55 protein-coding genes, 3 tRNA genes and 1 pseudogene (1 of these 59 running past the window's edge) are annotated in these 56,045 nt (G+C 68.0%); 30 read left to right on the top strand and 29 right to left on the bottom strand.

Translation table 11 applies throughout. From position 1 onward, the window contains the following. Together ACWDV4_RS24775 and ACWDV4_RS24770 are read left to right on the top strand one after the other, a co-directional pair. Positions 1-264, top strand: the 3' portion of a protein-coding gene (locus tag ACWDV4_RS24775; RefSeq protein WP_449983077.1) for a hypothetical protein. Its footprint begins 42 nt before the window's first position; only the last 264 of its 306 coding nucleotides appear in the window; the start codon falls outside the window, past its left edge; it ends in the stop codon at positions 262-264. Then, positions 218-481 carry a Sir2 family NAD-dependent protein deacetylase gene (locus ACWDV4_RS24770; protein ID WP_449983008.1) on the top strand — a complete coding sequence of 88 codons (264 nt, stop codon included), beginning with the start codon at positions 218-220 and terminating at the stop codon, positions 479-481. The genes ACWDV4_RS24775 and ACWDV4_RS24770 overlap by 47 nt, the downstream gene beginning before the upstream one ends. Here ACWDV4_RS24770 and ACWDV4_RS24765 read toward each other — a convergent pair. Both ACWDV4_RS24765 and ACWDV4_RS24760 read right to left on the bottom strand, forming a co-directional pair. After that, positions 447-519: transfer RNA gene (locus ACWDV4_RS24765), tRNA-Arg, on the bottom strand. The genes ACWDV4_RS24770 and ACWDV4_RS24765 overlap by 35 nt on opposite strands. Positions 520-554: 35 nt before the next feature. Further along, a tRNA-Ser gene (locus ACWDV4_RS24760) sits at positions 555-644 on the bottom strand. 366 nt (positions 645-1,010) lie between these two features. Here ACWDV4_RS24760 and ACWDV4_RS24755 point away from each other — a divergent pair. Then, the gene (locus tag ACWDV4_RS24755; protein WP_449983006.1) at positions 1,011-2,003 is read left to right on the top strand and encodes a hypothetical protein; all 993 of its coding nucleotides are present in this window, start codon (positions 1,011-1,013) and stop codon (positions 2,001-2,003) included. Positions 2,004-2,076: 73 nt separating this feature from the next. Here the strand turns inward: ACWDV4_RS24755 and ACWDV4_RS24750 are convergent, their stop codons facing one another. Then, complete coding sequence (locus ACWDV4_RS24750; protein WP_449983074.1) at positions 2,077-2,808, bottom strand: CPBP family intramembrane glutamic endopeptidase; 732 nt, start codon at positions 2,806-2,808, stop codon at positions 2,077-2,079. Positions 2,809-2,977: 169 nt separating this feature from the next. Between ACWDV4_RS24750 and ACWDV4_RS24745 the strand changes: the two genes are divergently transcribed. Then, entirely contained in the window at positions 2,978-4,093 is a 1,116-nt protein-coding gene (locus tag ACWDV4_RS24745) for a globin domain-containing protein (protein ID WP_449983003.1), read from the top strand. Between the two features lie 169 nt (positions 4,094-4,262). Here ACWDV4_RS24745 and ACWDV4_RS24740 read toward each other — a convergent pair whose 3' ends face one another. Further along, entirely contained in the window at positions 4,263-5,783 is a 1,521-nt protein-coding gene (locus ACWDV4_RS24740; protein WP_449983000.1) for a peptide deformylase, read from the bottom strand. Between the two features lie 539 nt (positions 5,784-6,322). On the opposite strand from ACWDV4_RS24740, the gene ACWDV4_RS24735 reads away from it, so the two are divergent. Further along, positions 6,323-7,057: an IucA/IucC family C-terminal-domain containing protein gene (locus tag ACWDV4_RS24735; RefSeq protein ID WP_449983072.1), complete on the top strand. Its 735-nt coding sequence runs from the start codon at positions 6,323-6,325 to the stop codon at positions 7,055-7,057. A 54-nt stretch (positions 7,058-7,111) separates the two neighbouring features. Here ACWDV4_RS24735 and ACWDV4_RS24730 read toward each other — a convergent pair whose 3' ends face one another. Next, positions 7,112-9,028, bottom strand: coding sequence for a hypothetical protein (locus ACWDV4_RS24730; protein ID WP_449982998.1), 1,917 nt, complete (start codon positions 9,026-9,028; stop codon positions 7,112-7,114). 213 nt (positions 9,029-9,241) lie between these two features. Here ACWDV4_RS24730 and ACWDV4_RS24725 point away from each other — a divergent pair, with 213 nt between their 5' ends. Next, positions 9,242-9,952 carry a class I SAM-dependent methyltransferase gene (locus ACWDV4_RS24725; RefSeq protein WP_449982995.1) on the top strand — a complete coding sequence of 237 codons (711 nt, stop codon included), beginning with the start codon at positions 9,242-9,244 and terminating at the stop codon, positions 9,950-9,952. Between the two features lie 193 nt (positions 9,953-10,145). Here ACWDV4_RS24725 and ACWDV4_RS24720 read toward each other — a convergent pair whose 3' ends face one another. After that, positions 10,146-10,688 (bottom strand): YbhB/YbcL family Raf kinase inhibitor-like protein, encoded by a 543-nt coding sequence (locus ACWDV4_RS24720; RefSeq protein ID WP_449982992.1) that lies wholly within the window; start codon positions 10,686-10,688, stop codon positions 10,146-10,148. Between the two features lie 130 nt (positions 10,689-10,818). On the opposite strand from ACWDV4_RS24720, the gene ACWDV4_RS24715 reads away from it, so the two are divergent. Together ACWDV4_RS24715 and ACWDV4_RS24710 are read left to right on the top strand one after the other, a co-directional pair. After that, entirely contained in the window at positions 10,819-11,442 is a 624-nt protein-coding gene (locus ACWDV4_RS24715) for an acyl-CoA-like ligand-binding transcription factor (RefSeq protein ID WP_449982989.1), read from the top strand. A 152-nt stretch (positions 11,443-11,594) separates the two neighbouring features. After that, complete coding sequence (locus tag ACWDV4_RS24710; RefSeq protein ID WP_449982986.1) at positions 11,595-13,217, top strand: MDR family MFS transporter; 1,623 nt, start codon at positions 11,595-11,597, stop codon at positions 13,215-13,217. Between the two features lie 100 nt (positions 13,218-13,317). Here the strand turns inward: ACWDV4_RS24710 and ACWDV4_RS24705 are convergent, their stop codons facing one another. From ACWDV4_RS24705 to ACWDV4_RS24695, 3 genes are all read right to left on the bottom strand, one after another. Next, on the bottom strand, positions 13,318-14,436 hold the full coding sequence (locus ACWDV4_RS24705) for a hypothetical protein (protein ID WP_449982983.1): 1,119 nt from the start codon (positions 14,434-14,436) through the stop codon (positions 13,318-13,320). Between the two features lie 29 nt (positions 14,437-14,465). Beyond that, entirely contained in the window at positions 14,466-14,789 is a 324-nt protein-coding gene (locus ACWDV4_RS24700; protein ID WP_449983069.1) for a PadR family transcriptional regulator, read from the bottom strand. Positions 14,790-14,854: 65 nt separating this feature from the next. Next, on the bottom strand, positions 14,855-15,739 hold the full coding sequence (locus ACWDV4_RS24695) for an SDR family oxidoreductase (protein WP_449982980.1): 885 nt from the start codon (positions 15,737-15,739) through the stop codon (positions 14,855-14,857). Between the two features lie 123 nt (positions 15,740-15,862). On the opposite strand from ACWDV4_RS24695, the gene ACWDV4_RS24690 reads away from it, so the two are divergent. After that, the gene (locus ACWDV4_RS24690) at positions 15,863-16,477 is read left to right on the top strand and encodes a TetR/AcrR family transcriptional regulator (RefSeq protein ID WP_449982977.1); all 615 of its coding nucleotides are present in this window, start codon (positions 15,863-15,865) and stop codon (positions 16,475-16,477) included. Between the two features lie 127 nt (positions 16,478-16,604). Here ACWDV4_RS24690 and ACWDV4_RS24685 read toward each other — a convergent pair whose 3' ends face one another. Further along, entirely contained in the window at positions 16,605-17,621 is a 1,017-nt protein-coding gene (locus tag ACWDV4_RS24685) for a TerC family protein (protein WP_449982974.1), read from the bottom strand. Positions 17,622-17,873: 252 nt separating this feature from the next. Here ACWDV4_RS24685 and ACWDV4_RS24680 point away from each other — a divergent pair, with 252 nt between their 5' ends. From ACWDV4_RS24680 to ACWDV4_RS24670, 3 genes are read left to right on the top strand one after another with little or no spacing between them, the layout of a single operon-like run. Further along, positions 17,874-18,401 (top strand): hypothetical protein, encoded by a 528-nt coding sequence (locus ACWDV4_RS24680; RefSeq protein ID WP_449982971.1) that lies wholly within the window; start codon positions 17,874-17,876, stop codon positions 18,399-18,401. Between the two features lie 17 nt (positions 18,402-18,418). After that, positions 18,419-19,717: a sensor histidine kinase gene (locus ACWDV4_RS24675; protein ID WP_449982969.1), complete on the top strand. Its 1,299-nt coding sequence runs from the start codon at positions 18,419-18,421 to the stop codon at positions 19,715-19,717. Positions 19,718-19,725: 8 nt separating this feature from the next. Further along, positions 19,726-20,370 carry a LuxR C-terminal-related transcriptional regulator gene (locus ACWDV4_RS24670; protein WP_449982966.1) on the top strand — a complete coding sequence of 215 codons (645 nt, stop codon included), beginning with the start codon at positions 19,726-19,728 and terminating at the stop codon, positions 20,368-20,370. Between the two features lie 91 nt (positions 20,371-20,461). Here the strand turns inward: ACWDV4_RS24670 and ACWDV4_RS24665 are convergent, their stop codons facing one another. From ACWDV4_RS24665 to ACWDV4_RS24640, 6 genes and pseudogenes are all read right to left on the bottom strand, one after another. After that, on the bottom strand, positions 20,462-21,361 hold the full coding sequence (locus tag ACWDV4_RS24665) for a 2-hydroxyacid dehydrogenase (protein WP_449982964.1): 900 nt from the start codon (positions 21,359-21,361) through the stop codon (positions 20,462-20,464). An 89-nt stretch (positions 21,362-21,450) separates the two neighbouring features. Then, positions 21,451-22,566 (bottom strand): oxidoreductase, encoded by a 1,116-nt coding sequence (locus tag ACWDV4_RS24660; RefSeq protein WP_449982961.1) that lies wholly within the window; start codon positions 22,564-22,566, stop codon positions 21,451-21,453. 58 nt (positions 22,567-22,624) lie between these two features. Then, complete coding sequence (locus ACWDV4_RS24655; RefSeq protein WP_449982958.1) at positions 22,625-23,008, bottom strand: MerR family transcriptional regulator; 384 nt, start codon at positions 23,006-23,008, stop codon at positions 22,625-22,627. A gap of 127 nt (positions 23,009-23,135) precedes the next feature. After that, positions 23,136-25,550, bottom strand: a complete 2,415-nt coding sequence (cas3g, locus tag ACWDV4_RS24650) for a type I-G CRISPR-associated helicase/endonuclease Cas3g (protein ID WP_449982955.1) — start codon at positions 25,548-25,550, stop codon at positions 23,136-23,138. A gap of 355 nt (positions 25,551-25,905) precedes the next feature. Next, positions 25,906-26,157: pseudogene (locus ACWDV4_RS24645) on the bottom strand (hypothetical protein); the annotation flags it as partial. Beyond that, positions 26,154-26,567 (bottom strand): hypothetical protein, encoded by a 414-nt coding sequence (locus tag ACWDV4_RS24640; RefSeq protein ID WP_449982952.1) that lies wholly within the window; start codon positions 26,565-26,567, stop codon positions 26,154-26,156. The pseudogene ACWDV4_RS24645 and the gene ACWDV4_RS24640, both read right to left, overlap by 4 nt. A gap of 942 nt (positions 26,568-27,509) precedes the next feature. Between ACWDV4_RS24640 and ACWDV4_RS24635 the strand changes: the two genes are divergently transcribed. Continuing rightward, a complete protein-coding gene (locus ACWDV4_RS24635) occupies positions 27,510-28,016 on the top strand; it encodes a helix-turn-helix domain-containing protein (RefSeq protein WP_449982949.1) in 507 nt (168 codons plus the stop codon). Further along, complete coding sequence (locus ACWDV4_RS24630; RefSeq protein WP_449982947.1) at positions 28,013-28,555, top strand: DUF6036 family nucleotidyltransferase; 543 nt, start codon at positions 28,013-28,015, stop codon at positions 28,553-28,555. Before ACWDV4_RS24635 ends, ACWDV4_RS24630 begins: the two co-directional genes overlap by 4 nt. 356 nt (positions 28,556-28,911) lie before the next feature. Here the strand turns inward: ACWDV4_RS24630 and ACWDV4_RS24625 are convergent. Then, positions 28,912-28,999 (bottom strand) — tRNA-Ser (locus ACWDV4_RS24625). Positions 29,000-29,098: 99 nt separating this feature from the next. Between ACWDV4_RS24625 and ACWDV4_RS24620 the strand changes: the two genes are divergently transcribed. Together ACWDV4_RS24620 and ACWDV4_RS24615 are read left to right on the top strand one after the other, a co-directional pair. Beyond that, the gene (locus tag ACWDV4_RS24620) at positions 29,099-29,650 is read left to right on the top strand and encodes an AAA family ATPase (RefSeq protein WP_449982944.1); all 552 of its coding nucleotides are present in this window, start codon (positions 29,099-29,101) and stop codon (positions 29,648-29,650) included. A 10-nt stretch (positions 29,651-29,660) separates the two neighbouring features. Beyond that, positions 29,661-30,638: an NAD(P)H-quinone oxidoreductase gene (locus tag ACWDV4_RS24615; RefSeq protein WP_449982941.1), complete on the top strand. Its 978-nt coding sequence runs from the start codon at positions 29,661-29,663 to the stop codon at positions 30,636-30,638. A 26-nt stretch (positions 30,639-30,664) separates the two neighbouring features. Here ACWDV4_RS24615 and soxR read toward each other — a convergent pair whose 3' ends face one another. Then, complete coding sequence (gene soxR, locus ACWDV4_RS24610; protein ID WP_449982938.1) at positions 30,665-31,105, bottom strand: redox-sensitive transcriptional activator SoxR; 441 nt, start codon at positions 31,103-31,105, stop codon at positions 30,665-30,667. Between the two features lie 47 nt (positions 31,106-31,152). Here soxR and ACWDV4_RS24605 point away from each other — a divergent pair, with 47 nt between their 5' ends. Further along, positions 31,153-31,851, top strand: a complete 699-nt coding sequence (locus ACWDV4_RS24605; protein ID WP_449982935.1) for a transketolase — start codon at positions 31,153-31,155, stop codon at positions 31,849-31,851. A gap of 4 nt (positions 31,852-31,855) precedes the next feature. Beyond that, on the top strand, positions 31,856-32,734 hold the full coding sequence (locus tag ACWDV4_RS24600; protein ID WP_449982932.1) for a transketolase family protein: 879 nt from the start codon (positions 31,856-31,858) through the stop codon (positions 32,732-32,734). Positions 32,735-32,756: 22 nt separating this feature from the next. Here ACWDV4_RS24600 and ACWDV4_RS24595 read toward each other — a convergent pair whose 3' ends face one another. Next, positions 32,757-33,464: a glycosyltransferase family 2 protein gene (locus ACWDV4_RS24595; protein WP_184534990.1), complete on the bottom strand. Its 708-nt coding sequence runs from the start codon at positions 33,462-33,464 to the stop codon at positions 32,757-32,759. A 218-nt stretch (positions 33,465-33,682) separates the two neighbouring features. On the opposite strand from ACWDV4_RS24595, the gene ACWDV4_RS24590 reads away from it, so the two are divergent. Further along, positions 33,683-35,869: a hypothetical protein gene (locus ACWDV4_RS24590; RefSeq protein ID WP_449982929.1), complete on the top strand. Its 2,187-nt coding sequence runs from the start codon at positions 33,683-33,685 to the stop codon at positions 35,867-35,869. A 251-nt stretch (positions 35,870-36,120) separates the two neighbouring features. Then, positions 36,121-37,704, top strand: coding sequence for a ricin-type beta-trefoil lectin domain protein (locus ACWDV4_RS24585; RefSeq protein WP_449982926.1), 1,584 nt, complete (start codon positions 36,121-36,123; stop codon positions 37,702-37,704). Between the two features lie 58 nt (positions 37,705-37,762). Here ACWDV4_RS24585 and ACWDV4_RS24580 read toward each other — a convergent pair whose 3' ends face one another. From ACWDV4_RS24580 to ACWDV4_RS24570, 3 genes are all read right to left on the bottom strand, one after another. Then, positions 37,763-38,218 carry a hypothetical protein gene (locus tag ACWDV4_RS24580; RefSeq protein ID WP_449982924.1) on the bottom strand — a complete coding sequence of 152 codons (456 nt, stop codon included), beginning with the start codon at positions 38,216-38,218 and terminating at the stop codon, positions 37,763-37,765. A 258-nt stretch (positions 38,219-38,476) separates the two neighbouring features. Further along, the gene (locus ACWDV4_RS24575) at positions 38,477-39,040 is read right to left on the bottom strand and encodes an NADPH-dependent FMN reductase (RefSeq protein WP_449982921.1); all 564 of its coding nucleotides are present in this window, start codon (positions 39,038-39,040) and stop codon (positions 38,477-38,479) included. An 85-nt stretch (positions 39,041-39,125) separates the two neighbouring features. After that, positions 39,126-39,608, bottom strand: a complete 483-nt coding sequence (locus ACWDV4_RS24570; protein WP_449982918.1) for an SRPBCC domain-containing protein — start codon at positions 39,606-39,608, stop codon at positions 39,126-39,128. Between the two features lie 142 nt (positions 39,609-39,750). Here ACWDV4_RS24570 and ACWDV4_RS24565 point away from each other — a divergent pair, with 142 nt between their 5' ends. Next, a complete protein-coding gene (locus tag ACWDV4_RS24565) occupies positions 39,751-40,155 on the top strand; it encodes a winged helix-turn-helix transcriptional regulator (RefSeq protein ID WP_449982915.1) in 405 nt (134 codons plus the stop codon). A gap of 174 nt (positions 40,156-40,329) precedes the next feature. Here the strand turns inward: ACWDV4_RS24565 and ACWDV4_RS24560 are convergent, their stop codons facing one another. Continuing rightward, entirely contained in the window at positions 40,330-41,502 is a 1,173-nt protein-coding gene (locus ACWDV4_RS24560; RefSeq protein ID WP_449982912.1) for a thiolase family protein, read from the bottom strand. A 164-nt stretch (positions 41,503-41,666) separates the two neighbouring features. On the opposite strand from ACWDV4_RS24560, the gene ACWDV4_RS24555 reads away from it, so the two are divergent. Next, a complete protein-coding gene (locus ACWDV4_RS24555) occupies positions 41,667-42,107 on the top strand; it encodes a PH domain-containing protein (RefSeq protein ID WP_449983067.1) in 441 nt (146 codons plus the stop codon). Between the two features lie 11 nt (positions 42,108-42,118). Here the strand turns inward: ACWDV4_RS24555 and ACWDV4_RS24550 are convergent, their stop codons facing one another. Next, positions 42,119-43,030: a rhomboid family intramembrane serine protease gene (locus ACWDV4_RS24550; protein ID WP_449982910.1), complete on the bottom strand. Its 912-nt coding sequence runs from the start codon at positions 43,028-43,030 to the stop codon at positions 42,119-42,121. Positions 43,031-43,083: 53 nt separating this feature from the next. Continuing rightward, positions 43,084-43,614, bottom strand: a complete 531-nt coding sequence (locus ACWDV4_RS24545; protein WP_449982907.1) for a peptidylprolyl isomerase — start codon at positions 43,612-43,614, stop codon at positions 43,084-43,086. A gap of 119 nt (positions 43,615-43,733) precedes the next feature. Here ACWDV4_RS24545 and ACWDV4_RS24540 point away from each other — a divergent pair, with 119 nt between their 5' ends. Further along, positions 43,734-44,462, top strand: coding sequence for a hypothetical protein (locus tag ACWDV4_RS24540; RefSeq protein WP_449982904.1), 729 nt, complete (start codon positions 43,734-43,736; stop codon positions 44,460-44,462). A 127-nt stretch (positions 44,463-44,589) separates the two neighbouring features. Here the strand turns inward: ACWDV4_RS24540 and corA are convergent, their stop codons facing one another. The 3 genes from corA to ACWDV4_RS24525 all read right to left on the bottom strand — a co-directional run bounded on the left by corA (position 44,590) and on the right by ACWDV4_RS24525 (position 47,657). Then, positions 44,590-45,648, bottom strand: a complete 1,059-nt coding sequence (gene corA / locus ACWDV4_RS24535; RefSeq protein ID WP_449983065.1) for a magnesium/cobalt transporter CorA — start codon at positions 45,646-45,648, stop codon at positions 44,590-44,592. A gap of 381 nt (positions 45,649-46,029) precedes the next feature. Further along, the gene (locus ACWDV4_RS24530; RefSeq protein WP_449982901.1) at positions 46,030-47,130 is read right to left on the bottom strand and encodes an aminotransferase-like domain-containing protein; all 1,101 of its coding nucleotides are present in this window, start codon (positions 47,128-47,130) and stop codon (positions 46,030-46,032) included. Positions 47,131-47,282: 152 nt separating this feature from the next. Then, the gene (locus ACWDV4_RS24525) at positions 47,283-47,657 is read right to left on the bottom strand and encodes a CBS domain-containing protein (protein ID WP_449982898.1); all 375 of its coding nucleotides are present in this window, start codon (positions 47,655-47,657) and stop codon (positions 47,283-47,285) included. Between the two features lie 114 nt (positions 47,658-47,771). On the opposite strand from ACWDV4_RS24525, the gene ACWDV4_RS24520 reads away from it, so the two are divergent. The 5 genes from ACWDV4_RS24520 to ACWDV4_RS24500 all read left to right on the top strand — a co-directional run bounded on the left by ACWDV4_RS24520 (position 47,772) and on the right by ACWDV4_RS24500 (position 51,685). Beyond that, positions 47,772-48,221, top strand: a complete 450-nt coding sequence (locus tag ACWDV4_RS24520; RefSeq protein WP_449982895.1) for an NUDIX domain-containing protein — start codon at positions 47,772-47,774, stop codon at positions 48,219-48,221. Continuing rightward, complete coding sequence (locus ACWDV4_RS24515) at positions 48,218-48,970, top strand: hypothetical protein (RefSeq protein ID WP_449982892.1); 753 nt, start codon at positions 48,218-48,220, stop codon at positions 48,968-48,970. The genes ACWDV4_RS24520 and ACWDV4_RS24515 overlap by 4 nt, the downstream gene beginning before the upstream one ends. Positions 48,971-49,198: 228 nt before the next feature. Continuing rightward, positions 49,199-49,930, top strand: a complete 732-nt coding sequence (locus ACWDV4_RS24510; protein WP_449982890.1) for a phosphocholine cytidylyltransferase family protein — start codon at positions 49,199-49,201, stop codon at positions 49,928-49,930. After that, positions 49,918-50,985, top strand: coding sequence for an iron-containing alcohol dehydrogenase family protein (locus tag ACWDV4_RS24505; protein ID WP_449982884.1), 1,068 nt, complete (start codon positions 49,918-49,920; stop codon positions 50,983-50,985). The genes ACWDV4_RS24510 and ACWDV4_RS24505 overlap by 13 nt, the downstream gene beginning before the upstream one ends. Then, positions 50,960-51,685, top strand: coding sequence for a CDP-alcohol phosphatidyltransferase family protein (locus tag ACWDV4_RS24500; RefSeq protein WP_449982881.1), 726 nt, complete (start codon positions 50,960-50,962; stop codon positions 51,683-51,685). Before ACWDV4_RS24505 ends, ACWDV4_RS24500 begins: the two co-directional genes overlap by 26 nt. 58 nt (positions 51,686-51,743) lie before the next feature. Here the strand turns inward: ACWDV4_RS24500 and ACWDV4_RS24495 are convergent, their stop codons facing one another. Continuing rightward, positions 51,744-52,916, bottom strand: a complete 1,173-nt coding sequence (locus ACWDV4_RS24495; RefSeq protein ID WP_449982878.1) for a glycosyltransferase family 4 protein — start codon at positions 52,914-52,916, stop codon at positions 51,744-51,746. A 328-nt stretch (positions 52,917-53,244) separates the two neighbouring features. Between ACWDV4_RS24495 and ACWDV4_RS24490 the strand changes: the two genes are divergently transcribed. Beyond that, positions 53,245-54,105 carry an Fpg/Nei family DNA glycosylase gene (locus tag ACWDV4_RS24490; RefSeq protein ID WP_449982875.1) on the top strand — a complete coding sequence of 287 codons (861 nt, stop codon included), beginning with the start codon at positions 53,245-53,247 and terminating at the stop codon, positions 54,103-54,105. A gap of 319 nt (positions 54,106-54,424) precedes the next feature. Continuing rightward, positions 54,425-55,954: a sugar transferase gene (locus tag ACWDV4_RS24485; RefSeq protein ID WP_449982872.1), complete on the top strand. Its 1,530-nt coding sequence runs from the start codon at positions 54,425-54,427 to the stop codon at positions 55,952-55,954. Positions 55,955-56,045: the final 91 nt, after the last annotated feature.

Raw genomic sequence — 56,045 nt, 5'->3', positions numbered from 1 at the left:
GCGCTCGACCGGGTGCCTGTCGCCTACCTCCAACCGAAGCCGCTGATCCGCTACAGCGCGACCACGCTCACTGCCAGCGCGAACCAGGACGCGGAGACGCTCAGCGGCACCAACTCCAAGCCAGGCATCCCGCTGGTAGCCGATCCGATGGTCAACGACAGCCTGTTGACCTACGACAGCAATTGGCACGCCGCAGGCGACCGGGAACCCCCATTGCGTGACGGAGGCCGCCCGCCCGGCGACCTTTCCGGTCAGTACGGATGACAACGCCGATCCGAGCGAGGACCGCCGGATGGCACCGCCCTGGTGTACCCGCTGCGGCGGGCTGGTCCGCCCCGGTGTCGTGTGGTTCGGCGAGGCTCTGCCAGATGGACGGCGGCGAAGGGAGACGAAAACACAAAGATGCCTGACCCACGGGAACGTGGGTCAGGCATCTTTGGATCTTGTGCGCCCGAAGGGACTCGAACCCCTAACCTTCTGATCCGTAGTCAGATGCTCTATCCATTGAGCTACGGGCGCAGCTGCTGGGCCAGTCTACACACCGACCTCTAGCGCGGAGACTCCGGGATTCGAACCCGGGTGGGGCTTTAAGACCCCTCCGCATTAGCAGTGCGGCGCCATAGACCAGACTAGGCGAAGTCTCCTCGGTGGCCAGCAGACCACCGCCGATCGAGAATACATGGACCCAGCGGTCGGGGGCAAAGCAGCTATCCAACGGTCTGCGCGCCACTGTCAGACGAGCGTGACGCAAATCGCAGCATTTCTCACCAACCGAGCACCTGTGTCGATGCGCCACGAGGTGAGAAGAGGCATCCGCCCGACTAGGCTCCCTGGTCATGGAGGAGCAGCCGCCCGCCGAACCATCGCGCAGCCGTCAACCACGGTCCAAGTCGACGGGGCGTACGCGCCCGGCCGAAGCCGCCTTCGAGCCAGCGTCCACCCCGCCTACGCAATCGGCCCCACCGGCAAAAGCCATCCCTCGGTCCCGATCCGCCAAGGCGGCACCGTCGGTGATCTTCCAGCCGCCCACCGAGCAGGCCATGCCACCCTCGGCTGAGCCGGCCATGCCACCCTCGGCCGCCGAGCTGGACCCGGCGACCCCCAACGAGTCGGAGGGCCCGCCCCAAACGACGCCCCGGAAACGGACGAACAAGGCGGCCACCGGACGGACGACCGGCAAGACCACCCAGGCTGCCGGGGCCACGGCCGAGCCGACCGATGCAACTCCTCCCAAGCGGACCGCCCGCAAGGCCACCCCCACAAAGCAAACAAAGCCGAAGAAAGCAGCCTCAACCAAGGCCACCATCCCGACAGCCGAGCCCCACACGGTCGAGACCCGTACGCCTGAACCCCGTACCGACGAGCAGCCAGTGGCACCCACACCGGTCACGGCACGAATCCTGGCGCACCCGGGTTACGCCCCCGAACTGCTGGCCACGGCCGCTGTCGAAGTGCTCGGGCCAACCGCCGCATCCTGGGTACGACGTACCCGGTCGACCTATCCGGCCGCGTCGCCGGAAGGGCTGGCCCGGTTGGCGACCCAGCGGTTCGTCCGGTCGGCGAGCATCGGTGGCGTGATCTCCATCACCACCACTGGTCTACTCGCCCCGCTCGCCGAACTGGCCACCGTCTCCTGGGCCCAGGCGGCGCTGGCTCTGCACCTGGCTGCCGCGTACGGGCACGATCCGGCCCATCCGGACCGGGCCGTCGACCTGCTGGTGCTGACCCAGGTGCATCCGGACGACGAGAGTGCCCGAGGCGCCCTGGCCGCCAGTCGGCAGGCGGGCCCGGAGGGCGAGCTGCCGGCGTACCGGATCATGGAGGCCGCGTGGCGACTGGCCGCGCCGCTCGCCGCCCAGACCGGCGGATGGGTGGCGCTGCGCCTGGCGGCCCGGATCCTGCCCGGCGCGGCGGCGCTGGCGGTGGCTGCCGGGGACGCCGCGACGACCCAGCGGTTCGCGGCCCGCGCGGTAGCCCGCTACCGCCCGCCGCGACGCGCCTGAGCGACCTGTCCGCCGCGACCCACCTCAGCAACCTGAACCAGCGACGCACCTAAGCAACGCTGACCTCAACAAATCACAGCCAGTCGAACCATTCCTTGGGCAACAGCGCGTAGCCGACGAACGCCACGATGTCCAGCAGGGTATGCGCGACGACCAGCGGCAACACCCGACGGGTCCGCAGGAAGAACAGCGAGAAGACGATCCCCATCACCACGTTGCCGAGGAACGCGCCGAAGCCCTGGTAGAGGTGGTAGCTGCCGCGCAGCACCGCGCTCGCGGCGATCACCGCACCGACCCGCCAGCCCAGTTCTCGCAGCCGGGTCATCAGGTAGCCGACGACGATCACCTCTTCGAGGATGGCGTTCTGCGCGGCGGCCAGGATCAGCACCGGGACCGCCCACCACAGCTCCGGCAGCTTCGCCGGTACCAGGCTGGCGTTGATCCCGAGTTGCGCGGCGACCCAGAACAGTGCGATCCCGGGCAGTCCGATCCCGGCGGCCAACGCCGTACCCCAGGCCAGGTCACCGCCGGGCCGCCGGGCGTCCAGGCCGAGCGTCCGTCGCGCATTGCCGTTGTCCCGGTTGAGCAGGTGTACGGCGAGCAGCACCGGCACCAACGCGAAGATGATCTCCAGCAGTTGGTACGTCAGGTCCAGCCAGGGCCGGGCCGACTGCGACGCGTTCATGGTGGCGGTCTGCTCGCTGAGCGGCTTCTCGGCGGTCATCCGGGCGGTGATCGCCACGATGGAGTAGACCGCCGACTGCCCGAGGGACACCCCGAGGACCAGCAGCACCTCGGCGCGCATCGTCTTCCGGGGCAGCAGCGGAGCCTGATCAACCGTCACCCGATTACTGTGCCTGACCCGGCCACGCCACTGAAGTGTCCGACCACTGAAGTGTCCAACCGCTGAACCTCCGGCCCGGGTCGCACATTCTGTACGACACGAGCTGACGCGGAATGTGCACGCTGTGCACATGGACAACCTCGGGCGTCTGTTGAAGGAGAGCTGGGTCCTCGTCGAGGAGCAGCGGGAGAAGGTATCCGGCTACTTCTACGCGCGGATGTTCCTGACCGAGCCCCGGCTCCGCGACCTCTTCCCGGTCCAGATGGCCGGGCAACGGGACCGCCTGCTCGAATCGATCCTGACCGCGATGCAGACCATCGAGGATCCCGAGCGGCTGGACGCGTATCTCCGCTCCCTCGGGCGGGACCACCGCAAGTACCACGTCCGTCCGGAGGACTACGACATCATGGGGGACGCGCTGCTGGACGCGTTCCGTACCTGCGCTGGTGACGAGTGGACCGTCGAGTACGACCAGGCGTGGCGCGACGCGTACCGGGTGATCGCCGATCGCATGCTCGCCGGGGCGGCCAGCGACGACAACCCCCCGTTCTGGCATGCCGAGGTGCTCACCCACGAACGACGGGGCCGGGACATCGCCGTCTTCACCTGCCAGCCGCTACAACAGCCGCTGCCCTACAAGGCCGGCCAGTACGTCAGCCTCGAAGCGCCCCGCTACCAGCCGCGCCTGTGGCGTACGTACTCGATCGCCAACGCGCCCAACGACGCCAACACCCTGGAGTTCCACGTACGGAGTCTCGGCGCGGGCTGGCTCTCCGGGGCGCTGGTCCGCCGGATCAAGCCGGGTGACCTGCTCCGGGTGGCCGCGCCGATGGGTTCGATGACCCTGGACCGGACCTCCAAGCGGGACGTGTTGTGTGTGGCCGGCGGGGTCGGGCTGGCCCCGATCAAGGCGTTGATCGAGGAGTTGACCCGGTACAACCGGACCCGCTGGGTGCACGTCTTCTACGGCGCGGATCGGGGCGAGGACCTGTACGCCCTGGCCGAGCTGCTCGACCTCGCCGATGGTCACCCCTGGCTGTCGGTCATCCCGTGCTGTGGTGACGATCCGGAGTTCCCGGGCGAGCAGGGCAACGTGGTCGAGGTGATGACCCGCTACGGGCCGTGGACCTCGCACGACTGCTTCGTCTCCGGCTCGGCGGCAATGGTCCGGTCCACCCTGCGCGCGTTGGCCGAGGACGAGGTGCCCCCGGACAACATCAGGTACGACACCTTCGGCGAGGTGTAGGCACACCCCACCCCACCCCACAGAAGACCCGCCTCCCCCCATGAAAGACCGGGTCTCGTGCCCCGCCTCCTCGGGGCACGAGACCCGGTCCCCGTCGTCCACGGGACCAATTCCCCGTCCTCGGCCGATCCCTGCCTCGGCCAATCCCTCGTAGTCCGTGCGACCTCGGCTAGTAGTGCCAGGGGATGCCGGTCTCCCGGTATTCCTCGACTGGTACGAGCGGCACACCGGGGGCCATCCGGTCCACGTAAAGCCGCCCCTCCAGGTGGTCGATCTCGTGGGCGACCAGACGGGCCATGGCAAACTCGAACGAGGTGATGACCCGGCTGCCGTCCCAGTGCGCGTGCTCGATGTCGAGGCGCAACGGTCGAGGCACCAGTCCCCGTTCGTCGAAGAAGGACAGGCAGCCCTCGTACTGCTCGTCGGTCTCGGGGGCGCCGTCGACCACTCTCGGGTTGAGCAGTACGACCGGCTCCGCATCCCGGTCGGGTGGCCGCACCACGGCGGCGGCCCAGGAGAGACCGATCTGCGGGGCGGCGAGCCCGACCCCCTTGCTGAACGGGTGCAGTTCGTCGATGCGTACCAGCGCCGCCCGGAGCCGGGCGACCACGTCCCGGGCAGTGGCCGCGTCCTGGGGCAGGTCGAAGTGGCGGGCGGGTTGGCGGAGCAGGTCGGCACCCCGCTGAACGATGCCGGCCGAACGCATCCGTTCGCTGGCCTTGACCTCCGGTACGGGTAGCGCCTCCAGGCTGGCCGGCGGGGGCACCTTGAACCGCCATTCGAGGCGGTAGCGGGCGTTCAGCGATGGCCCCTCGGTGGACCACTCGAAGTGCGCCCGGTCGTCCTCGTCGTGCCGGTTGATCGGCGTACGTAGCGGGCCTTCCTCGGCCGACATGGAGGTCTCCACCCCCCACACGTGCGGATCCAGTTCGAGGGGCAGGTCGAGCCGGACGGCGAGCTGCCGGGTGGGCAGTCGTACCGCCCGCTGGAACCACTGCCCCCACTTCTCGTGGCCGACGGTGTAGGCGTATTCGATGGTGACGCGCTGACCGGGATAGAGCGGGAAGCGCCCCTGGGCGTTCTCGAAGAGCAGCCACACCTCCTTGAACGCGTCCCGGTCGTGCTTCTTACGCCACTCCATCGGCTCCCGGGTGCCCTCGTTGTCGCAGTACGCCTGGAGGTCCAGTTCGGCGAAGGTCAGCGGGTGTTCCCGGTGATGCCGATTTGATCGTCCGGGGTCGCTGGGGTAGCGATCGACCGCGACCCGGGCCAGGTATCGGCTGACCGGCTCGGTGCCGGCGTTGTACAACGCCCGGCGGATGACGCACCGGTAGGAGGTCGCCTGGTAGGTGAGGGTAGCCAGTTCGCGCTCGACGATGAGACCGGCACCGGGGGGAAGCCACTGTTCGGGTACGGGTGGGTCGCGCCGGGCGACGGAACGGGCATGCCGCAGGTCGTCGTACTCCTGGAAGCGCTGCCAGATGGCACCGGATGCCTTGAGCACCGCGTCGGCGCGTCGGGCGAAGTCCTCGGTGGGTCGATGACGGCGGCCTTCGACGTGGCTGACATAGGACGGGTCGAAACCCATCTGGGCGGCTAGTTGTTTCTTGGTCATGCCCTGTTCGACACGCCGACGGGAAAGTTCGGCCGCGAACGAGTCGGCAGCCCGTTCGATGGGCGAGGTCGTCATAGGGGTCCTCATGGCCGGGAGTTTCAGTCTGCGCTCCAACTTGCCCATCTAGGCACAACTGCCACATTCACGACATTCACCTTGACATTCAACTATTATCGTCGATCCTACCGTGAGCCACGACCCAGTTTCACGTTCAGCAAACCCGGGCGCATGACCACCTCTTTTCCCAGCAAACCGCAGCCGCCACGGCACCCCCCAAAACCGGATTGACTGCCACAACACGCCCACTCCCTGCAGCGAGTCCGACTTCGATGGCCACCTGCCTTGGTTAGGCTAACCTTAGTGGTAGGGTGACCTTGAGTACGCGGATTAATGGTCTGCGGGACGCATTCGGTCACCATCGAGGGGAACGGGGTCGGGGTGACAGCGACCAATCAGGGAGTGATCTATCCGGGCGCACAGCCCGGTGAGGGTCTGCGCTCGACGACACCCGGCCGCACCACCGTCTGGTTCGGCGGCCAGTGGTGACCGCCGCGCTCGACCAGAGCAGCCGCGTCGGCGCACCGTTGGCCCCGGTGACCACGACCCTACGGACCATGTTCGGGACCGACGACCTCCCCGGCCTGGCACCCGGCCTGCTGGTCGACGATCCGCTCGGCTGGCTACCGGCCACCGAACTCGTCGACGGCTCCCGCCTGCCCGAACTGCTCGACGCCGCCGCCAACACCTGGAACGCGGCTCCGCACGCCGCCGCCGCGCTGGCCTGGAAGTCGTACACCTACTGGTTGGCGCTGCCCGCCGTACTGGGCTGGGCCTCCGCCCGCCGGGTGCCGCTGCCCCGGCCGTCGGACGTACTGGTCGATCTCGGCGACCACCGGCCACTGCTCGCCATCGGCCTGCGCCCCGCCACCATGGTCGCGGTACTCCCCAACGACCCGCTGGCCCTTGCCGGGCTACCGGAGGTCCGGGTCGTCACCGACGAGGCAGAACTACTCGACACTCTGCGCACGGCGCTGCTCGACGAACACCTGACCCCGCTCCTCGACGCCATCCAGGCACGAGTCCGGGTCGGTGCCCGTACGCTGCTGGGCTCGGTCGCCTCCGGCGTGGCGAACGGCATTCTGCGCGCCGCCGACGCCCTGCCTGGGTCCTCGACGCAGAACATCGGCACACTGTTGTCCGCGCTCGGCGTGGACGACCTGGTCGAGTTGACCACCGAGCCGAACGGCGGGCTGGCTGTGCAGCGTAAGACCTGCTGCCTGGCGTTCACGCTCCCACAGCCGAAGTACTGCGCCGGCTGTTGCGTCCGCCCGTCCGGACAGGTGTCCTGACCAGCTAAGCGTCCGCGTCACCCGACCAACCGCCTCGCCTGGCGCCAACCGCTCTCACCCGACCAACGGGCGGACGTCCCAGACCCACACGCCACCGAGCCGCTGCGGCTCGATACCGGTCAGCTCGGTCATCCCCTGCCGGAACGCGTCCTCGTACCGGTGCGGGGCCAGCACCACCACCCCGGCCCGCCAGTACCGCAGGTCCTCGACCGCCTGCGCCCGCCGTCGCGCGTCGACCTGCGGCACCTTGCCACTGCGCCGGATCGTGTTGAAGAAGGCGTTGGTGGGCCGGTCGGGGCCGCCGAAGCGGGCCACCCGGTCGCCGGGAGCGTCACCGTGGCGGCGTGGGCCGAGGAAGTAGCCCCGGGCCAGCCGCAGCTCCAGGTCGGTCTCTGCCGACCAGCGCAGCGGGTCCGGATAGGTGCTGGCCGGCAACGGCAGGGTGACCATCGACCGGTCACCAGCAACGTACTCGCGCCAGGTGCCGGAGGAGATGAACTCGGGCGTGGGCGCGATCCGGGTCGACGGCAACGGGGTCGGCGCGTTGGGCAGCAGCGCCATCACCGCCACGGTCACCGCCGCGAACCGGATCTGCCCGGCCGACGCCGGATGCTGCCGGGTCAGCCGGGCGATGCGGTCCGCGCCGAGCGCGAGCAGAATGCCGACGATGGGGGTGGCCGCCAGGGCCCAGCGGGTGGGCACGGCCGAGTCGAACACCGGCAGCCCGCCCAGCAGTCGCCACGGGCCGGGAATTCCGGTCAGGTGGCCCTCGAACCGGATCGTCGGCCCCAGCGACAGCAACGCGAAGATCAGTCCGGCGATGGTCAGGCCGATCACCGCCGCGTTGCGGCGCAGCCACCACACCAGGGCCGCCACCAGTACGACCAGCGGCCAGCCGAAGAACGCGTTCTCCTCAGTGGGGTTCTGGGCCAGCCGCTCGGCGGTCTCGGGATGACCGGCGATCGACTCGCGGGAGAAGGCCACGAAGGAGGCCAGGTCGGCGCCGTATCCCCGAATGTCCCTGGGCAGCCCGTGGTAGGCCTGCGGGCCGAAGAACTGGACGTAGAGCGGGTAGGCGAGCAGCACTGCGGCTACCCCGGCGGCGACCCCCAACCCGGCCAGGAACGGTCGATAATCGCGCCGTAGTGCGGGGCGCAGGATGGCCAGCACCACCACCACGATGCCGAGGCCGACCGCAGTCATCAGCAGGACTTCAAGGTTGATGAACGCCTGCCAGACGATCAGCAGGCCGAGCAGCAACCCGTTGCGGGCCCAGCGGCCAGGCTGCCGTAGCCGCAGCGTCCGCCAGATGATCAGAGGGACGAGGAACTGCGCCACGATGTTGGGGTGGCCGTTGGCGTGCGACACCATGCTCGGCGCGAAGCCGCAGAACAGCGCGCCGACCCAGGCCGCCGCCCGGGAGCCGACCAAGTGCCGGGAGAGTACGAAGTACCAGGTGCTCGCGGTGACGATCAACGCAAGGGTGAGGAAGACGTTGAAGGCGACCCGCGGCCCGAAGGCCAGGGTCACCGGACTCAACGGAATGGAGATGGCCAACACTGAGGTGTTCGCCATCAGGTTGACCCCGTCCGGGACGTTCATCTGATAGGAGACGAACGGGTTCGTGGGACCGGTGACCACCCGTACGCCGTGCGCCAGCATCCACTCGAAGAACGCCTGGTCAGCCAGGTTGGCGCGGAGCTCGTGGCTGGGCTTCCACCAAATTCGGGCGGTGACCCACAGGCCGAGTACGACGAAGCTCAGGATCGCGGCGACATCCGCCGCCCAGGCGCTCCGGTACCACCGGCGAGGGCGGGCAGCGCCTGGTCGCTCTCCGCGCGAATCGGTGAGATCTTGCGCCGAATTGTTATCGTCCGCACGTTCGTCAGTCGGCGTCGTCGATCGAATAGCATCCCCGACAGGCGACGGCTCCCCGGGCGACCCGTCGGCTCCTATACGAGAAGTAGTCATGATATCTCGGACCGTAGCGGAGCGTAGTCGGCCCGGAAGTCATTTGCCAGCAACGGCGAAGTCTGTCCAGAAACGTCCCCCAGGCGGGCACGCTATTCTGAAAATCGTTCACCTTTCGCCTCTGCCGGTGCCCCGATTTCCCTACCGCCGTCGTAGATGGTTCACTCTTTCGGTCGAGGTGCAGGTCGAGTTCAGATCGTGAGGAATCGACGCATGGTAGAGATCACTGGGGATCAGCGGGTGCAGTCCGAGGTCCTCGAAGGACTCGCGACTGCGGTCAACCACCGGCGATGGTTCGTCGAGTTGGCCATCCCGTACCTCGGTGACAACCCCATCGAAGTCGGCAGCGGCCTGGGTGACTACGCCCTGGAGTGGGCCCCCCACTTCGAGCGGTTCACCGCCACCGAGGCTGACCCCGACCGGCTGATCTCGCTGAAGGAACGGCTCGCCGACCACCCCAAGATCGAGGTACGGCAGATGCTGCTGCCGCACTCCGAGCGGGGCGACTACAGCGGTGCCGTCTCCTACAACGTCCTCGAGCACATCGAAGACCACGTCGGCGCGCTGCGCAGCATGCGTGACCTGGTCCGCCCCGGTGGGGCCATCGTCCTGATCGTCCCGGCCTTCCAGTTCGCGATGAGCCCGGCAGACATCGCCACCGGTCACGTCCGCCGCTACACCAAGAAGACCATGCGGGCCGCGCTGACCGAGGCGGGCCTGGAGATCGAGAAGCTGCACTACGCCAACGCGCTCGGCCTGATCGGCTACTTCATGGCGACCAGCGTCTTCCGCCTGATGCCGAAGGAAGGGCCGATGGTGAAGATCTACGACACCCTCGTGCTCCCGGCCACCAAGGCGGTCGAACAGGTCGTCCGCCCACCGTTCGGCCAGTCCGTCTTCGCCGTCGCCCGGGTCCCCAGCTGATCTCGCACTGCCCACACCCCGCCGGCGGTTCACCCGCCGACACCGGCGCAGCCGGGCCAGTCGACTCCGGCGCAGCCCGGCCCGGCCTGCCGGCACCGTTTTGTAGCCAGCCCGGCCTGCCGGCACCGCGGACCAGCCACGATGCCGGCAACGACCAGTAGAGGTCGTCACTGCTTGATCTGGCCGGCAGAGGTCACTGCTTGATCTGGTACGTCGGGCGGATCACCGCCCGGGCCAACGTGTGGAACGTAAGGTTGAAGCCGACGTACGCAGCCGTCGAGTTGGGCGTGACGTCGAGGCGTTCCGTGTCCAACGCGTGCACCGCGAAGACGTACCGGTGCGGTCGGTCACCGGCCGGCGGAGCCGCACCGCCGTACCCCTCCACCCCGTAGTCGTTGCGTACGCTGAACGCGCCGCCCACCCCCGGCGCGGGCGTACGGCCGGCTCCCCGGTCCAGTTCTGTGACGTTCACCGGGACGTTGACCAGCACCCAGTGCCAGAACCCGCTGCCGGTCGGCGCGTCCGGGTCGAAGCAGGTGACCGTGAAGCCCCGGGTCGCCTCCGGGAAGTCCGACCAGGCCAGCTGCGGTGACAGGTTCGCGCCACCGACGCTGTCGTGGGCGAAGTCCAGGTCCATCGGCTCGCCGTTACGGACGTCGTCGCTGATCAGCGTGAACGACGGTACGGGCGGCAGCATCTCGTACGGGTCGGGCGCGATCGGTCGATCAAGGAACATCTGGGGTCCTCTCCAAGACGGCTGACTCGCTCTTTCTACCCCCGTCGGCTCCGTAACGTGCGCCAGCTCACTTCGTTGCAGTCAATGAAAGTTTGCGGGGCAAGAAAGATCGGCGGTAGCGTGCATCGCGATGACCGTAGAGCAGGAAGCCGTCGTGGGGCGCCGGGACCGCAAGAAGCAGCAGACCCGGGCTGCCCTCACCCTGGCGGCCCTGCAACTGGTCGCCGAGCGCGGCCTGGACGCGGTCACCGTGGAGGACATCAGCGACGCCGCCGACGTCTGCGCGCGTACGTTCTTCAACTACTTCGCCTGCAAGGACGACGCACTCACCAGCGACAGCGACCTGCACGCCCGATACTTCCTGGAACGACTCGTCGCCGTGCCCACGGGCGTACCGACCCTGGAGGCGATCCGCCTCGCGTTCAAGGAGTCGCTGCACGAGGTGCAGGCCCAACGGGAACTGTGGTTGCTGCGCACCCGCGTCATCGAACGCAACCCCTCCCTGCTGCCCCGGCTCGTGGTCAGTGGCAAGGAAACCGAGCGGGCGATTGTCGAGGCGATCGCCGTGCGGATCGGGGTCGACCCGGACAGCCATGGCTATCCCCTGCTCGTCACCGGCGTGCTCAACGCCGCCTCCCATACGGTGATGGCCCGCTGGATCGCCAGCCACGGCAAGGCATCCCTCACCGAACTGGTCGACGAGGTGTTCACCGCCCTCGCCGCCGGCCTACCGGACCCTCGCCCGACCATGTGACGCGCCCGAGCCGGTAGTCCCCCCGCCGATCCGGTAGTCCCCCGCCGATCCGCGGTAGTCCCCGCCACCGACGTCGGCAGCACGTCGAACGACGGCCACAGACCCGGGTGGCAGTGCCCGCCCGTCCACGTACGTACTTCAGGAAGAGACAGATGACGGCCACCGCCGCGCCACCAAAATCCGCCGACGCCGCAACCGCGTCCGGCCCGATGTCCCGCCGGCAGGTCCTCCAGGCCCTCTCCGGCCTGATGGTCGGCATGTTCGTGTCGATCCTGGCCTCCACAGTGGTGGCCAACGCCCTGCCCCGGATCATCGCCGACCTCAACGGCAGCCAGTCCGTCTACACCTGGATCGTCACCAGCGAACTGCTGGCCATGACCGCCACCGTCCCGCTCTGGGGCAAGATGGCGGACCTGTTCAGCAAGAAGCTGCTCATCCAGCTCTCGCTCGGCCTGTTCGTCGCCGGCTCGCTGATCGCCGGACTCACCCCGAACGTCGAGATCCTGCTGGTCAGCCGGGTCGTCCAGGGCATCGGCGCGGGCGGCATGACCGCCCTGGCCATGATCGTGATGGCCGCGATGATCCCGCCCCGGGAACTGGGCCGCTACGCCGGCATCTTCGGTGCCGTCTTCGGCGTCGGCACCATCGCCGGTCCGCTGATCGGCGGCGTGCTCGTCGACACCTCGTGGCTGGGCTGGCGCTGGTGCTTCCTGATCGGCGTGCCGTTCAGCCTCATCGCCATCGTGCTGCTGCAACGCACCCTGCACCTACCGGTCGTACGCCGGAAGGTCAGCATCGACTGGCTCGGCGCCCTGCTGATCACCACGGGTGTCTCCACCCTGCTGATCTGGTCCTCGATGGCCGGCAACAAGTTCGCCTGGATGTCCTGGTGGACCGCCGGTCTGGTCGTCGGTGGCCTGGCCCTGCTCGGGCTGGCCCTGGTCGTGGAGGCGCGCGCCGCCGAGCCGATCATCCCGCTCAACATCTTCCGCAACCGCACCGTTTCGCTGGCCACCATCGCCAGCACCCTGGTCGGTGTGGCGATGATCGGCAGCACGGTCTTCCTGTCCCAGTACTTCCAGATCTCGCTGGGCAAGTCACCCACCGTCGCCGGCCTGATGAGCCTGCCGATGGTCTTCGGCCTGCTCATCTCCTCGACGGTGGCCGGGCAGCTCATCACCAAGTTCGGCAAGTGGAAGATCTTCCTGATCGCTGGTGGCGTGACCATGGCAGCCGGCATGCTCCTGCTCGGCACCATCAACGCGAAGACCAACATGGTGCTGCTCTCGGCGTACATGGCGGTCCTCGGCATCGGCGTCGGCATGCTCATGCAGAACCTGGTACTGGCCGCGCAGAACGACGTACCCGCGCACGAGCTGGGCGCGGTCACCTCGGTCACGACGTTCTTCCGCAGCATGGGTGGCGCCATCGGGGTCAGCGCCCTGGGTGCGGTGTTGGCCAACCGGGTCACCAGCCTGATGGCGGAGAAACTCGGCCCGCTGGCCCAGGCTGGCGCAGAGGGTGGGGGCGGCGAAGCCAAGATGCCGGACCTGTCCACGCTGGAAGGCCCGCTGCTGGCAATCGTGCAGGACGTATACGGCACCGCCACCGCAGAACTCTTCCTCATCGGTACGCCGTTCGCCGTGCTGGCGCTGATCGCGGTGCTCTTCATCAAGGAGAAGCCGCTGCACACCACCAGCGGCTCCGAGCGGCTCGCCCAGGAGGAAGCCGCCGCCGAGGCGACAGCCGCTGCCGGTCCGGTGCTGAAGCACTGACCGGACCGGCAGCTACTGCTGAACGAAACGAACCCGGTGTGCCGGTGGGACGGACCCGTCCCACCGGCACACCGGTTTTCTACGTCCAGCCGTGCTACGGCTACGGGTGGATCAACTGCTCACCGGTGGAGGCGGAGCGGATGTCCGGCCGGGGCAGCGCGGCAAGGACGAGAGTCACCAGTACGGCGGCACAACCGACGAGGAAGGGCAGAGATGCCGTGGGCTGGCCGAGCCACTCCCAGAATGGGTGCCACTGCGGGTGCGGTTCGCCGAGGTGGTGCTGCCACACACTGGGTACGGACAGGAGGGTCGGCGCCCCCCAAAGGAACATGGTGATCCCGTACAGCGTGGTGGCGGTCGCCCGCACCGCCGGGTGGTGGCCATCGGTACGGCGGCTGGCCCAGCCGAACAGCAGCCAACCGACCAGTGCGCCGACCAGACCGCCCGCCACCCCCGCGTACGGGACGGCCGGCGGGGTCGCCCGATAGAGGTCCACCGAAAGGTACGAGCCACCCGCCTCGGTGGGCGGCCACTGGAAGGCGATCCCGGCGAAGGTGTCACCACGGGACGCGGTCAGCTCCGTCCTACTGATCTGCATCAACGAGCCGCAGTACTTGTCGATGCATCCGGTGTAATCGTCGACGACCGGGGCGTAGACGTGCCAGCCGGCAGCCCGCAGGCGCTGCTGAGTGAGTGGCACCAACTGCGCCGGGTCGGTCGGGGGCGTACCGGCGGCATAGGCGGAGGTGCTGCTGCGCCCGTACTCGCCGCCGTCGCCGAAGAGCAGACTGTCGGCGTTGTCCAGGCTGAGTGGCTGCGAGTAGATCACGAACAGGGCGGATGGCGTGGTGAGGTCGACCAGGTCGTGCTCGGGCAGGACCTGGTCGAGGAACGCGGTGGCTTCCGCCCGGTCGGGCTGGGGCCGGGACGTCTCCCAGGCGGCGCGGGTGGCGATGGCGGCGGTGAACAGCCCGCAGACGATGGCGGTGAGCGCTGCCCAGACGACGACGGCACGACTGTCCGGGCGCCCCAGCCGGGCCCGCATGCCGTGCCGGATCAGGTTGGCGGCCTCCCGGAGCGTGGGGCGGGTACGCCCCGCCGGCGCGAGTTCGAGCAGCGTACCGATGATCTCCGCACCGCGTTCACGCCGGTAGTCGCGGGGGTAGCTGAACAGTAGGCGGCGGTAGCGGCGGGTAAGGCGGTGGCCCGTCGGCGGCATGACTCTCCCTCGAAGGTTGCGCGTACGGGTCAGGCGATGCGGGGGCGCGCGCTACGTAGCCGGGTCTCGGCAGCGGTGGCGAGTTGCCGTAGGCGGGCGGTTTCGGCTTCGAGGATGGTCCGGCCATCACTGGTCAGCCGGTAGTAGCGGCGTAGCCGCCCGTCCACGACCTCCTCACGGTCGCGTTCCACCAGGCCCTGAGCGGCCAGCCGGTCCAGTGCCGTGTAGAGGGTGCCGGGCAGCAGTGAGACCCGGTTGTCGGAGAGGGCGGCTACCTCCTGGACGATGCCGTAGCCGTGTAGGGCGTCACCACCGGCCAACGCCGTCAGGATGAGGAACGTCGGCTCGCGCATCGGACTCACGTAGGCAACATATATCAATAATCGACCTATGCTCCATCCACGATGCTCGGCCTTGCTCAGTTGACGCCTCCTGCGGCAGACGACCCGGACGGTGCCGGAACGGCCTGCTCGGCCGCCCGGCTGACCTGCTCCCAGCCGGCCCAGGTCTGCATCCGCTGCCGGGAGATGTCGAAGGCCAGGTCGTAGACCATGCTGCCGAGCAGCAGTCGCAGCGGCGGCTCGTCGCTGGCGACCAGCTTCATCACCGCCTCGGCCGCCAGGCGGGGTTCACTGTCGACCGAGCCTTCGGACCACTGCTTCTCCAGCTCGGCCCGGAGCGGGGCGTACTCGTCCGCCGGGGCGGTCGCGCGCGCACTCGTGTAGAGGTCGGTCCAGTAGCCGCCGGGCTGGACGATGCTGACCTTGACGCCAAAGGTCACCGCCTCCATCGCCAGCGCCTCGCTCATCCCCTCCAGCGCGAACTTGCTCGCGCTGTACATCCCGGTGCTGGGGAATCCGCCCAGCGCGGCGATGCTGGAGATCTGCACGATGTGCCCGGAACCCTGCGCGCGTAGGTAGGGAAGGACCGCCTGGCTGACCCAGAGCGCGCCGAAGAAGTTGACCTCGAACTGGGCACGGGCCTCGGCCTCGGTGAACTCCTCGATCATGCCCATGGTCAGCATGCCGGCGTTGTTGACGACCACGTCGAGCCGGCCGAAGTGCTCGACCGCCGCCGCCACCGTGGCCCCGACCGCATCCCGGTCGGTGACGTCCAGCGGCAGGGCGAGCAGGCGGTCGTCGTACGCGGTGGTTAGGTCTTTGATCGGTTCGATGTTGCGGGCGGTCGCGACGACCCGATCGCCAGCGTTGAGCGCCGCCTGGGCGAACGCCCGACCGAGGCCACGGCTGGCCCCGGTGACGAACCAGACCCGGCCGGCAGTGGCGGTGGGTGGGGTGGTCATGGACGTCTCCTCTACCTCGCTAACGAGACGGACCGTCTCGTCTTGCGAAGAGAACTCTCCACTGCGCCCAGACATTTGTCAAGACGGACCGTCTCGTCTCGCCCATCGGTTATGCTGTCGCCCGTGACGACGCAGGAAAGACGCCCCAGCTCCTCCCGGCGCAGCGAGGCATCGCGGCAGGCCATCCTCACCGCCGCCTTCGAACTGGTCGGCGAGGTCGGCTACGCAAAACTGAGCATCGAGGGCATCGCCGCTCGGGCCGGCGTCGGCAAACAGACCATCTACCGTTGGTGGCCCTCCAAGGGCGCGGTGCTCTTCGACGCGTTCCTGGCGCTCAGCGCCGGGAACGACGAGCAGCAGGGGCTGCCCGACACCGGCGACCTCGAAGCCGACCTGAAACTGGTGCTGCGCAGCACCGTCATCGAACTGAACGACCCCCGGTACGACGAGCCGATGCGAGCGCTGACCACCGAGATCCTGCACGATCCGGCGCTGGCCGCCAGCTACGCCGAACGCCTCGACGCGCCGATGAAGGAGCTGAAAAAGCAGCGACTTCGCAGCGCCCAGCAGGCCGGCCAGCTCCCCGATGACCTCGACCTCGACCTCGCCGTCGACCTGCTGTGGGGGCCGCTGCTCAGCCGCTGGCTGCTGCGCAGCGGCCCGCTCACCGCGCAGTATGCGGACACCCTCGTCGAGACCGCGCTCGCCGGCCTACGCCCACCGCAGCGAAACGCCTGAGGGAGGCTGCCGGGTGCAGTCCGGGTGTTAGGAAGGGCCCCTTCCTATACAAAAAGCGATAGGAAGGGGCCCTTCCTAACACAGGTGCACGGCCGAGAGCCGCTTCCCTGGCACGGACCTCTGATTGCTACGACGAGGAACGCCGCGACTGATCTTCCTTAGCGAGCGGCTTGCCGGCGACAACGCCTGCGTGGGCGCGGGCGTTGGGGTCGCGGCGGGTCTTGATCAGGCTGGCAACGGTGGCAATTATGAGTATTCCGATGATGACGATCAGGGAGATCGGCGTGGGAATCTCCGGCACGCTGGGGTCCAGATCGACGTGCGCCCAGTGCAGGATGAGCTTCACTCCGATGAACAAGAGGATCGCCGACAAGCCGGCCGACAGGTAGACCAGCCGGTCGAGCAGCCCGGTAACCAGGAAAAACAGCGCCCGCAGCCCGAGCAGCGCAAATGCGTTGGCCACGAAGACGATGTAGGCCTGGTCGGTCACCCCGAACACCGCCGGGATGGAGTCCAGGGCGAACAGGATGTCGGTACCACCAATCGCAATGAGCACCACGAACAGCGGGGTAAACATGCGACGCCCGTCGATGCGGGTGGTCATCTTGCCGTCGACGTACTCGTCGGTCACCGGCAGCAACCGTCGGGTGGTCCGGACCAACAGATTGGTCTCGATATCGGGGTCCTCGTTGCGGTGCCGGAACATCTGGATCGCGGTCCAGATCAGCAGCAGGCCGAAGATCAAGAACATGAACGAGAAGTACGTCAGCAGGGTCGCACCGAGCGCAATGAAGATTACGCGCAGAATCAACGCGGCAATGATGCCAAAGGTGAGCACCTTGTGCTGATGCTCCTGGGGTACGGCAAACGTCGACATAATAATGACGAAGACGAACAGGTTGTCGACCGAGAGACTCTTCTCGACGACGTAACCGGCAAAATACTCAGTGCCAAATTCCCACCCGACAATGCTGGCGAAGACCAGGCCGAAGACCACCGCCACGGCGATGTAGAAGACCGACCAGGCGGCGGCCTCGCGAAATTTGACCACGTGCGGTCGGAACGCACCGACGAACAGGTCCAACGCCAGCAGGGCCAGGATGACCCCGATCGTCACAACCCAGCCCAGCAGGGTCACTTCCATCGATATATCTCCTGTTGCTCAGGGTGCCGCCGACGCCCGGTCACCATCAGATTCTCGCTGCCCAGGCCGCCGACCGCCGCTTTTCGCCACTCGAACTTGCCTAGCAGGGTCCGGCAAGGCCACCAGCCTGCACGACGAACCTGAGTGTTCGGTTAACCGAACCATCAGGTTCCGTGGCCGCACGATGGGCTTGTCGCCCCTCACCGACAAGCATGGAGACATCACGTTCTGCTCCTCGGAAAGGTGCCCCCGATGGTCGCCATGCCCACGCTGACCCACCGTTCGTCGATTCGTCGTACCGCTGCTGCCCTGGCCTGGCTGCGTACCCCGTTCACGGCCGACACCTGGCGGCGCACCGCGTACGCCATGGTTGCCCTGCCGGTCGGGCTGGTAAGCGTGCCGCTGGCCCTGGTCGGCGGGCCGGCGGGCCGGTTACAGCGCCGTGTCGCCCGCGCACTGCTGCGCCTGGACGTCGCCGAACCACGACGGACCGGCGTACGGGCGTTGCTCCACGCCGTCCTGGCCGCCCCGCTCAACCTCCTGGTCATGGTGGTCACTGGCTACGGCTGGTCGATCGCCCTGCTCAACCTCGCCTACCCGGCCCGACCGTTGCTCGGCATGCCGGCCGGCGGGCCAGACGCCTGGGGCGGCCCCAGCATGGCCGGCGCCTGGGCCTTCCACGCCCTCTTCGGCGGGTTGACGTTCCTGCTGGTGATGCCGTGGATCGTCAAGGGGCTCACCTGGCTCCAGGGCCGGCTCGTGCGCGGCCTACTCGGCTGACCCGACAGAATTCGCAGGTGAACAACGTACGCACGGTCGTCGGCCAGGTGCTGCGGGCACCAATCAGCCGACGAAGCTGGGCGGAATTGACGTACGCCATCGGCAGCGCACCGCTCACCTTCCTGGGCATCGCCTACGTCGTGGTCGGTTTCCTTCTCAGCGCCGGCCTGGCGGTCACCGCCCTTGGGGTGCCCCTGCTGGCAGTGCTGGTGCCCGGTGCCCGGGGCCTGGCCCGAGTACGCCTCGGCCTGGCCCATGCCCTGCTCGGCGAGAGCGTCGAACACCCTGAGCCGTTCCGCCCCGACCCGGGCTTCTTCGGCCGGGTACGCACCGGACTCCGCGACACCGTCGGCTGGCGGACGATCGGATATCTGCTGGCCGCCCTGCCGGTGTCCCTGCTCAACCTGTGGGTGGTCACCATCACCTGGGCGTGGGGCCTGATCGCGCTGACCTATCCGATCCAGCATGCGCTCGACGTCAACCAGTTGACCACTGTGGACGAATATGGGGTGACCCGGCGTGGGTTCATCCTCGGCAACCTCGTCCTCGACACCTGGCCGGGGCTGCTGCTGGTCAGTGCCGGCGGCGCGGTGCTGCTGCTCCTCGCCCCCTGGGCCATACGCGCAGCACTGCTGCTCGACCGGCTACTCGTCCGGAGCCTGCTCGGCCCCGACCGGGCAACCGCCCGAATCGCCGAGCTACGGCGTACTCGGGCACATGCCGTCGACGACGCCGCCGCGACGCTGCGCCGAATCGAACGCGACCTGCACGACGGCGTACAGGCCCGGCTCGTGGCGCTCGGCATGAACCTGACCATGGTCTCCGAAACGCTCGGCGACGACGCCTCCGAAACGACCCGCAGCCTGATCGCCACCGCCCGGGACAACGCCAAGGCCGCCATCACCGAACTGCGGGACGTCGTACGGGGAATCCACCCGCCCGTCCTCGACAGCGGAATCGACGCCGCGATCGCCACCCTCGCCACCCGCAGCCCGATCCCGGTCGACCTGCGTACGGACCTCCCCACCCGGCCCAGCGCCGCGATCGAAACCATCACCTACTTCTGCACCGCCGAGTTACTCACCAACGTCGCCAAACACAGCGGCGCAGACCGTGCCACCATCAACGTCACCCAACACGCCGGGCGGCTACGACTACAGGTCGGCGACAACGGGCGGGGCGGGGCGCACCTCGACGGCGGCACCGGGCTGCGCGGGCTCATCGACCGGATCGACACCGTCGACGGCACCCTCCACCTGGTCAGCCCGACCGGCGGGCCTACCGTGATCACCATCGACCTGCCGCTACACACCTGAGGGCCGCCATGCGCATCATCCTGGCCGAGGACGCCGCCATCCTCCGCGAAGGGCTGGCACAACTGCTCACCCTGCGCGGCCACCAGGTCAGCACCGTCGGCGACGCCGCCGCACTGCACGCCGCCGTCGCCGCGGACCGGCCGGACGTCGCGGTCATCGACATCCGGATGCCACCCACCCACACCGACGAGGGGCTACGCGCCGCCATCGAACTGCGCCGACAGTTCCCCGGGCTCGGGGTCCTGCTCTTCTCCCAGTACGTCGAGACCCGCTTCGTCGGTGAACTGCTGGCCGAAGGCTCCGCCGGCGTCGGCTACCTGCTCAAGGAGCGGGTCGTCGACATCGACGACTTCATCGACGCGCTCACCCGGGTCGCAAACGGCGGAACCGCGCTGGACCCCGAGGTGGTGACCCAACTCTTCGGTGCCGGACGCCGTAACGACGGCATCGCCACACTCACCCCACGCGAACGGGAAGTGCTCGCGCTGATGGCCGAAGGGCGTACCAACGCCGCCATCGCGAAGTCGTGGGTAGTGACCGAACGGGCCGTCGAGAAGCACATCGCCAACATCTTCGTGAAGCTCCAGTTGCCGGCATCCGACACCGACCACCGCCGGGTGCTCGCCGTACTCCGCTATCTCGAAGGCCGCTGACCAGCACCGCCGGTCGGTTGTGCGGACACCGGGTGCAGCCAGCAGCCCTTTAGGGCGAGCACCCTACGGTCGCCCCGACGGAACGCGACAGTTACGGGGCGACAACGACGTTCGCGAGCGGCTGGCCCGCTGCGTACCGGCGGACCTGGTCGACCAGCAGCCGGCGGGCTCGGGGTGCCAACGCGGCGGTCAGGCCACCGGCGTGTGGACTGATCAGAAGGTTCGGCGCAGACCACAGCGGATGGTCGGCGGGCAGCGGCTCAGGTTCGGTGACATCCAGGGCAGCGTGCAGCCGACCCGCGTTCAGCTCGACGAGGAGCGCCTCGGTATCCACCACCCGGCCCCGGGCCACGTTCACCAGGAGGGCACCGTCGGCCATCCGGGCGAGGAAATCCTGGTCCACCAGCCCCTCGGTCTCCGGGGTCAGTGGGGTGGCCAAAATGACGACGTCAGCGTGCGGCAGCATTTCCGGGAGTTCGGAGATTGGCAGTACGCCGGGGCGGGCGCTCCGGGCCACCCGGCTGATTTCCACCTCGAACCCGGCGAGCCGGCGCTCGATCGCGGCGCCGATCGAGCCGTACCCGACGATCAGCACCCGGGCGTCCGCCAGCCCGGTCGACCAGATCGGGGTCCAGCGGCCCTCGCCCTTCGCCTTGACGAAGTCCGGCAGCCGGCGCCGGGCGGCAAGGATGAGCGCCACGGTCAGCTCGGCAACGGCCGTGTCGTGTACGCCCCGACCGTTGGCCAGGGTCAGGCCGGGCCGCAGGTACGGCAGCACATGGTCGTAGCCGGCGGTCAGGGTCTGCACCACTTTGAGCCGGGGCATCCGAGTGATCGGCTCGCAGAAGCGTGGATCGATGATCCCGAACGGAACCGCATAGAACTCGACATCGTCCAGGTCTGCCGGCACGGGTTGCGTGCCGTCGTACAGCGCGATGTCCAGATCGCCAAGCTCGGCCATCGCGTCGGGGTGAGAGATCAAGTAGCGCACAGCTGCGATCATGCTTGATCGGGCCGAACAGGGCATCCGAGATTCCCGGGGTCGGGCCTCACGGTCCACCACCGACGACCTTCAGCAAATCAGTAGTAGGTGTCCTCGTGGGACTTCTGGTAGTCGTAGATGTCGTCGAGTCGTCCGGTGGCGGCGTGGGTGACCCAGGCGGGGTTGCCCAGCAGGATCCGGCCGAGCGCGACAAGGTCGAACTCACCGGCCGCCACCCGCTCGACCAGGCCGGAAACCGACTCAGGGCTGCCCGGCCGCAGGAAGTCACGGGTCAAACCGACCGAACCCACCGTGATCGTGGGCAGTCCGGTGAGCCGCTTCGCCCAGCCGGCAAGGTTCAGTCCAGAGCCGGGGAACGCCGGCTGCCAGAACCGCCGCTGCGACGCGTGCAGCGCGTCCGCGCCAGCCTCGGCGAACGCGGTCAGGATCGTGTCCAACTCAGCGGGGGTCTCCGCAATCCGGGCGTCGAACTGCCGCTCCTTGAACTGCGAGAACCGCACAATCACCGGCCGGTCTGCGGGGAAGTTCTCGCGGACGGCGCGCACCACCGCAGCCGGGAACGCCGCCCGCCGTGCCGGTGAGCCGCCGTACGCGTCGGTGCGCCGGTTGGTGAACGGCCACAGGAACTCGTCCAGCAGGTAGCCGTGCGCGGCGTGGATCTCCACCGCGTCGAACCCGGCCCTGGCCGCGACCCGGGCCGCCTCGGCGTACGACTCCAGCAGCTCGTCGATCTCCGCTACCGTCATCGGGTGGCTTGCCGGCCGACCCGGCTCGGGCACCCCGGACGGCGTCCACGACGTCACTCCGTCGACCGGGTCACGCAGGCTGCCCAGGTGCCACAACTGTGCGGCGATCCGACCGCCGACCCCGTGCACCTCGTCGACCACGTGCCGCCAACTCGCTTCGGCGGCACCCGCGGTCATCCTCGGTATGGTGTCCTCGTGGCCGGCGGTGGGATGGTCGACCCAGATTCCCTCGCTGACGATGAGCCCGACACCGTTCTCGGCCCGACGCCGGTAGTAGCCAGCCACTTCGGGGGCAGGCACCCCGCCCGGAGAGTGGAACCGGGTCATCGGTGCCATGACGAACCGGGAGGCCAACGACATACCGGCGAACGTGGCCGGCTCAAGCAGTGGTGCCAGCGGCGACACTGGCAGTTCGACGGCCGGGTGCAAGGTGAGGTGCGCTGTCATGCCTCGCACGCTAAGACTTGACATTGGTGTCAGGGGCAAGCCCGAAGTGTCGCTGGTCTCATCCCACGGCGGCGCGGACTGCGGACCTGCCGCCCCGCTCGTCAACGGTCATGTCGTCGACGATGCAGTCCAGCGCCGACACCGTACGGGCGAGCTGGGCCATCTCCGCGACGATGCGCTCCCGCTCCTCGCGCAGCCGATCGGTCAACCACGGCGTACGAATGTCCGGGTTCGTCATGCAGGGCAGCAACTGGTACATGCGCTTGCTGCTCAGGCCGGCATCGAACAGCCGCTGGATGAGTACGACCCGCTCGACTGCCGCCTCCGCGAAGACCCGCTGGCCGCTCGTCGTACGCATCGACACGAGCAGTCCCTGCTCCTCGTAGTACCGGATCGACCGGGCGCTCACCCCGGTCCGGGCCGAAAGCTCGCCGATTCGCATCGCGTCCCTCCCCGCCTGAATAGCTATAGACCTCGACTTAAACGCTACGTCGTACGGAAACTCTACGAACCCAGCACCGGTCGGTCTCCGTACGCGGCTCACTCATGTGGTCACTCAAGTTGGCGGGTCACGCCGCCTCCTCGTTCGTCACGAGATCCATGAAGGCGCTGGCCCGCCAGTCGGCGATGCGTACCAGGGTCTCCAGGTAGGCCAAAACGAACGGGCCGTACCGGTCCCGCAAACCGAGCGCCGTACGCGTCCACGAACGCTCACCGCCGAGCCCGAACTGGTCTAGGTCGACGGTCAACTCCCCGGCCGGCTGCCCCAGCATCGCCGGTACGGCCACCACCTCGGCCTGGGTAAACCCGAGCAGCGTTTTCGCGTCGGTGTCGTCTGGTCCGCGCACCTGGACGCGCATCGAGCCATGATGGGCCAGCACCAGATAGCGGACGAGATCCGGCACCGCCGCTTCGTCGAGTAGGCCACGCAGCGGCCCATCGAGCAGCAGCAGCGAGGCAAATTCGTGGCGGAAGTTGATACCGCCCGCAAATTTGAGCGGACGATCAATGCCGGACTTTGCCCACGGTCGCCCGGCCTCAATCCGCTGCCGGTCAGCCTCGCCAGCCAGCACGCACAGCGCGTCCTGCCATGTTGGATGGCCCTTCCCACAGTCGTGGCTGTTGCCGGCCAAAACCGCAGCCTGCCTCAACTCGTCGGAGAGTGCTGGATCGATCGCGTCGATCAGCGCGGCTACCTGCGTACGGACATCCGCGCTGTGCTGTTCCAAGGACAGCCAACCGGGCTGCATCGTGCTGGCATCGTCCTGGCCGAACGCCGCGTCACGACCGGACGCCGGATCGACGTTCACCCGAGGATCAAGGCCTAGCGGCAGCGGCGGGCAGTTCGACACCGGCCGCTTGTTCGACGGGTCGTAACCGGTCTCCGGGTCGTAGCCACCCGCCTCCGGAGCCACGACCAGCACCTCACCAGATCGAGCCGGCCAACCGTCGGTGACGCGCGTCCACACTCCGTCGCCCTGGTCGAACCACCACACCGCAACCCGCTTCGCCAGCGCCCGCAGCTCGCCGAGCGGCACTCGACACCGCCAGGCCATCTCTGGGGCCTTGGCAAAAGCTGGCGGCCGACCGCTGCTGTCTTCCGGCTCCCAGTGCGCCCAGGTGAGCTGCACATCCTGCTCCTCGGCGTCCCGCACATACGGGCTGACGTCCACGTCAGCGCCGTTCAGATCCGGTGCCGTGTCGAACAGGTCGAGCAGGTCACCGCGCCGGATCACGCTCACCTCGGCCGGCAAGGTCGGCACCGATCTGGCAATCAACCCCTCACCGGTCCGCGTGCTTCCCTCCAGCGCCGTCAACTCGGCGACGGTGGCCTGCACGTCCGTGTCCTCGTACGGTGCCGGCTTCGCCGGGGGCAGCCACCACAACTCAGCGTCAGCGAGCCTCCCGGCCCGATTGCACCGCCCAGCCCGCTGCACCACACTCGGCCACGGCGCTGCCTCGGTGCACAACACCGCCGCGTCGAGGTCAACACCCGCCTCGATGACCTGCGTGGACACCACGATGTGGCCACGCTCGCCGGGCGGGTCGAGCACCTTGTCGGCAACAACCTGCCGATCCAAGCCCCGGAAGCGGGAGTGCAAGAGCGTGCAGGGCGTAGACCCCGAACGAAGCGCCGCATAGACACCCCGAGCCGCCGCCACGGTGTTCACAACCACCAGCGTCAGCGTCCCGGCTCGGTGCCGATCTCGTACGGCCTGCGCCAACGCCCTGTAGTCGCCCGGCTCCACCGGCAATCGGCGAATCGTACGCTCGGCGGTAAGCCGTCTCGCCAGCTCGCCGACCCGATCGGCGGGCTCGATCCGAAGAATCTCGTCGTCACCGGGCAGCGGATTGTCCACCGTCGCCAGAAGCTCCGCAGAAACCGTGGCGGACATACAGGTCAGACCGAACGGCTCAGCCGTCGGCCAGGCCGCAGCACCACCGAGGCCGGTGAAAGCGGCAAGCTGGCGGAGAGTAGTAGTCGACTCGGGGGCGAGCTGAATCTCGTCGATCACCCACTGCGCACCGTTGGTGACCAGCGCAAAGTCGATCGGATAGGTGGCCCGTGAGATCCCGTAGCCCCGGTTGAGAGCCTTACTCACCAGCGAATCGACGGTGCCGACGACGATCGCCGGACGGTGCATGTCCAGCTGCCACGCACGTTGTCTGCCGCCCGCCCCACCCATCACGACATGTAGCGACACCTCGTCGGTCAGACCGAGCCGCTTGAGCCACCCATCGATCTGACCCGCCACCTGTTCCACCAACGTGCGCTGCGGCAACGCGAAGATCAACCGGCGCGGGGTCGCCGCGCGATCTGGCCCGTGGAGTCGACGCCACAACCAGGCGAGGATGATGCCGGTCTTTCCCGAGCCCGTCGGTGCCTGAAGCACGACCGGGAGACCATCGCGCGCCAGTCGGGCTTGATAAGCGTACGGCGAGTTACCGGTTGCCTGTGCAAAGAACTCGTCAAAGGACGACATGATCTCCCCTGATTGCCTGGACGACCGGCCTTGCAGCCGTTAACGTGAAGGACAGCTTCGGGCAGTAGCTTGGAGAAGTGGGCCCGATCCGCGGCCGGACGACCGTCGGATCGGGTTTCGCGCATCTATAGGCGCAATTCCCACACGATGTCGATCAGCCGTAATGATAGCTGGCTCGTAGCAGTCCTCCGACTCCGCGTTTTTCCACGTCAGATTACCCGCCCAGCCGAGAGGCGCACTGATCAGCGACGACATAGGCTCAGTGATCATCAACGCGAGGCGCTGTCCATTGTTGATCGAAGCGTTCACTGGCCGGTCTCCGATCCAAGACTGGAAGCATCAGCGGTGTTTTGGATGACGTCATTCTGGTTGGGCTGCGATCTGATCGGATGGCATGCAGACCGGCGAGGCGTACGAAGATCTCCCGCATGTCGGTCGCGTTTCCATGCTGGTCGAGAACGTAGCCGGTGATCCACGCCCAGCCCCGGTAGGTGGGCTTGTCGCACACCGAAATCACCCGAAACGCGAAGCCGGGCTGACCTACGAACTGGGCCGATGCTCGCTGATCGATCTTGAGCAGGGTTCCCGGTGCCGGTTTGCCAGTCATCCTCCCCGGACCATCGCTGACCAGGCAAGGAACCGTTCCTGCAGTTCATCGACGGGTACGGTCGTCTCGCCCGCCGCCAGAATCAGCAATCGACACATGTGCACCAGCAGGCCAACTGGATCATCGACGTACGCCTCACCCAACTCGACGCGAGCCGGCGAGCACGGCCACGGCTGCCCGCAGGTGCCACACGACCAGGCGGGGCGGACAAGGTGCTGGTGGGTCGCGGCCCACACCGACCAGCGGGGCGGCAGCTGCAACAACTCCCGCGACCACTCGTCGAGCATGCAGCCGTCGGGCTCGCACTGCGGGCAGACAGTGCGCGATGCCCATGGCTCGCAACGGGTGTCGTGCAACAGGCTGGCCTGGCGGGCCAGGGCGTACAGCTCGGAATCGTCGTCGCTGGTCACCGACGACCTCCCATGCCTGCGACAGCATGTGCGGCACGAATCTGCTGCCCGAAAGTCAGCAGCGATCCACACAGGACCGTGGTGGGCGCCTCATCCCACGCCGGACCGCGAAGCAGCAACGGCCGACTCGACTCCCTTGGCCGGCTACGGCCAGGATCGACGGGGCGTACAGCGTCGCGCCGGTGTCTGCCCTGGTAGCCACGTGGGCGAACGGCCCGCCGATGCCGGCTCACTGCAGGTCACCACACATCCGCACCGGCCCCGGTGGGTCCGGTGGTTCCTGGTCGTCATCAGCGCCAAGGGGTAGTGGCCAGGGAATCGGTGGCGTCGGTGGCGGCTAGCCCCTTCAACTGGTCCCTCTACGTCTTCTACGGCGGGGACATCCGAGAGCAGGAGGTGCCTTGGCTCCGCATCCAGGTCGAGGAACTGGCTGCAATTTCGCCTGATGAAGATGGCGACGGACCAAGGGGCCTGTTCGTCCTAACAGATGAGCGGGGTGGTGCCGAGACGTGGCAAATCCGGGATGGCAGAGTCAGCATCTATCCGGCACCGGAATATTCATGGCTCGCAGAGTGATGCTGGCGGCGCGGCGAGTCCGTTCCTCATCGCGCTGCCCATTTGCAAGATCGCGAAGGGACAACGCTGATGGCGCGCAACTGGCAGGAGACCCGCCGTCGCCTCAACAGCGCGCTCAAGAACGAACAGCCCTGTCGCTTCTTCCGCCGGTCAGCGTCGGCACGGAGCCGTTGATCACGCAGAAGGGCATGGATATCGCAGCCTGGCACAATCCGTCCACCAGAAGGCGCCCGCACCGTCGGGCGCAGGTCAAGGCTGAGTGACGCGGGCCTGCAACGCTGACCAAGATGGTCCAACGAAGGCTTGACCCGGGGGAATGCGAGCAAGCGAGTTGCGTTTTTAGCGTTTGTAGCGCATGCTTCAACTATGGCGACGGTGAGTGGAGACCTTCTGACCACCGGTCAGGCTGCCAAGCTGCTGGGGTCGTCACGCCAGCAGGTGGTCAACCTGTGCGAGCGTGGAGAACTGCCGTTCGTGAAGGTCGGCATGCATCGGAGAATCAAGCGGGACCATGTTGAGGCTCTGCTGCGCCCCAAGCCGAAGCTGACTCGTGATCAGCTCAAGTCACTGTGGCTACACCAAGCGGTAGCGGGCAGTTTGGTCACCGACCCAGACGAGGTACTGGGCAAGGCCAGGGAGAATCTCGATCGACTCCTCCGGCAGCACCGAGAAACCATGACCGAGGTGTGGCTGAAGCGCTGGCAGGACAAAATCAACGAAGGCGTCGACACCGTCCTCAAGGTGCTGACCTCGGATGATCCGGAAGCTGTGGAGCTCCGACAGAACTCGCCCTTTGCTGGGGTCCTATCACAGGCCCAGCGCAAAAAGGTTCTTGATTCCTTCACACGCAGCGGCTGGAAACGAGCGGCATGAGACGCGAGCAACTGGAGCATGTCCTGCGGTCCGCATGCCAAATCGCCGGAGACCCAGACGTCCTCGTCATCGGCAGCCAGTCGGTGCTGGGGGCGATCCCGGAGAGCAGACTTCCGCTGGAAGCCACCGCCTCGATGGAGGTCGACGTGGCATTCTTCAACGACCCGGACGACCAGAAGGCTGACCAGGTCGACGGCGCCATCGGCGAGCTTTCACCGTTTCACGAGATGAACGGCTACTACGCCCAGGGCGTGAGTGTGTCGACCGCTACCTTGCCCGATGGGTGGCGGGATCGGCTAGTTCTGGTGGAGTCTCAGAGCACCCAACCGGGGCGCGGCTACACGCTCGAACCACACGACTGCGTCGTGTCCAAGCTGGTCGCTGGCAGGGAGAAGGACTACGCCTTCGCTAACGCGCTGATCCGAGCCGGGCTCATCGAACCAGCAGTAGTCGCCGAGCGGATCGAAATGGTCGACGTCCGCCCATTGGTGCTGAAACGGTTGAGGAACTGGATCGCCATGTACCTGCCGGCAACTTGACGGCTGCAAGACGGTCGTATCGCTCCGCCGATACGCCTCGATCACGACGGTCGTACGACTTGTTCACTCGGCGTAGCAGGCAAGGTCCAGCCGGAACACGGGTGGGACTCGTAGCCGTCACGACGACGGCGTTATGGGCCGAGCAGCCTGGAAATTTGCCCTTGCTGCCAGGGCGAGACACCCGGAGAACCTGCCGGGCTTGACCGTTGCCATCGGTGACCGCCGAAGCTGGCACGCAACGGGCACGCCCCTTCCGAGGATCCGGGGACGCCAAGCAGCTGGAGAGCAACCACTTGCGTACCTGGCGGACCAGTGCGACGCCGCTGGTCAGGGGGCGTTATTGCTGTCCAGGAGAGCGGAGGGTGTGGGATTCGAACCCACGAAGAGATTGCTCCCTTACCGGTTTTCAAGACCGGCGCCATAAACCAGCTAGGCGAACCCTCCTCAGCCACGTCCGGTAACGCACGCAGCCGCCCCTAGTGTGCCACGCCGGTCTCCCGGGCCGGGTGCCCCCACCACCCGGGCACTGGGATGATCGAGGACATGCCGGGCACCGCACCACCGCCACCCGCCGTCGTCCTGATCACCGGCATCATGGCCGCCGGCAAATCGACCGTCGCCCAGGAGTTCGCCAGCCGGCTGCCCCGCTCCGTACACCTGCGGGGTGACGTCTTCCGCCGGATGATCGTCAACGGCCGGGCGGAGATGACCCCGGAGACCGAGGCCGAAGCGCTCCGGCAACTGCACCTGCGCTACACCCTCGCTGCCAACGCGGCGGACACCTACTTCGCCGCCGGCTTCACGGTCGTACTCCAGGATGTGGTGCTGGGGGCGGACCTGGCGCACCTGGTCGACGCGATCCAGAGCCGTCCGCTGCTGGTCGTGGTGCTGACCCCACGACCGGAGGTGGTGGCGTTTCGCGAGCAGGGTCGCCCCAAGACCGGGTACGGGGATTGGACGCCGCAGCAGCTCGACGCGGGCCTGCGTACGGAGACACCACGCCTCGGGCTCTGGTTGGACAACTCGGAGCAGACGCCAGCGCAAACCGTGGACGAGATCCTGGCTCGCGCGTGGACTGACGCGGCGGTGGGGTAAGACTGTGCCCATGCGTGCGATCACGATTGCTGAGCCGGGTGGACCTGACGTACTGACCTGGACGGAGGTGCCTGATCCGGAGCCGGGGTCTGGTGAGGTGGTGGTCGACGTACGCGCCAGCGCGGTGAACCGCGCTGACCTGCTGCAACGGCAGGGGAATTATGCGCCGCCGCCGGGTGCTTCGGCGTACCCGGGTTTGGAATGCTCGGGGGTGATCAGCGCGACCGGCCCGGGGGTGTCGGGTTGGCAGGTGGGTGACGTGGTGTGTGCCCTGCTGTCCGGCGGCGGGTACGCCGAGCGGGTGGCGGTGCCGGCGGGTCAGCTGCTCCCGGTGCCGGCGGGGGTCGACCCGGTCGAGGCTGCCGCGCTGCCGGAGGTGGCTTGTACGGTCTGGTCGAACCTGGTCCAGTCGGCGCACCTGAGCATGGGCGAGACGCTGCTGGTGCATGGCGGTGGCAGTGGCATCGGCACCTTCGCCATCCAGCTCGGGGTGGCCCTCGGGGTGACGGTGGTGGTGACGGCGCGGCCGGCGAAGCACGAGCGTCTTCGCCAGCTTGGCGCGACGCACACGATCGACTACACGAGTCAGGACTTCGTCGAGGAGATCCGGCGGCTCACCGATGGTCGGGGCGCGGACGTGATCCTGGACATCATGGGTGCGGCGTACCTGGGGCGGAACGTGGCGGCGCTGGCGACCGGCGGCCGGCTGGTGGTGATCGGGATGCAGGGTGGCCGTAAGGCGGAGCTGGATCTGGGTGCGCTGTTGGCCAAGCGCGGGTCGGTGTCCGCAGCGGCGTTGCGGTCACGGCCGGTGGAGGAGAAGGCGGCGATCGTACGGGGGGTTCGTGAGGAGGTCTGGCCGCTGGTGGAGTCGGGGGCGATCGGGCCGATCGTCGACCGGCGGATTCCGATGGCGCAGGCTGCTGAGGCGCATCGGATCATCGAGTCCAACGATCACCTGGGCAAGGTGCTACTCACCCTGGACTGACCGCGCTCACCCTGGACTGACCGCACTCACCGTGGGTGGACCAAGAGCCGGGCGCCGGGTCCTTCCTCGGCGAGTTCATCGTTGACGTTGAAGACGTTGCAGCGCTGCAGCGACAGGCAACCGCAACCGATGCAGCCGGTCAGGTCGTCGCGGAGCCGGGTGAGCAGGTCGATTTTTTCGTTCAGTTTGTGCTGCCAGCCGGCAGATAGCCGGGCCCAGTCGGCCTTGGTGGGGGTGCGTGACTCGGGTAGTGAGTCGAGGGCGGCGCGGATCTCCTCCAGGGAGACGCCGACCTGCTGGGAGATGCGGATAAAGGCGACGCGGCGCAGTTCGGCTCGTTCGTAGCGACGTTGGTTGCCGCTGGTGCGGGTGGCCCGGATGAGTCCGAGCCGTTCGTAGTAGCGCAGCGCCGAGGGGGCCACCCCGGATCGGGTCACCAGCTCGCCGATGGTCAGTAGTTCCTGCATCACGTTCGCCTTGAGTTGAAGTGCACTTCAACATGCAGGCTAGCCGCATGACCGCACCGACGACCACCGGCTACGTCGACCTTGACGTCCTGCTGCGCCGGCTCACCGGCGACGAGAAACACTCTGCCAGCGCCCATTCGACGCTCGACGTTGTCTGGGTGCTCTACGACCGCGTGCTGCGGGTCACCCCGGAGACGGTGGACGACCCGGAACGGGACCGGTTCCTGCTCTCCAAGGGGCACGGACCGGCCGCCTACTACGCCGTACTGGCGGCGAAGGGGTTCATTCCCGAGGCGTGGCTGGACGACTTGGCCGGTCCGGAGAGCCGGCTTGGTCACCATCCCGACCGGGTGCTGGTCCCCGGCGTGGAGATCAGCTCCGGTTCGCTCGGCCACGGCCTGGGACTGGGCGTGGGCACCGCGCTGGGGCTGCGGGCCCAGGGCATCACCCAACCCCGGGTGTACGTCCTGCTCGGCGACGCCGAGTTGGACGAGGGTTCCAACCATGAGGCGATCGCGTACGCCGGAGCCACCGGCCTGCCCAACCTGACCGCGATCGTGCTCGACAACCAATCTGCCTCGCACGGTTGGCCGGGTCCGGGCGGGATCGCCAGCCGGTTCACCGTCAACGGCTGGACCGCCGAGACCGTGGACGGTCGGAACCATGACGCGATCCATGCTGCTCTCACCGCCCACCAGCCCGACCGGCCGCACGTCGTCGTCGCGGTCGTCGATTCAGAGGAGTAGACCCGTGCGGGACAGTTTCGTGGCGACGACCAGCGCCCTGCTCGCGGACGATCCGCGTACTGCCCTGGTGCTCGCTGACATTTCCGCGTCCGTGTTCGCCCCGGCCGCCGAGCGTCATCCAGATCGGGTGCTCAACGTCGGCATCCGCGAGCAGTTGATGATCGGGGTGGCGGGCGGGTTGGCGTTGACCGGGCTGCGGCCGATCGTGCATTCGTACGCGACTTTTCTGGTGGACCGGGCGTACGAGCAGATCAAGCTGGATCTGAGCCACCAGGGGGTGGGCGCGATCCTGGTGAGCGTCGGGGCGTCGTACGACGGGTCGGCGATGGGCCGGACACACATGTCGCCGGGGGATGTGGCGCTGTTCGACACGCTGGATGGCTGGACGGTGCAGGTGCCGGGGCACCGGGACGAGGTGCCGGCGCTGTTGAAGGCGGCCACTCCGCACGATGATCCGGTCTATCTGCGGCTGTCCACGCAGTCGAACCGGTTGTCGTACGGCGGGGATCCCCGGTTGCAGGTGCTGCGGCGGGGTACGCCGGGCGGGCCGCTGGTGGTGGCGGTCGGGCCGATGCTGGATCCGACGCTGGCGGCGGTGGCGGGGCTGGATGTGACGGTGGCGTACACGCACACGCCGCGACCGTTCGACGCTGCTGGGCTACGGTCGTTGGCCGGGTCGGAGGTGGTGCTGGTGGAGCCGTACCTGGCGGGTACGTCGAGCGCGATCGTGAACGACGCGCTCAGTCACGTACCGCACCGGTTGCTGTCGTTCGGGGTAGGGCACGCCGAGGTACGCCGGTATGGCAGCCCGCAGGATCATGCGCGGTGGCATGGCCTGGATTCGGCAGGATTGCGGCGGTCGATCAACGCTTTCCTGGGTTGATTCAGCACCTGATTGGGATGAATCAGCGCTTTCCTGGGATGACGCCCCGGCGTCGGGTGCGCTCGCGACCGAGGATCCACAGCGCCTCGACGCCGTCCTTCCAGGTGATCTTCTTGCCTTCGTCGCGCCCTCGGGCGTGGTAGCTGATCGGCACCTCGTAGGGGCGGATTCGCCGCCGGAGCAGTTTGCCGGTGACCTCCGCCTCCATGCCGAAGCCGCGGGAGCGGATGTCCAGCGAGCGGTAGAGCCCGACCGGCAGCAGCTTGAAGCAGGTCTCCAGGTCGCCGATGTAGGAGTTGAACAGGACATTGGCGGCGGTGGTGACCGCCTTGTTGCCCATTACGTACCAGAAGCTGTAAGAGCTGTGGCTGCCGAATGTCCGATTTCCGTAGACAACCGTCGCTCGCCCGTCCAGGACTGGTTCGAGCAGTTTGGTGATGTCCTGCGGGTCGTATTCGAGGTCGGCGTCGAGGATGACCATGTATTCACCCTCGGCGTTGTCGACCGCCGTACGGATCGCCGCGCCCTTGCCGGCGTTGCGGGGATGGGTGATGACGCGGACCCGGGTGTCGTCGGCCCGACCGAGGATTTCGCCGGTGCCGTCCCGACTTCCGTCATCGACCACGACGAGTTCGATCTCGCACGGGTAGTCCACCGCCAACGCCTGCTTCAGGGCGTCCGCGATGCGTTCTTCCTCGTTGTAGACCGGCATGAGGATCGAGAGCTTCACGGGGACATCTCCACGGTGGCGACGACAGATCCTTGCTAGCCTAGCCTGCGGCGAGGGATAGGTCTGTCCTGACGTCCGCCGCATCCGGCCGTGTCCGCCCAACGCCTGCCCCGACACCCGCGCAGGGCTGCCGTTACGCGCGCCATGGCTGGCTTCACGCGGAGCGGCCGGGATCATGGTGTTTACTTCCGGCCATGCCGGCTGCATGGTCCCCGCTCGTGGTGGCACCCGTTATCGCCTTCTTCTCGATCATGTACGCCTTGCGTCCAGCGTCGGAAAGCGTGGGTCAGCCGGTACGCCTGGCGGCGGTCCGGGCCGCCTTGGTCACCGGCGCGTACGCGGTGCTGACCGTGGAGTTACTCGGCGCGTTTGGCTGGTTGACCGCGCCCGCACTGGCGGCGGCCTGGTTGCTCTTCTTGGCCGTCGCGCTGGCCCTGGCCGGCCGGCGGTGGCGTCGCACAACCGCGACCGCGAGCACGACTGCGACCACAACTGCGGCAGCGGGCACGACCACAGCCCCGACCGCGAGCACGACTGCACCCACGGCCCCGGACCGGCCCCGGTCGGTACTCGGGGACGCGCGACGTGCCGCGTCGAGCGGCTGGGAGACCATCCGGGCCAAGGGCTGGCGGCAGGCCAGTGTGGCCGAGCGGCTGATGATCTGTGTCATCGCCTTCCTGGTACTGGCCGAACTGGTCATTGCCCTGCTCGCCGAGCCGAACAACTTCGACTCGCAGACCTACCACCTGCCGAAGGTCGAACACTGGGTGCAGCAGGGCAGCCTGGAGATGTGGGCGACCGCCATCCATCGGCAGGTCACCATTCCGCCCGGCGCCGAGTATCTGCTGCTGCACCTGCGTCTGCTGACCGGCGGCGACGCGCTCTACAACCTGGTGCAGTGGGCGGCGGCGATCGGCTGCCTGGTGGTCGCGACGCGGATCACCGCCCAGCTCGGCGGGGGCCGGCGGGCCCAGATCATCACCGCTTTCCTGATGGCGACGACGCCGATGGTGGCGCTCCAGGCGACGAGTACGCAGACCGACCTGGTAGCCGCCGCCTGGGCCGGTTGTGCCGCGACCCTGGTGCTGGACAACCTGTCCCGACGGGCCACCTTCGGTACGGTGCTCGCCCTCGGCACCGCCACCGGGCTGACCGCTGTCACCAAGACCAGCGGACTGATCGGGGTCGGCCCGATGCTGGTCGTATGGGGGGTCGCCCAACTCCGCCGAGCCTTCCGTCCGGTGCCGGCCACAGAGCACGCCGCCGCGCCTTCCGATGCTGCTTCCGGCTCGGGCTCGCGGGTGCGGGCAGTACTGGGCATTGGTGGCGTTTCGGTCGCCATTCTGGCTGTCGCTGCGATGATCACTGGGCCGTACCTGGTGCGGATGACCGTCGAGTTCGGCAATCCGCTCGGGCCGCCCCGGCTGCGCGAATCGATCCCGACGACCCGGCACGACCCGCCCGCTGTCCTGGTCAACGGGCTACGGATCGGGCACACCGCGTTGGACACCCCCTTGAGTCCGCTGCGGGACGTCACCGCGTCCGCCATCAAGCAGGTGGCAGAGCTGGTCGGCGTCGACCCGCAGGACCGTGGGATCACCTTCGGCAAGACCACCTTCCCGGTGCCGTCCTGGTATCCCGATGAGGACCGGGTCGCGTTCCCCCTCGCCGGGGCGCTCGTCCTGATCGCCGGGGTGCTGGCGCTGGCCCGTCCGCACCGGATCTCGCCGGAGCGTGCCGGGACGCTACGGGCGTACGCGGCCGCGATCACCGTGACCGTGGTGCTGCACAGCGCGATGATCAAATGGCAGCCCTGGGGAAACCGGCTGGTGCTGTACGCGCTGCTGCTGGCTATCCCGCTGGCTGGGGTGTGGCTGGACGCGATGTTCCGGCGTCGGGCCAGCACCCGAGCCGAGGGCGCTGGCCGGGGTGGTCGACGTTCGGTGGCGACCCTGGCGGCGGTAGCCGTACTCGCCACCTCCGCTCTCTCCGGAGTGCTCGCCATCTCGTACGGCTTCCCCCGCCGACTGGTCGGTACGGGGTCGCTGTTCACCACCTCCGACTGGGAGACCCGGTTCCTACGTCGTCCACAGTGGGCAGAGGAGTTCCGGTGGGCGGCTCAGGCGGTCGAGGCTGCCGGAGCCCGGCGGATCGGTCTGGTGCAGCAGAACGACAACTGGGAGTACCCCTGGTGGTTGCTGCTTCGCCACGGCGACAGTGGTGCGGCTCGGGAGATCGTGGCGTTGCAGTCGGTGTTGGAGGGCCGCCCGCCAGCCGATCCCCACACGGTGGACGCGATCGTGTGCACCGGGGACCGGAGGGCCTGTACCCGGCTGGTGCCACCCGGCTGGCAGGTCGAGTTCCGGGGCTACGTGGGCTACGCCCTGCCACCGCGCGCCCGCTGAGCCCACACCACCGCGCCACGCCGTAACCGTCGCCCCGCCACGTCCTAACCGTCGCCCCGCCACGTCGCGGGCGTGGTCCGCCACGCCGTACTGAGCTGCGAGGACATCTCCGCGCAACAAGTTACTGAGAGGTATTCACATTTCTCGACCGGAGGGCTACCGTCTGACCATCAATTGACCAGCAACGATTGGATGGAAGGACCGAGTCGATGAGCGACCCCCGCCCGTCGGGAGGACGCAGCCCGCTCCGAATGCCACGACGACGTACCGCTGTCGTAGCCGCATTCGTCGCCGGCCTCGTCCTGCCGATGCTCGTCAACCCCCTCCCCGCCTCCTCCGCCCCCGAAGCGGCCCAGGCACGCCCGCCGATCCAGGCGTTGCCGGCCAACCTCGAATCGATCCGTGCCGCCGAGGCCACCGCGCTCTACGGCAGCCCGGCCATCCGCCCGCTGGAGCAGCGCAAGGTCGCGCTGCTCACGATGGGCGACAGCCAGATCTCCGGTGAGGGCGTGGGGAACTACATTCCCGGCACGCACCAGGACGGCAACTGGTGCGACCGGTCGTACGACCAGGCGGTGTTCCGTACCGGGATCACCTCGGAAGTGCAATACAACATCGCCTGCTCGGGTGCCACAGCACAGCACCTGATGGCCGGCGGCCCGACCCAGCACAACGAGCTGAACCAGGGCGACCATCTCGCGATCAAGGCACGAAACGCCAAAATCAAGTTGATCTGGATGATCATTGGCGCGAACGGTGCGGGGACCATCCAGTTCGGGCCGGTCGCCACCGAATGCACCGTCAACCGGGTGTTCTTCCAGGGCGCGTGCTACCCCGACTACAGCGACGGTTGGTCGATCCGCACCGACGGCAGCCGGCAGGCGGCCGAGCAGGCGATCAACAGCATCCGGCAGACCATGACCAACGCCGGATACCTCCAGTCCGACTACGAACTCGTGTTCATGTCGTACCCGAGTCCCGCCGGACCGGATGTCGAGGACAACCCGGACTTCCCGGGTTGGTACAACGGCGGCTGCCTGATGTACCTCGCCGACATGGCGTTCGCCCGCAACAAGGCAGTGCCGCTCTTCGAGAAGTCGCTGCGCGCCGCCGCCGTCAACACCGGCACCCGCTACCTGGACGCCAGCCGACTGTTCCACGGCCACGAGGTGTGCTCGGAGAGCACCTCCGTACGCGGCCTCTTCATCGAGGTCGGCGTCTGGGACGAGAACGCCGCCCGGCAGTCGTTCCACCCCAACTACCGGGGCCACGGCATGTTCGCCCAGTGCATGACCTCGTTCTTCAACTCCGGCCAGCAGCAGGGCACCTGTGTCGACCCGGCCAGCACCAACCAGGCCGTGTTCTACCCGGGGCTGTTCGAGTTCAAGCAGCTCCGCAACACGGGTACCAGCAACTGTATCGACGGTGAGGGCTACGACTCCCGAAACGGTACGGCGCAGATCTCGTACACCTGCCACGGTGGCCGTAACCAGGGCTTCTGGTACGACTCCACGCGCCAGTCGCTGCACTCCGAGCTCTCCCACGACCGGTGCCTGGACGTCGCGGGTGGCACGTTGACCGCCAACACCCCGGTCAACATCCACAACTGCCACGGTGGCACGAACCAGAAGTGGGTCTTCTCCGGCAACCAGATCAAGGCGGCCGGCAACACCAACCTCTGCCTGGCCTTCGACAGCCCGAGCAGTGGTAACCCACGGCTGCGCCTGGCGGCCTGCGGCAGCAGCAACCGTCAGCAGTGGTCGTTCCAGTCGCGCTCGTTCGCCAACCCGGTCGGCTACGGACACGACGACTTCATCGGCTCCAGCGTCTACTGAGCTGTTAGGAAGGGCCCCTTCTTATCGCTTTCTGCCTTGGAAGGGGCCCTTCCTAACGTCAGGTGGCCAGGGTAGGGCCGGCCTGAGTCGCCTCGCCGGGGCGGAACCGATGGTTGAGTACGGCGTCCAGCTGCCACACCCGCTTCGGATCGCCGACCCGGATCAGGAACCGTTCGCGTACCCCGTCGATGGCGGTCGCCGCCAGCTCCACACCGGACAGATTCGGGTCGGAGTTCCACGTGACATTGGTCAGGTGCCGCAGCTCGGTGTTGAGGTGCAGGCGCAGTCGGCGCAGCAGTCGGGTCCGCCGCATCACGACCAGCCGACGATGGGTGAGTAGTAGCAGGTAGTCGCCCTGAGCCGGCCGATCGACTCGGGTGCACCTGGTGACGAGAACGGCGTCGTCGCCGGACTCCACACATTGCCGCAGGTTGACCAGGTGTCGACCCGCCCTCGTGGCCGACACCCCGGCCACTACGGCCGTGGGTGGAAGCGTCTGGGAGAACACATCCATGCGTTGTCCAACGAGGCGCAGTCGGCAATTGGTGCGGCATTTACATGGATGAAAGTGAGATTAGTCCGGCGGTGGGGCTATCCGGCGACACCCGGGACGGCAGCTTCAAGAGCGGGCTTGAGTGCGTCCTCGACGGTCTGGGGCTCCGACTCAAGGGCGCTTGAGTCTGTCCCCACGTCGTCCCGACCGGCAAGCCATCGCCCGGGCCATCGCCTGGGCCATGGCCTGCCGGTCGTCATGAGCGGGCTGAATGTGCCGTCAGGATCGGCGCAGTGGCGCGAACGCGTCGGCCCATGCGGCTACCTCGGTGAGGAGTTGACGCAGCATGGCGTTGTGGCGGTCGTCGGGGGTGAACGTGGCGAACGCTTCGAAGTCGGTGGCGAGTGACAAACTGACCTGGGTGCGTACGCCCGCCAGTTGCAGACCGGCCGTGATGAGGCGCAACTGTTCGGCTGCCCGAGCCCCGCCGACCTGGCTGCCGTATGAGACGAAGCCAGCCGCCTTGTTGTTCCACTCACGATAGAGGTAGTCGATGGCGTTCTTCAGCGCCGAGGGGATCGACCGGTTGTATTCCGGGGTAACGAAGACATATCCGTCGAACTCGGCCACCTTGTTACTCCACTTCCGGGTGTGGGCGTGGGCGTAGGAGCCGAGTAGGGGTGACTGCGGCTCGTCGAAGAGCGGCAGATGGTAGTCAGCGATGTCCACCAGCTCGACGTCGATGCCGTCAAACTTGCTGCCCTGCTCGGTAACCCACTCGGCCACTTGGTGACCCACCCGGCCAGGGCGGGTGCTGCCGAGGATGACCCCGATATTCGTCATGCCTGTTCCATTCCTACTGATCTGATGGTTACTGATGGCTGGAGACCTTGCGGCACATAAAAGGTCTTCCAGGTCGGGGCGGCTTTCATTGCCGTTGCTGACGTCCGGGTTGCAGAGCAGCCTCGATTCCGTTCAGCCTCAGCACGCTCCCGCCGCGTAGGTGCGCCAGATCTCCGCTGCCGTCTCCCGTGTAGCGGAGAAACGTCACCTGCTCCGTCCACTCCAGACGGGTTCCGACCGCCTCGGCGTTCAGCCGGACGGTAACCAGCGACGCCCATCGCAGTTCGCCGTCGACGATGGCCTCGTAGCCGTAGACGATTCGGTGGGGGCCCTCGATCTCGATGTACCGCAACCGGTACTCCAGCCGCTCGGGCTCCGCGTCCAGGCTGGTGAAGGTGCTGCGCGCCGTCTCGCCGCCGCCCACCCGGAAGTCGTGCTTGTATGAAGCGCCACTACCGGGGATGCGGAACCACCGCCGCCTGATCGCGGTGTCGGCGAACGCTGCGAAGATCTCGTCCGGCGGTACGTCGAAGTGTCGCGAGATGGTGAACGTGTCGTGCCGAGCCAAGTTGTTCTCCCGTCTGCCACGGCCACGAGCAGGCGGCCGCACGTTACTTACGATCAGTAAGAAACGTGCGCTCGCCGGAATTAATCCGGCTCTCCAATACGCACTTTGAAGTCAGCTACTGACGAAAGAGGAACGAAGAACTGTGACCGGTTCCCTCGGCACCGAACTCGCACAGCGCGGGGTTGCGCCAGACTGTGTCCAGACCATCGAGCTCGTCCGCGACGTGCTGGCGCGGGTCGGCGACAAATGGACGCTGCTGACCATCACGGTCCTGATGTCTGGCCCGATGCGCTTCACCACCCTGCACGAGCAGGTCGCCGGCATCTCCCAGCGGATGCTCAGTCAGACGCTGCGCGCACTCACCCGCGACGGGCTGGTGGTCAGGACGGCGTACGTGGAAGTGCCGCCAAGGGTGGAATATGCCCTAACGCCGCTCGGCCGTTCACTGAGCGGGGCTGTGAATGGACTCGTGGGCTGGGTTCGTGGCCATCAGAGCGACATCATCCGCAACCGCGATGAGTTCGACCGGGCTCTGCCCGGAGCATGACCACCCCGCCCCTCGGGTAGCGCTCGCTACCACCGCATCTCGATCCTTGCGAACATCATCGATGCGGAACGAATACCGGAACGCGGTCGGGCTCGGTTGGCTGTTGCGGCAGAGCCGCTTGGCCTGCGGCATCCGCAGACCAAGCGGCCGTCGACCGTCTGGTCGGGGTACGCCCTACAGCAGTTCGATGATGGTGGCGTTCGCCATTCCGCCGCCCTCGCACATGGTCTGCAGGCCGTAGCGGATGCCGTTGTCCCGCATGTGCTGCACCATCGTCGTCATGATCCGAGCCCCGGATCCGCCCAGCGGGTGGCCGAGGGCGATGGCCCCACCACGCGGGTTGAGGCGGGCCGGGTCGGCTCCGGTCTCGGCCAGCCAGGCCAGCGGGACCGGCGCGAACGCCTCGTTGACCTCGTACACCCCGATCTCGTCGATGCTCAGGCCGGCGCGGCTCAGCGCCTTCGCGGTGGCCGGGATGGGTGCGGTCAGCATGATCACCGGGTCGTCGGCGGCGACCACGGCGGTGTGGATCCGGGCCAGCGGCGTGAGGCCGTGCTGCCGGGCCCACTCGGAGGTGGTGACCGCGACGGCGGCGGCTCCGTCGGAGATCTGCGACGCCGAGCCGGCGGTGACCACGCCGTCCGCCTTGAACGGGGTCTTCAGCTCACCGAGCCGCTCCAGGGTGGTGTCCCGCCGGATGCCCTCGTCAGCCGTGACCTTGCCACCGTCGGCCATCGCGACCGGGGAGATCTCCGCCTCGAACAGGCCGGCGTCCTGCGCCGTCGCCGCCTTCTGATGGCTGGCCAGCGCGAACTCGTCCAGCTGGGTGCGGGAGAAGCCCCACCGCTGGGCGATCATCTCCGCGCCGACTCCCTGGTTGAACGGCACCGGCTCGTCGACGCCGAAGCCTTCGACGTCGCGGTAGCGGTCGCGCACCAGATCGCCGTAAGGCAGGCCGCCGGTGGCCGAGGAGCCCATCGGTACCCGGGTCATCGCCTCGACCCCGCCGGCGACGACGAGGTCGGCCTGGCCGGAGATGACGGTGGCGGCGGCGAAGTGCAACGCCTGCTGGCTGGAGCCACACTGCCGGTCGACGGTGGTGCCGGGCACCGACTCCGGCCAGCCCGCCGCCAGTACGACGTTGCGACCGATGTTCCAGGACTGCTCACCGACCTGCGACACGCAGCCCCAGATCACGTCGTCGACGTCGGCCGGGGCCAGGCCGGAGCGCTCGGCCAGGGCGCGCAGGACGTGTGCCGACAGATCGACCGGGTGCACCGAGGCCAGGGCCCCCTTGCGCCGGCCGATCGGGGTGCGTGCCGTACCGACGATGACCGCGTCCCGCATTTTCTACTCCCCAGTAACTAAGCTTTTCTCGATACTACGTCCTGCTGAGCGGCCCGTCTCCCCGGCCGTGCCCCATCCTTGGATGCGTGCATACCGACCCGACCGACGAGCAACACGACCGCCACGCGGTGCCGGACGATGACGCGCAACACGACCGCCGCGCGATGCCGGACGATGACGAACCCAGGACCTGGCGCGTGAGCGCGCTGATGCCCGTACTGAAGGTGGTGGGTGCGGGCTGCCTTGCCGTACTCGCGGCACTGCTTTCCGAGGGCGACCCGGTCCGGTGGGGGCTGGCCGGTCTGGCCGCCGCCGGGCTGCTCGGCTGGGCGCTGCGCGACCTGGTCGCCCCGGTCCGGCTCGGCGTCGACCGGACCGGCGTCACGGTGGTCACCGGTTTCGCCGGACGGCGGCACCTCGACTGGGCCCGGATCGAGCGGATCGCCGTGGACGCCCGTCCCCGACGCGGCCTACGAACCGAACTCCTGGAGATCGACGCAGGCGACTCCCTGCACCTGTTCGGGCGGCACGATCTCGGGGCCCCACCGGACGAGGTGGCCGCCGTCCTCCAGGCCAGGTGGCACCGGGCAACGACGGCCAGCTGACCACGCGACGCTCAGCTGAGCAGGAGAAACGTACGTACGGCTGTCACGACGACCAGCCCGATCACGACGACTGCGGTACCGGCCCCCTGGACCAGTGCGCGATGGGACCGGGGCGCGTACGCCATCACCACCGCCATGATCGCGCCAAAGGCAAGACCACCGAGGTGTCCGGCGATGGAGATACCGGGCACGAGAAAGGTGAACACCAGGTTGATCACCAGGATCGGGATGACCGACGAGGTGTCCCGGCCGAGCCGCCGCATGATGATGAAGAGCCCCGCGAAGAGACCGAAGACCGCGGTCGAGGCACCCGCCGTCTGGCTGTTCGGCGCGGTGAAGACGTACGCGGCGACGTTGCCGCCGAGCCCGGCGACCAGGTAGAGGGCGAGGAACCGGAGCGGGCCGAGAGTCGCCTCCAGCGACCGGCCCAGCACCCACAGCGCCCACATGTTCATGAGCAGGTGGATGAGCCCGTAGTGCAGGAACATCGCGGTGATCAGGCGGTAGTACTCGCCATCCGCGATCCCGTGCACGGTGAAGTCGGGGAAGAGTGCCAGGCCGAGCACCGAGCCCCAGTCGGTCAGCGGCGTGTTGCCGCCGAGCAACCCACCGAAGCCACGGCCCCCGGCGGCCGCGTCACCGCCGGAATCCAGGGCGATGGAGAGCAGCATGAGCAGGACGTTGACGGCGATGATCGCCTTGGTGACGTAGCCGGCACGGCCGGCGGCACCGCCTCCGAAGACGGTACGCGCCGGCCGTTGCGTCCGACGCCCCTCCGACACGCACTCGGGGCACTGGTGGCCGACCGAAGCCTCCCGCATGCACTCCGGGCAGATCGGCCGGTCACACCGGGTACACCGGATGTAGGTCTCCCGCGACGGATGCCGGTAGCAGACCGGTGTCGTCGGTGGGGACTCGCTCACGATGCCACCTTGCCGCGCTCGTTCATGCGAGCAAAGGTACCCCGATCGGGGGATCAGGCCGAGATACGTTCGATCTCGACGCGCTCGATGACCACGTCGTTGCGCGGCCGGTCGCCCGGGCCGGTCGAGGTGTTGGCGATCGCGTCGACCACCTTCGCCGAGTCCTGGTCGGCCACCTTGCCGAAGATGGTGTGCCGGTTGTTCAGGTGCGGCGTCGGGCCGACCGTGATGAAGAACTGCGAACCGTTGGTGCCCGGTCCTGCGTTCGCCATGGCCAGCAGGTAGGGCTGGTCGAAGCGCAGCTCCGGGTGGAACTCGTCGGCGAACTGGTAGCCCGGTCCACCCCGGCCGGTACCGGTCGGGTCACCCATCTGGATCATGAAGCCGGCAATCACCCGGTGCGAGATGGTGCCGTCGTAGTACGGCCCGGAGCCGGGCTGACCGGTACGCGGGTCGGTGTATTCGCGGGTGCCTTCGGCGAGTTCGACGAAGTTGCGCACGGTCTTCGGCGCGTGGTTCTGGAACAGCTCCAACCGGATCGGGCCGGCGTTGGTGTGCAAGGTGGCGTAGATCGCCTCAGCCACGGGTACTCCTCAGTTGTCGGTCAGTTTCCATGCGGATCCTCCCATGTGCCCGATCTGGCAGTGCGGAGGCATCCAAAGGTGGAGGATGACAAAGGAACAACACCCAGGAGGTGGAACCGGTGTTCGGGATTGGTCGGCGTAAGACTCACAGCCAGCTCGCCAAGGCGGAGCTGAACGAGAGCCTCGATCACTTCAGGCGGGCCGCCACGCACGCGGCCGGCGGGGTCGGGGCGACTCTCGGACCACGGATGAACGCGGCCCGGGACTATGTCGGCCCGACGGCGACCAAGGTCAAGGGCAAGGCCGTCCACGGCTGGGCGGCGACCGTGACGGCGCTGGCACCACTGGCCGTGGCGGCGGCGGAAGGCGCCCGGCATGCCGGCTCCACCGCCCAGAAGGTCAAGCCGAAGAACATGCGAGCGATGCGGAAGAAGGAGTCCCTGATGGCACGTCGACGCTGGCCGATGTTGACCGGAATCCTGGCCATCGGCACCGTGGCCGGGGTGGCGGGTGCGGCGGCGGTGCGCCGTCGCCGGCAGCAGGACTGGGACGCGTACGACGCGGGTCGCGCGCTGGAGTCGGTCCGCGAGGACGCCGAGGCGATGGCCGCCGGCTCGACCTCCCCCCTCCGATCGGAATCGACGAAGACTTCGTCTGGTTCGAGCAACGGCACCGCGCCGCAGGCCACCGACAAGCCGCTGGTCAAGACCGCAGAGAAGGCGGCGGAGAAGACCGCCGATCGGCCGTCCCCCGCCACCCTCGCGGAGGCCACTCGCAAGAGCCCGGCCAAGAACAGCGATGGGGTCCTTGGCAGCGCTGGTACGGCGACGAGCAACAGCCGGAACTGATCACACTCGGCTCGGTACCGCGCCCTGGCCAGTCCGGGCGCGGTACCGCCGAGTAAGCGGACCAGTTGACGCGTGCGACCCCGAAGAGTCGGCGCGTCGGACCCCGACCAGCGACCGGGTCAGCGTGTCAGAGCCAGCCGTTACGCCGGAACATCCGGTACAGCACCAGCGAGGACCCGAGCATCAGGGCAAGTACTACGGGATAGCCGTACGTCCATTTGGTCTCGGGCATGACGTCGAAGTTCATGCCGTAGATGCCGGCGATGGCGGTCCACACCGCCGCGATGGCGGCCCATGCCGCGATCTTGCGCATGTCGTTGTTCTGCTCGACGGTGACCTGGGCCAGCCGCGCCTGCAGGATCGAGTTGAGCAGGTCGTCGTAGGAGTTGACCTGCTCGACCGTACGGGTCAGGTGGTCCTGCACGTCGCGGAAGTAGCGCCGGATCTCTCTCGGCACCTCCCGGTTGACCTGGGCGGTCAGGGTCATCAGCGGACGCTGCAACGGGACCACCGCTCGCTTGAACTCCACCAGTTCCCGCTTCATCTGGTAGATCCGCTGGATCCGACCGTGCGTGTGGGGAGCGAACACCTGGGTCTCCAGCGTGTCCAGATCGTCCTCGACCCGGTCGCTCACCTCCAGGTAGAGGTCGACCACCCGGTCGGTGATGGCGTAGGCCACCGCCCATGGCCCGTGGGCGAGCAGTTCCCGCTTGCTCTCCAGGTCGGCTCGGATCGGGGTGAGCCGGCAGGCGTCGCCGTGGCGCACGCTGATCACGAAGTGCGGGCCGATGAAGAGCATCACCTGCCCGGTCTCCACGACGTCGGAGTTCTCGGTCAGTTCGCCGTGTGCGACGTACCGGGCGGTACGCAGCGCCAGAAAGCTGACCTCGCCGAAGTGTTCCAGTTTGGGGCGCTGCTCGGCCTTGACCGCGTCCTCGACCGCCAACTCGTGCAGCCCGTAGCTGGCCGCGATGCTGGTCATCTCGGCCAGACTGGGCTGGTGCAACCCCAGCCAGACGAAGGCGTCCCGCCGCTGCTGTGCCCGGGTCAGCGCCTCGGCGTAGTCCCAGTCGCCGGCCTGCCGTACGCCGTCGATGTAGAGGGCGCAGTCCACCACGGCACTACGATCCGGGATGGTCGTCGGCGACTGTTGCTGACTGCCGTCGACGTTGAGGATGCGGGTCATTGCCCGTACCGGGGCGCTCCAGGCGCGGGTGCGCGGGACCCGGTCCTTACGACGACCCTCGGCACCGATTCCGGCCTGGCCAGTGTCGAATTGCTCCGCCATCGGGCCCACCTCCCCCCGCCAGCGTGACTTCTGCCGGATGCAGGCTACGCCGCTGGGTAAAACCGGCGACCGCGTGCAGTTGGGGGTGGCGCCGGGTGGACCGGCCGCTCGGGGGGTAGGTGCGGTCGGTCCACCCGGCGCCATGGGGGGGCGGGGGGTTATGTACAGGAGGTCAACCGCAGGAACGGTTGCGCTCGCAGCATTGTGAGCTGTGAAGCACCTCTCTGAAAACCCCCGACAAGCAACCTCGACCGTTTGTCGGATATCCGACAAACTTTCTTATCGCTGGCCGCGGACTGCTTCGACAGCCTCCGCCAACCGCCGTACGCCCTCGTCGATCCGGTCGGGAGTGACCGCCGAATAGGCCAGGCGCAGCGCGTGCTGGCCGCCATCGAGCAGGAAGTCGCTGCCCTTGACAACGGCCACGCCGCGCTCTGCGGCAGCCGGGGCAAGCTTGTCGACCTGCACATCCGTGGGGAGTTCGACCCAGAGGAAGTAGCCGCCGTCCGGCTCGATGAACTCCACACCCGGGATGTGCTCGCGCAATGCGGCGGCCAGCAGCGTCGCCCGCTCGCCCAACGCGCTGCGCACCTTCTCGATGGAACGATCGATGTCGCCGGAGACGCAGAACTGGTGCACGATGGCCTGCGCCACCATGCCGGGCGAGATGTAGAGGCTGGTCGCCCGCTTGGCGATGTCCGCGATCAGCGCGGCCGGTCCGACCAGGTAACCCACCCGTACGCCGGGGCAGACGGTCTTGGTGAAACTGGAGGCATGCACCACGACGTCGTGCTCATCGAGGGAGAGCATCGACGGCAGCGGCTCGCCCCGGAACCGGACGTCGGCGTACGGGTCGTCCTCGAAGATGGTGAAGCCGTACTCGACGGCCAGGGCGAGCAGTGCCTGCCGCTTCTCCAGGGAGAGGGTGACCCCGGCCGGGTTCTGGTAGTTGGGGATGATGTGCGCCACCGTCGGGCGTACCCCCGACTCCAGCAGTTTGCCCAGCTCGTCGGTGTCGATCCCATCCGGCTGAATGGTGACCGCGTGCACCTCGGCACCCTGCTGCTGGAGGTTGAGCAGAGTCCGGTCGTAGGTCGGACGCTCCACCACGACCGCGTCACCCGGCTTGACGAGCCGGTCGAAAAGGAATGCGTCAGCCTGCAACGAACCATTGGTGACCAGCACCTGGTCGACGTCGACACCGTGCTTGGCTGCGATCCACTCCCGCAGCGGCAGGTAGCCCAGTGAGTTGCCGTACGCAGTGATGCCGGCCGGGTCCGCGTCGAAGGCCCGTACGGCGGCGGCCTTAAGTCCATCGATATCGACGATGTCCAGCGAGGGTGCCCCACGGGCAAAGGAGATCAGCTGCTCAGCGGTCATGACTACTCAGCGTACGGGTGACCATTGCCACAACGACGCAGGTATGGCCATGTCCGAATGGTGAGCCGTGGCCAAGTCGCCTATCAGGTGGGCGGATCGCCAGTTCAAACGATCAGCCGCTGGCCCAGCGGTTCAGCCACTGCTCCGGAGGTTCAGCCGCTACTCCAGACTCGAACGATGTCCCGGACCGAGATCACGCCGAGGACCTCGCCATCTTCCAGGACCACGAGGTGCCGGAAACCACCCCGGATCATCGTTGCCGCCGCCTCCGCCAGGGTCCAGTCCGGCCCGGCGTAAACCACCTCCCAGGTGAGATGCGCGGCAGTACGTTCCACATCGCAGTCGAGCCCGGCACCGATGGCGTTGAGCACATCACGTTCGGTCATGATTCCGATCCCGTGCGATTCGGGATCGACGACGACAACTGAACCTACCCGTCGCTCCGACATCATCTGGGCGGCCTGCCGCAGTGTGTGGTCAGGGCCAACGACGAGAACCTGGCTGGACATCGCTTCACGTACCCGCATCAGACATCACCCCTGCGGACGGCAGCATCAGTACGGCAATACTGACCTTGCGGGCATCGAAGTACAAGGGCTCCGTACTGTCCGAGTCGGCTTGCCGGTCGCTACTGTCGAGGGGTGCCCCCCGAGCCCCTACGCTGCGCCGGAGCCCTGATCGTCGATGACGACGGGCGGATCTTCTTCCAGCGTCGATCCCCGCACCGTCGGTTGTTCCCCAATGTCTGGGACATCGTCGGGGGGCATCTCGAACCCGGCGAGGACACCGAGGAGGCGCTTCACCGCGAGGTCACGGAAGAGACCGGCTGGACCGTCTCCCACGTACTCGGGCTGGTCGGCGAATACCGCTACACCGGCAACGATGGCCTCGACCGGGTGGAACTGGACTTCCTGGTGCGGGTCGACGGCGACCTCACCCGGCCGCGCCTGGAGGTCGGCAAGCACACCGAGTTCCGCTGGCTGGCCGAGCACGAGATCGGCGTACTCGACGAACACCGCGAGGTCAACGACGGGCTGATCCGCCGGATCGCCGAGGACGGTTTCGCCGCGCTACGTTCGATCGGCCTGTGAACGACCCCGTTCCGCTGGCGCCCCCCGACTTCGCCGCCCTGGTCGCGCCGGCCATCGACCGGATCTTCATCTCCGCCCTGGCGACCGCGCACGAGTACGGTGGCACGGACCTGAGCCAGCGCTATGGCGGGCCGGCGGCCACCGGCTTCCTGGTGGAGTTCCGCAGCCGGGCGGCGGCCCCCGGTGGCGTGGTCAGCGGCCCCGGCTTCGCCGCCGTCACCCGCTATCGCGACCCCGTCGAGTGTCAACGCGTACTCGACAAACAGGTCGCCCACGCGATGATCGTGCGACAGCGCGACGGCGGGTTCTGCGCCACCGACCGGGGTCGGTCGTTCCTCGCCGACCTCTACCAGCTACACGCCCAGATCACCCGCGAGATCTGGGACGGCCACAGTGACCGGGTGGCCCGGCTGGTCGGCACGCTCGGCCTGCTGCTGACCGCCGCCGCCGAAGACGAGGACGCCGTCGCGTTCCATGCGATGGCCCCGCCGTACGAGCCGGACGGCACCCCGTCGGGCGTGCTGCTGCTCAACCGGCTGGGCGCGCTGCGCTACCACCGGGCCGACGCGCACGCCGCCGCGTGGGGCGCCGCCGGGCACACCGCACGCAGCATCGCCGAGCTGACGCCGGGTCCGCAACGGCAGACCATCGAGCTGGAAACCAACCGCCGGGCAGGTGTGCCGTACGCCGTACTGGCCGCGCCGGAACGGCTGGCACTGCTCGCGGACCTGGCCGCGCTGCCTGGCTGATGTTTCGCCGCGCTACCCGCCGCACGTTGGCCGTACTACCTGGCTGATCTTGGCTGCGCTACCTGGCCGATCTTGGCCGGCGGCAGGCTGCGCCGCCATACAGCGCTATCCTTCCGAGCGGTAACCCGAGTGCACCGGAACAGTTGTCGAGAATCGTCGCCATTGATCGTTCTGGTAGCTGTTGTCATGGTTTCTGCGGCCGTCGTCGTCGCGAGAGAGGATCCCCTAATGATCGGTATGGTGCTCGCCGCGGGCGCGGGACGTCGACTGCGCCCGTACACCGACACCCTGCCCAAGGCGCTCGTCCCGGTCGACGGGGAGACCACCATCCTCGACATCTCGCTACGCAACCTCGCCGCAGTCGGCCTGACCGACATCACCGTCGTGGTCGGCTACGCCGCCGAAGCCGTCGAAAGCCGCAAGTCGGCGCTGGAGGAGCGCTACGGCGTCACGCTCAGCCTGGTGTACAACGACAAGGCCGAGGAGTGGAACAACGCGTACTCGCTCTGGCTGGCCCGGGAACACTTCGCCCAGGGCGCGTTGCTGGTCAACGGCGACACCGTGCACCCGGTGAGCGTGGAACGGACCCTGCTCGCCCAGCGTGGCCCCGGCATCCTGCTCGCCATCGACGCGGTCAAGAAGCTCGCCGACGAGGAAATGAAGACCACCTTCGACGCCGCCGGCCAGCTCACCCGGATCACCAAACTGATGGACCCGGCGGACGCCTTCGGCGAGTACATCGGCGCCACCCTGATCGAGCCGCACGCCGCCGCCGGACTCGCCGACGCGCTGGAAACCACCTGGAAGCGCGACCCCAACCTCTACTACGAGGACGGCTACCAGGAGTACGCCAGCCGGGGCGGTGAGGTGCGGGCGGCCACCATCGGCGACGTACCGTGGGTCGAGGTGGACAACCACGACGACCTGGCCCGGGCCCGGGAGATCGCATGCCACTACTAGCCCGTTCCGTCATGACCCCGCTGGCCATCGAGGTCCGCCGGGGAGCAGTGGCCGACCTGGGCGCGATCCTCTCCAGCGGCCGGATCTCGGCCGGCGGAGACGTCGCCGTCGTCGTCGGCCCCGGCCAGGGCGAAAAGATCGGCGAGCTGATCCGCCCCACGCTCGGATCGGCGGACCTCTTCACCGTCACCGGCGGCAGCATCGACGCCGCCAACGATCTGGCCGCCAAGCTCGGGGCCCGCTCGTACGACGCGGTGGTCGGCATCGGCGGTGGCAAGACGGTCGACGTCGCCAAGTACGCGGCCACCCGGCGTGGCCTACCGATGGTCTCGGTGGCCACCGCCCTGGCCCACGACGGCATCGCCTCCCCGGTGGCGAGCCTGGTCACCGATGGGATCAAGGGCTCGTACGGGGTGCACATCCCGATCGCCGTCATCGTCGACCTGGACTTCGTGGAGAGCGGTCCGGAACGGCACAACCGAGCCGGCATCGGCGACGTGGTGAGCAACCTCAGCGCGCTCGCCGACTGGGAACTGGCCCGGCAGGTACGCGGTGAGCCGGTCGACGGACTCGCGGCGAGCCTGGCCCGAGCCGGTGCCGAGGCAGTCATCAACCATCCCGGCGACATGAGCGACGACGGATTCGTCACCGTACTGGCCGAGTCGCTGATCTCCAGCGGGCTGGCGATGGCAGTCTGCGGCACCAGCCGCCCGGCCAGCGGCGGATGCCACGAGATCATGCACGCCATCGACTCGCTCTATCCGAACACCGGATCACATGGGGAACTGGCCGGACTCGGGGCGCTGTTCTGCACCTTCCTGCGCGGCGACCAGAAGCGGCTCGTCCAGATGTCCGCCTGCCTGGCCCGGCACAGCCTGCCGCGTACCCCCGCTGACGTGGGGCTCACCGACGACCAGTTCGTCGAGGCGGTGGCGTTCGCGCCGCGTACCCGGCCGGACCGCTACACGATCCTCGAACACCTCGACATGGCACCAGACGAGATCCGTGGGCGACTGGCAGACTACGCCGATGCACTCCGCGACCCCCTCGGCTGAGCTGTCCCGCCCGACCGCCGCCGACTTCTACCGCGTCAACCGGGGCGGCGGCCTGTTCAGCGAGACGATCAGCCAGCGCCTCGGCGCTGGCTTCGCCCTGGCGGCACACCGGCTCGGCCTGCCCCCCACCGCGCTGACCATCGCCAACCTGGTGCTCGGGCTGGCCGCCTCGGTGACCGTGGTGGCGCTCGCGGACCAGGTCGCCGCTGGGGACGTACCGGCCTGGCTGGTCGGGCTGGTCGCCCTGATCGGCTGGCAGGTGGCGTACGCACTGGACTGCGCCGACGGGCAGCTCGCCCGGGTGACCGGCCGGGGCAGCCCGGCCGGGGCCCGGGTCGACGTACTGTGCGACGTGGCGGCGCAGATCGCGCTGGTCACCGCCCTGGGCACGGTGGCGGTGGCACAGACGCCCGACACCCCGGTGTGGCTGGTCGCCGCGTTCGCCGGCACCTGGATGGTCAACCTGGTGACCTCGGTGATGCAGGCCGGGCCGAACGCGGCCAGCATGGTCACCTCGACCTCGCTACCGGTACGGCTGGTCAAGCTGCTCCGGGACTACGGCGCGGTGATCACCCTGGCTGGTCTGCTGCTCACCCTCGTACCGGCCTGGACGGTGTGGCTGGTCGCGGCGTTCACCATCGTCAACGGCGGCTTCCTGCTCGCCAGCATCGCCTTCTCCGCCCGCGCCTCCTTGCGCTGATGTTAGGAAGGGCCCCTTCCTATGCAAAAAGCGATAGGAAGGGGCCCTTCCTAACACCTCAGCGGCGGCGCACTCCCGCGTACACGTCGAGCAGTTGCCGGGTCACCACGTCCGGGTGGAACGTGCGTTCGTAGCGTGCCCGGGCCAGTGGCGCCACCGTGGCGGCCCCGGCCCGAGCGGTCGGCAGCGCGGCGGCCAGTGCCGCCGAGTCAGCCGGTACGACCCAACCGGCCGCGCCTGCCGGGTCATCCGCCCCCACCAGGTACGGGATGCCGCCGAGCGCGGTGCCGAGCACCGGCCGCCCACTGGCCAGCGCCTCGATCACCACGGTCGGCAGTACGTCGTGCCAGGTGGACGCGGCAATCACCACCGCCGAGTCGTCGAGTGCCTTGCGTACCCCGGACCGATCTTGCGGGCCGAGGAAGATGACGTCGGAGCGTTCGGCGGCGGCGGCTTCGGCCAGCGGACGCAGCTCACCGTCACCCGCGATCCGCAGCGGGCCGAGCGAGCCGACCGGGTGCTGCCGCCACGCGTCGAGCAGCAGCCCGAGCCCCTTCTCCGGGGAGAGCCGCCCCATGAAGAGAAAGCCGTCCCCGAGCGGAGCCGGCTGCCCCGGGTCGGGAATCGCGTTGGGCTTGACCACGATCCGATCGTCGGGAATGCCGTAGTCCCGCAGGTGCGCGGCAACGGCCGAGGTGAGCGCAATGAACCGGTCCACCGAACGCCAGGTCGGCCGGTGTACGGCGAGCGTGGTCGCCATCAGCGCACTCTGCACCCGGGAACCCCGGTAGCACCGGTGCTGGATCGCCGGCAGCCCGAAGGCCCGACCTCGACAGTCCTGGCAGATCTGGCCGTCGCGGAAGTACAGCCCGGACGAGCAGACCTGCCGGTAGTTGTGCACGGTCTGCACCACCGGCACGCCGTACGCGTGCGCGGTCCGCACCACCCACGGCGAGAGCAACGGGTACGGGTTGTGCAGGTGCAGTACGTCCGGCTGGTGCTCGACCAGCAGCCGGCTCAGGTCCTGCTGGGCCTGGGGGGCGTAGATCGGGGAGAGCGGCAGTAGCGCCTTGGCGCTCTTCGGCATCGTGGGAATCTCGTCGGAGCTGCGCTGGAACGGCAGCACCTCGACCCCGGCGGCGGTGAGCTGGGCGATCTCCAGGTCGACGATGGTGTTCTCCCCGGAGGGCTGGGCCGCCCGGTAACGGTTGTGCGCGATGACCACCTTCACGGTGCCAACCTTTCGTTCGCGACTGCGGGGCTCGCAAGCTCACTCCTCGCGCTCACAGATACCGACCTTTCGTTCGCGACTGCGGGGCTCACTCGCTGCGCTCGCTCTACTCGCATTTCGGCTCGGCCGCGTCCCACGCGAGCCGCCCCGAAACGCTCGCTCCTCGCGCTCACAGGATGCCAACCTTCCTTCGCTGCGGCGGGGCCGGCAAGCGCGACTCGTGTTCCGGTACGGCTCACGCGGGACAGGGAAGGGCCGAAACCGGTCAGTCCGTATGTTCGGTGCTCGTTCCGCCTGTCTCACGCGCGCAGAGGCTACCGTTACTGACGTGCCTGAATTACCGGAGGTGGAGGCGCTCGCCGGCTACCTGCGCGAGCGCGCGGTGGGGCGGCACGTCGACCGGTTCGAGGTCGCCGCGATCAGCGCCCTGAAGACGTACGACCCGGGGCCGGAAGCCACGGTCGGGCGGCGGATCGTCGACGCCGGGCGGCACGGCAAGTTCCTCGACGTGGTGTTCGACGGTGACCTGCACCTCGTGGTGCATCTGGCCCGCGCCGGCTGGCTGCACTACCGGGACGCCTTCCCGTCGGCGGTCCCGCTCAAGCCGGGTAAGGGTCCGATCGCGGTCCGGGTACGCCTCGACGACGGCTCGGGCTTCGACCTGACCGAGGCCGGTACGCAGAAGAGCCTCGCCGCCTATCTGGTCACCGACCCGGGGCAGGTGCCGGGGGTGGCCCGACTCGGCCCGGACGTGCTCTCGGTCGATCTGCCGACCTTCACCGAGCGGCTACGGGGGCGACGTGGACAGGTGAAGGGGGTGCTCACCGACCAGCAGGTCTTAGCCGGCATCGGCAACGCGTACTCGGACGAGATCCTGCATGCGGCGCGGCTGTCGCCGTTCGCGATCACCGACCGGCTGCCAGACGACCGGTTGGCCGAGTTGTACAAGGCGACCCGGCAGGTGTTGGGGGACGCGGTCAGCCGGTCGATGGGGCAGCGTGCCGCCGAGCTGAAGGGCGAGAAGCGTTCGGGGCTGAAAGTGCACGCTCGTACCGGGCTTCCCTGCCCGATTTGCGGCGACACCGTGCGGGAGGTTTCGTTCGCTGATTCCAGCCTTCAGTACTGTCCCGGCTGCCAAACCGGAGGAAAAACCTTAGCTGACCGACGGTTGTCCCGACTTGTGCGTTAAGTAACGATGCCACGCCTTGACGGCGGAATCGCCCAGTGAGCGAGGAACCGCCCACCGTCCAGCCCTACCGGGCGGCTTATCCATCGGTATAGTGACCCGGTCTGCGGCGCTGACCGCAGCAGCGACGAGCACTCTCGCCGCGCAGCGGTAGGCGTAATGTCTTTCGGGCCAGCGTCCCTTCGGGGCCTGCGTGGGAGACTGGGACAGTGGGCGACCAACCCCTTTCGGGGAATGGGCGACACGTGTCATGCGGGAGGACGTAGGTGAGGTGACGACAAGCCTCCAGCGCCCGGTAACCAACACAGGCCGGAGCAAACTCGTGCGGCACGTCGACAGTTTCGAGATCCAGCCGCCGACGCCCCGTTTGCCGAACGGCGTACCCCGGTCGGCATGGGCGCGGGCTCGGCGGCGAGTCTCCCGATGGCACCGTCCCTACGCCCTGATCCTGGCCCTGCTCGACTTCGGTGCGGCATGCCTGGCCAGTTGGCTCGCAATCTCCCTGTTCGACCAGGCAGCCTCCGGCTTCGCGGCCAACAAGGACGACCCGAGCTGGTTCAACACGCCGGCCTGGTTCCACACCGTCGCCTACCTACTCCTGCCGCTGGGCTGGTTGATCATCTTATGGAGCAACCGGGCGTACGACCGGCGCTATCTCGGGCTCGGCCCTGACGAGTTCAAACGAGTCATCCGGGCGTCGGTGACGGTCGCGGCCAGTGTCTCCTTCCTGGCCTTCGCCACCAAGACGGACCTGTCCCGATACACGGTGGGCTTCGCCCTGATCGGCGCAACAGTGCTGATCCTGCTGGCCCGGTTCGTCTCCCGGTTCGCACTGCACACGATCCGGAGGCGGGCCGGCCAGGCCGCCCATCGGATGGTGCTGGTCGGCACCCTGCCGGAGACGCTTGAGGTCTACACGGCGGTCACCCGCAGCCCGGCCGCAGGGCTGGTCCCGGTCGCAATCCACCTGACCGACGGCTATGCCGCCGCACGCGGGATCGAGACGCCGGTGCCGGTGTACGCCGGGCGGGACGTACTCGCCCTGGTCCGTGAGGTCGGCGGCGACACGATCGCGGTCTGCGGTTCGGCCAGCGCCGAGCCGGGTGAACTGCGTCGCCTGGCCTGGCAGCTCGAAGGCTCCGGCGTCGACCTGGTCGTCGCCCCCCAGCTCACCGACATCGCCGGTCCCCGGGTGCACATCCGGCCGATCGAGGGTCTGCCGCTGCTGCACGTCGAAGAGCCGACGCTCTCCGGCCCGGCCCTGCTGATCAAGAACCTGATGGACCGGGTGGCCGCTGGGCTCGGCCTGGTGCTGCTCATCCCGCTCTTCGTCGCGATTGCGATCGCGATCCGGCTCTCCGACCCCGGACCGGTCTTCTTCCGTCAGCCTCGGGTGGGCCACGAGGGTCGTACCTTCCGGGTCTGGAAGTTCCGGACGATGTACGTCGACGCCGAGGATCGGCTCGCCGGGCTGGTCGACCAGAACGAGACCGACGGGATGCTGTTCAAGATCAAGCAGGATCCTCGGGTCTTCCCGGTCGGGCGGTTCCTCCGGGCCAGCTCGCTCGACGAGCTACCCCAGCTGATCAACGTGCTCTGGGGTGAGATGTCCCTGGTCGGGCCGCGTCCGCTGCCCGCCGACGACGGCGACTTCCTCGGCGACGTACGACGTCGGCTGCTGGTCCGCCCCGGCATGACCGGGCTGTGGCAGGTCTCCGGCCGCTCTGACCTGTCATGGGACGAGGCGGTCCGGCTCGACCTCTACTACGTCGACAACTGGTCGCTGACGTACGACCTGAGCATCCTGTGGCGCACAGTCGGAGTCGTACTGGCCCGCAAGGGCGCGTACTAGACGAGTAGTTCCGATGTCAGGGGTCGATGTCTGGGCATGAAGAGAGGGCGTCCAAGATCGTGTTGTGACGCAAGACCTGGACACCCTCTTG

This window comes from Micromonospora sp. NPDC003197, assembly GCF_053590565.1.
This window is presented reverse-complemented; position numbering and strand designations above follow the sequence as displayed.

Bases quoted from the DNA above. Each gene is read 5' to 3' on its own strand.
- ACWDV4_RS24750 (WP_449983074.1), bottom strand. From the start codon at position 2,808: ATGCGCGCCGAGGTGCTGCTGGTCCTCGGGGTGTCCCTCGGGCAGTCG.
- ACWDV4_RS24745 (WP_449983003.1), top strand. From the start codon at position 2,978: ATGGACAACCTCGGGCGTCTGTTGAAGGAGAGCTGGGTCCTCGTCGAG.
- ACWDV4_RS24740 (WP_449983000.1), bottom strand. From the start codon at position 5,783: ATGACGACCTCGCCCATCGAACGGGCTGCCGACTCGTTCGCGGCCGAA.
- ACWDV4_RS24735 (WP_449983072.1), top strand. From the start codon at position 6,323: ATGTTCGGGACCGACGACCTCCCCGGCCTGGCACCCGGCCTGCTGGTC.
- ACWDV4_RS24730 (WP_449982998.1), bottom strand. From the start codon at position 9,028: ATGACTACTTCTCGTATAGGAGCCGACGGGTCGCCCGGGGAGCCGTCG.
- ACWDV4_RS24725 (WP_449982995.1), top strand. From the start codon at position 9,242: ATGGTAGAGATCACTGGGGATCAGCGGGTGCAGTCCGAGGTCCTCGAA.
- ACWDV4_RS24720 (WP_449982992.1), bottom strand. From the start codon at position 10,688: ATGTTCCTTGATCGACCGATCGCGCCCGACCCGTACGAGATGCTGCCG.
- ACWDV4_RS24715 (WP_449982989.1), top strand. From the start codon at position 10,819: ATGACCGTAGAGCAGGAAGCCGTCGTGGGGCGCCGGGACCGCAAGAAG.
- ACWDV4_RS24710 (WP_449982986.1), top strand. From the start codon at position 11,595: ATGACGGCCACCGCCGCGCCACCAAAATCCGCCGACGCCGCAACCGCG.
- ACWDV4_RS24705 (WP_449982983.1), bottom strand. From the start codon at position 14,436: ATGCCGCCGACGGGCCACCGCCTTACCCGCCGCTACCGCCGCCTACTG.
- ACWDV4_RS24700 (WP_449983069.1), bottom strand. From the start codon at position 14,789: ATGCGCGAGCCGACGTTCCTCATCCTGACGGCGTTGGCCGGTGGTGAC.
- ACWDV4_RS24695 (WP_449982980.1), bottom strand. From the start codon at position 15,739: ATGACCACCCCACCCACCGCCACTGCCGGCCGGGTCTGGTTCGTCACC.
- ACWDV4_RS24685 (WP_449982974.1), bottom strand. From the start codon at position 17,621: ATGGAAGTGACCCTGCTGGGCTGGGTTGTGACGATCGGGGTCATCCTG.
- ACWDV4_RS24680 (WP_449982971.1), top strand. From the start codon at position 17,874: ATGGTCGCCATGCCCACGCTGACCCACCGTTCGTCGATTCGTCGTACC.
- ACWDV4_RS24670 (WP_449982966.1), top strand. From the start codon at position 19,726: ATGCGCATCATCCTGGCCGAGGACGCCGCCATCCTCCGCGAAGGGCTG.
- ACWDV4_RS24660 (WP_449982961.1), bottom strand. From the start codon at position 22,566: ATGACAGCGCACCTCACCTTGCACCCGGCCGTCGAACTGCCAGTGTCG.
- ACWDV4_RS24655 (WP_449982958.1), bottom strand. From the start codon at position 23,008: ATGCGAATCGGCGAGCTTTCGGCCCGGACCGGGGTGAGCGCCCGGTCG.
- cas3g (WP_449982955.1), bottom strand. From the start codon at position 25,550: ATGTCGTCCTTTGACGAGTTCTTTGCACAGGCAACCGGTAACTCGCCG.
- ACWDV4_RS24635 (WP_449982949.1), top strand. From the start codon at position 27,510: ATGGCGACGGTGAGTGGAGACCTTCTGACCACCGGTCAGGCTGCCAAG.
- ACWDV4_RS24630 (WP_449982947.1), top strand. From the start codon at position 28,013: ATGAGACGCGAGCAACTGGAGCATGTCCTGCGGTCCGCATGCCAAATC.
- ACWDV4_RS24620 (WP_449982944.1), top strand. From the start codon at position 29,099: ATGCCGGGCACCGCACCACCGCCACCCGCCGTCGTCCTGATCACCGGC.
- ACWDV4_RS24615 (WP_449982941.1), top strand. From the start codon at position 29,661: ATGCGTGCGATCACGATTGCTGAGCCGGGTGGACCTGACGTACTGACC.
- soxR (WP_449982938.1), bottom strand. From the start codon at position 31,105: ATGCAGGAACTACTGACCATCGGCGAGCTGGTGACCCGATCCGGGGTG.
- ACWDV4_RS24605 (WP_449982935.1), top strand. From the start codon at position 31,153: ATGACCGCACCGACGACCACCGGCTACGTCGACCTTGACGTCCTGCTG.
- ACWDV4_RS24585 (WP_449982926.1), top strand. From the start codon at position 36,121: ATGCCACGACGACGTACCGCTGTCGTAGCCGCATTCGTCGCCGGCCTC.
- ACWDV4_RS24580 (WP_449982924.1), bottom strand. From the start codon at position 38,218: ATGGATGTGTTCTCCCAGACGCTTCCACCCACGGCCGTAGTGGCCGGG.
- ACWDV4_RS24575 (WP_449982921.1), bottom strand. From the start codon at position 39,040: ATGACGAATATCGGGGTCATCCTCGGCAGCACCCGCCCTGGCCGGGTG.
- ACWDV4_RS24560 (WP_449982912.1), bottom strand. From the start codon at position 41,502: ATGCGGGACGCGGTCATCGTCGGTACGGCACGCACCCCGATCGGCCGG.
- ACWDV4_RS24555 (WP_449983067.1), top strand. From the start codon at position 41,667: ATGCCGGACGATGACGAACCCAGGACCTGGCGCGTGAGCGCGCTGATG.
- corA (WP_449983065.1), bottom strand. From the start codon at position 45,648: ATGACCCGCATCCTCAACGTCGACGGCAGTCAGCAACAGTCGCCGACG.
- ACWDV4_RS24530 (WP_449982901.1), bottom strand. From the start codon at position 47,130: ATGACCGCTGAGCAGCTGATCTCCTTTGCCCGTGGGGCACCCTCGCTG.
- ACWDV4_RS24525 (WP_449982898.1), bottom strand. From the start codon at position 47,657: ATGCGGGTACGTGAAGCGATGTCCAGCCAGGTTCTCGTCGTTGGCCCT.
- ACWDV4_RS24510 (WP_449982890.1), top strand. From the start codon at position 49,199: ATGATCGGTATGGTGCTCGCCGCGGGCGCGGGACGTCGACTGCGCCCG.
- ACWDV4_RS24505 (WP_449982884.1), top strand. From the start codon at position 49,918: ATGCCACTACTAGCCCGTTCCGTCATGACCCCGCTGGCCATCGAGGTC.
- ACWDV4_RS24500 (WP_449982881.1), top strand. From the start codon at position 50,960: ATGCACTCCGCGACCCCCTCGGCTGAGCTGTCCCGCCCGACCGCCGCC.